The following is a 45,881-nucleotide window of genomic DNA, read 5'->3' as shown; positions in this document are numbered from 1 at the left end:
GGGGCAAAACAAAAAAATCATTTATTATGGGCAACTACAGTAAATTGACACTTGACTGATTAGTAACAGTTTTTATTTGTTTATAAGCTTCGGTGAATTACTAGAAGGATTGCAATACTTAATCCTCTAGAAAATCCTTATAAACAGTCCAGCCCTCAGTCCAATCGTAGGTTCCAAAAGCCCCTTTGTAGTTTGTAATTTCAAACCAATCGTCGAGAGGATATAGATTATTTCCTGTTGGAACATCTGGAGCCAATTTTATTTCTCCATCTATACTTAATCCTAAATTGGTAATCTCATTATTTCCAGCGGTAAAATAGACAGACCATAATTGAGAGGCCTCCTCATTTTGGTTTCCATATAGTTGAAAAACATTGCTTTCAACATTATTAGCGATATTATAAAAGATATTGCTTTCTATTTTTAATAATTCTCTTTTCCATTGAGAATAAGAATCGGTAGAACCATTAAGGTATTCATTCCTAGCTCCTGAAGAAGTATTATAAAGAATAGAATTTGCGGTGATACCGGCTGCAAAATTCGAATAACTCATACAGCTATTAGATGATCTAGAATTGCCAATTAAAGTAGCATTTGCAATTGTTGGCTTTGTAATAGGAAGACCATAAATGGGGTCGATTCCACCATTGGTTTCCAGTAAATTATCACCCACTTGCTCTTTCTGTAAGCCTAGAATAAATTGCATTTTACCTTGATATCCTAAATCAAAATCAATGATATCATCATGAGAATTGATACAAATAGCATGTTTTATATTTACGGTTCCGCCAAATATTTCAATACCATCATCAGCACTATTGATAATTTCAACATGATGAATTAGGGTATTGTTGCCAACACCACCTAATGTTAATCCATTAATCTCATTTCCTTCGTTTAATATAGTTCCAGGGTAACGAATAGAGATATAAGAAAGTTCACCTGAATAGTCTTCTTTGTTTTGTCCACCAAATAAGGCACGAGGTTCGCTGGTTGGTATTCCTTCGATGAAGGCTTCACTACTTTCAGTATTAAGAGGAGCATCTCCCAATATAATCAAACCACCCCATAAACCATAAGAGTCTTTAGAGAGTGTTCCATCCAAAAGGTCTAATTCTGAAGTGAAAATAATAGGGTCTTCTGAATTTCCGTTTGCAATGATGGTTCCACCGCGGGCAATGATTAAAGCGCTAGCTGTAGCTCCTTGTCCTTCTTTAAACTTGATAATTGCTCCTGGCTCGATGGTTAAAACTTGGCCATCATTTACAAAAACAAATCCCTGTAATGTAATATCATCTCCTTTTTTCCATGTTACAGTACCTGTACCACTGCCATTATCCGTAATTACTGTGGCATCTACAGGTAAATTATAATCGCTTTTTCTACAAGATTGTGAAAAAATAAGGAGACTTATAATAAGTATTATTGTGAAGTTCTTTTGCATCTTACAAGGGGTTTAAAAGTTTAACTCAATATTAAAATACAAATAATGGGAATCGGCTGCATTCTCAGCGTAGGCAATGAAATCTTGATAGTTCAGAGCCATTTTTACGTTCTTGATGGGCTGATATTCTATCCCTGATGTTATGCTGCTACCGTCTTTTGCTAAGTTCCATGGAATATCATCTCCTCCAAGGATGTTAGAGTAAAGGTAGTCGTAACGGGCGAAAAACTTAACTTTATTGACCAGTTTCACTGTAGAGTAAAATGAGAGGCCGTATCGGTCATGGTTTTCAACATGAGATGTGTTGGCTTGGTAGTTAAATTCGTTTCCTAAGGTGAAATACTTTGTTGTTAAACCAATAAAAGCATTTGCTGAATATTGGGTGATGTCTTCAGATTGATAGGCATCTACATATCCTCTAATTACTAAGGCATCTATAGGTTTGTAGGTTAGTCCAAAGGAGCCTTTGAAATATTCATCTTGCTGTATGTTGGAATAGCCTTCACCATTGGTGAATGAGATATCTGTGGATAATTGCTCGCTTATTTTATAGGAAGCAAAAATACCCAGGTCGGCACTGGAGCCAAATTTGTTTTTATCTTGGAAACTTTGTTGAATATATCGGTATCCCCAAAACTTTTCCTGAACTTTAAATTGGAAAGCATCTGCAATACCAAATTGAATCTTTAAACCTTTGTACTTGTATTGAACAAAAGCATTTTTAAAATAAGCAAAACGTTTCTTTGCAGCATAATCTTGAATATCGTTTTGGTTTCCAATATCCAATTTAATATTTCCAGAAAAATGCTCATCAATATCAGCCTTATAGCCAAAGTATGCTCTTTTTACTTCAAAAGCTTTGTCTTCAGTATCTCCTAGGCCATAATGTACATTAGTAAAAACCTTTCCGTATACTCTTCCAACTTCGTACCATGCCTTTTCTTTTGTCTCTTGGGCTAGCAATCCTAATGGCATGATTGCTAACAAAATAATAAGTTTTAGACTCTTCATTTAGTTTTGATTTTAAAAAATGCAAGTATAGTGATATTGTAATTATTATTAAATGAACAATTATTTAATGTGAAGAGATCATTAATTGGGGGAATTGATAGAGGATTTGATTTGTATACCTTTTCGTAAAGCTTATATAGATGTGATAATGAGTGGTATGTGCTTTTGTTTCGAAATGGTAGATTAAAGAGTATTTTCATTAATTAGTGCTTCGATCCAAGAAAAACACTCAAAAATCACATCGATTTCCAATTATTAAGTTTAGGTTAATTTTATATTAATTTATCTCTTTAGAAGGAGAATTCAACAATCTGAAGTCGGTTATCAATTTCCTTAAATTGCATTTTAAATAAATCAAGTGTTTCATCGCTTGTCAAAATTCCTCCATATATGTGATATATATTCTCTCTGGTTTTCTTGAAGCTAATCATTTTAGTTTGGACATATTCATGATTAAGTCCTTTTTTTATTTTGGTCATTATAGAGTTAAGCTTTTCATCTTCTATATCAAACCCTAAGTTTTCTTTACACTTATGAAAATCTCCAGTATAAGTATTTTCAACAAACGAACTGATGATATTGTGAATTTCGGTATGTTTAGGAGTCATATTTTTAAGTTCAGAAGAATAAAACTTATACGATTTTATATTTGAGTTGCCCTTATCTACAGTGATCTTTAGGGTTGTTAAGGAATCAATTTTAATATCTTGATTTATTAAAATAGCCATATTAAGTGCGAAATCGTACTTTAGAACCCCAAGTTTGAAAAGTGGACTGTTCGTAAAAATAAATTCTTTGGTTGAATTATCTTCTTCATCAGTGCTTGCAGAAAAGTTTTCCGTCACCTTACAAAGACAGGTCGTTGAATAATCAAGTAGATTGCTCGAGGAACATGATGAGAGAAAAACTAAAGCTAATATACCGAATATTAAGTTATTAATGCTTTTCATAGGTGTTATTAAAACGGTTGTGCAAATGTAGTTTATTTATATCGGATTATTCTTTAACCAACGATTATAAAGCCACATAGAAAGTGCAGAAACAAAGCCAATAGCCATTAATAATATCCAACCCATCGAATTCCAGAAAGGGTCTAAGTCTAATAGTCCTGATTCTAGTGGAGTGGCATTTTTACACATAATTTCATGGAAAATAAATGCTCCAGCAGGCCCGCCAATTAAAGCTCCAATGGCCAATGGAAGGTTGGCATATCCTAAGAATAATCCCTCTTGTCCTTTGGGTGCTAGGGCTCCAATATATTCATAAGTTCTGGCGGATGTAAACAATTCTCCAAAAGCAATTAATCCCACTGTAAGCGTGATGAATAAGGTTCCTAGTGGAATATATTCTCCAAAGGTAAGTGCTCTTACTCCTCCATTCATAAATATGGGTATCAAATTGATACTCATGGAAACTCCAATAATGATAATACCCACAATAATAGATTGGATGGGCTTCATCTTACCGAATTTCTTAGTGATGAGTAATTGGAAGAATACAATTACAAATGGATTGGCCATGGTGACTAAATCCACTGCTGGGTTCAGTTCTACCACTTTTTGTAGATAAAGTGGAAGTACATTATAAACTTGAGCATAGATAAAGAAGAATCCACTGGAAACTATCATAAATAAAGCAAACCTGGAATTCTTAAGAACCAATACCATGTCGGCTAAAATCCTGAGGATGGATTTTTTAGGTTTTTTTTCTGTTATATCAGATTCTGGCTCGGTATAGAAAAATAAAACGGCAAAAAAGGCTACGATAGAGAAGAATACAGAAACCGCAAAAATATAACTCAAGTCATATTCTGTTCTCACAATATAGCTGACACCCCTACCCAGTAGCGAACCAATATTAATAATCATATAGAAGATTCCGAAACCAAGAGTAATATTGGCTCCAGCGGTTTTCTGTACCGTTCCTGCTATACAAGGCTTGATAATAGAACCACCAATTCCAATAAAAGTAATGGCCAGAATAATGGGGAGGAGTACTCCAATTCCGGCAGTCATTTCACTACCTATGACAGGGTTTAGTGTTTGATTTCCGAACCAAACTGGGTATCCCATGGTAAAGTAACCCGCAGCTAAAAGTACAAAAGCGATGAGCATGGATTTTTTAAAGCCAATTTGATCGGCAATGGTCCCAGAAAGAATTGGCAAGAAAAATACTAAAGTCCACAAGATACCATTTAAATTACTGGGCCAATAATCTCCCAAACCTAATTGACCTAGATATAAGACCACGAAACTGGCCATGGCATAATAGGCACCTCTTTCAAATAACTCAGTTAAGTTAGCGGTCCAAAAGCTTCTTGGGAATTCAGCTTTTTTCTTTTCAGTAGAATTTTCCATTTCTATGTTTACTTGGTTTCAATAAGCTAGCATAGATACGAATTTTTTTAATGGCCTTAGCTGTTTTATTAATCAATGATTAGTTTTCTGCTTTCTATCCATTTTTTCTGTGGATGAATTAATTTAATCATATAGATTCCAAAGGCAAAATCACTAATGTCAATATAAGTTTCGATATTCTTGATATCCTCTTCATGCATGATACTTCCTAGAGAATTGTAAATAAGTAGCTTGTGATTTGGATTGGCAATATTTATCAAAAAAAAAGTGATAAAGGCTCAAATCAGGACCCTAAGCTTGACTTTTTAAATCCATATTCAGCTTAAGGGAGGCTTTTTTAATTTTTATTTTCTTTTTTTCTTGGAGTAATTCTTAATTAGAGTTTAAATCTACTTATTAATCAGGCAAAATGGTAACGTGCTCATATACAAGGCTCTGTTTTTATGATTTTCTAATACTTTCTAAAATATTTCACAAAGTAGACAACCCTAGCCAAAAAAAATTGTATTATTGATGTCTTGATTATACAGAGGGGACGGAACTGGTGTTTCACCCGGTCTTCAACACCGGTAGCAGACGGATAAAACCGGCTGTGGCAGGTTCGATTCCTGCCCTCTCGGCTAATTTTGTATTTCCCCATTATTGAAGTATTGTGTTCTTCTTTTCTTATTAATAAGCTATCAATATGACGAATTTCTCTTCCCAACAAATAAGAAATCTCCCAGGAGTAGATAAGGTTTTGCAATATGCTAGCATAAAGCCGTTGATTAAAAAATACAGTAAGAACTTGGTGACTGCTGTTATTCGAGAGGTGATTAGTAATTATCGGCGACAGATTTTAGCTGGAGAGGAATCTTTAAACATGGACAATATTGGAGAAGAATGTGTTTCTCGTATTCAGAAAATTGCAGAGCGAAGTTTGAAACCCATATTGAATGGTTCAGGAATTATTATCCATACCAATCTCGGAAGAGCTCCCTATGGAGAAGAACTTTTAGAGGAGGTCTTCGACGTGTTGAAAGGCTATAATAATCTAGAGTTTAATCTGGCGAAAGGAAGCCGAGGACAAAGAAACGATCATGCCAGCGAAATTTTAAAATACCTGACCGGTGCCGAAGATATAGTGATAGTAAATAATAACGCCGCTGCTGTTATGTTGATTCTTCGAGCCTTTGGTAGAGGAAAAGAAGCTATAGTATCACGAGGAGAATTGATAGAGATAGGCGGTTCTTTTCGCATTCCAGAAATTATGGCGGCATCAGATTGTGGAATGGTAGAAGTAGGAGCAACCAACAAAACCAAGGTGGCAGATTATGAAAAAGCCATCAATGAAAATACAGCTTTGCTTTTTAAAACTCATACATCTAATTATGTAATTAAAGGTTTTACTCAGGAGCTTTCTTTAGAGGAGCTCTCCGGATTGGGAAAGAAGTATGATATTCCAACAGTCTACGATATAGGCTCAGGCTTGTTAAGGAAAGTAGACGAGAAGGCTTTGATGAACGAGCCGGACGTGAAGCAAGCTTTAGCCTCAGGAGTCGATATGATTTGCTTTAGTGGGGACAAGCTGCTTGGTGGTCCTCAGGCTGGCATAATTGCCGGTAAAAAGGAGTTCATCCAAAAACTGAAAAAGGAGCCCATGATGCGCGCCTTAAGGGTTGGGAAAACCACACTCGCCATACTCGAAAAGGCTTGTTCTTACTATCTCAACGATCAGGATCTGTTCAAACATAATGTGCTCTTTAGAACCTTAAATACACCAAAGCTTGAAAGAAAAGAATCCTCAGAATATTTACAAAGTTTATTGGCTAAAAAGAGTATCTCTAGCAGCATAGAACCCAGCAAAGGTCAATATGGTGGGGGAACTTTACCCGATCTAGTTTTGGATTCCTATTCTGTGAAACTAAATTTAGGAAAAGGAAAAAGTACAGGAAAACAATTCTATCATGAATTGTTGAATCAAAAGCCTGCGCTATTGACCAATTTAAAGAGTGGAAGCATATATGTTGATTTACTCTGCCTGCAAGAGAAAGATTTAGATGATGTAGCCGAATTAATCAAAAAGGCATATAAAAAATTAGGTTTATGAAGCATTTAATAATGGGGACAGCGGGCCATGTGGATCATGGGAAAACTTCGCTGATTAAAGCTTTAACAAATATAGATTGTGATACCCACAAAGAAGAAAAGGAGAGGGGAATCACCATCAATCTGGGATTTTCTCATATCGATTTGCCATCGGGTCATTCTGTGGGTATTATCGATGTCCCCGGTCATAAAGATTTTATAAATACTATGGTAGGAGGCGCTTGTGGCATCGACTTCGTTTTACTGGTGATTGCTGCTGATTCTGGCGTGATGCCACAAACCAAAGAACATTTTAATATCATCAGAGCCTTAAAAGTGAAGAAAGCCATCATTGCGCTGAATAAGATTGATTTGGTGGATGAAGAAATTGCTGAATTGGCCAAGCTGGAGATTATGGAGTGGCTCGAGGGAACGGAGTTTGAAGAAGCCCCAATAGTAGGAGTGAGTAGTATAAGTGGACAAGGACTTGATGAGTTGAAGCAAGAAATAGAAAATATAATACCTCAAATAGAAACTCAAAAACAAGACCAATTCTTCCGCATGTTTATCGATAGAATATTTACGGTAAAAGGAATGGGTTCTGTGGTAACGGGTTCTGTTTTAAATGGAGAAATTGAAGTGGAAGAAGAGGTTTTTCTCTTGCCTGGAAATAAAGATAAATTACGATTAAGAGGAATCCAGCGTCATGGAAAAAAGGTGGAGAAAGTGGTGGCTGGAGATAGAGCCGCTTTTAACTTGACTGGATTAAAACCCGATGATTTTGAAAGAGGCATGCTTTTGAGTAATCAAGAATTGGAAAATACCTTGATGATAGATGCTTATATCACCTTATTTGAGAATTCTGTGGATTTGGGTATTTGGTCAACAGTAGTTTTTCATTCAGGTACTTTCGATACTCAAGCAAGGATGCATTTACTCGACAAAGATAAACTCAAACCTGGGGAGTCTGGGCTAGTTCAATTGGTTTTGGAGAAAGAAAGTGTATTGATTCATAAAGATAAATTCATCTTAAGAAACTCCTCTGGCGATAAGAGCATAGGAGGAGGAATTATCATCGATGCCAAACCTTTGCATCACCGTAAAAGAACCAAAAAGCTACTCCAATCACTGGAATTACTCGTCGATGGAATCCTCAATGAAGGAAAAACGGCAGAGCTGATTCTCATCGAGCTTAAGAAAGAAAACCTTCCTCTAAATCTACATTTATTGAAAGATAAATTAAAGATGACAGAAGAGGATTTGCTCCAAGAAGATAAAAATTTGAAAGGCATTTCTCTATATCCCAATCATATCTATATGGCGGAAATAGCGGAATGGGAAATCATTAAAAAAGTAAAAGCTTTAATACTAGAATTTCATGAGAAAAACCCCATGCTCACCAAGGGTTTAAACGAATTGGAACTTCTAGGAAAGTTAGGTTTAAATAAAAACAAAGTTTTCAAAGAATACCTTCCTCATTTATTATTAAAAATGGAGGAGGATAAACATATAAAATCCATTGCTATGACTTGGGCTTTGTCTTCGCATGAAGTCAAGTTGAGTAAAAAAGAAAAAGCAGATATAGAGTGGTTAGAGCAAACTATAAAAGATTATGGTCCTCAAAAACCCATCTATGTGGATATCAATCAGGCTGCCTATCAAAGAATGATAAGTAAAGACAAATTGGCTTCTTATATTGATTTCCTCATTCAAAATGGTAAACTGAGTTATTATAAAAATGAATATGCCCATGCTTCTTTGGTCATGAAATATCGCAAGGAATTACTTCAGGTTTTAGCCAATCATAAAGAGGGCTTATTCCTTCAACCACTAAAGCAGGAAACAGGTTTGTCAAAGAAAATGTTGCCTTTTTTGATAGAAATGTTTGAAGCAGAGAAAATACTCATTACTTCAGAACATAAAAAGGAAAACTATAGGACGCAAATTACGGAGTTTGGATTGAGAATACTTAGTATGTGATTTTGATTGGTTGCTCTAAGTAATATTGGGGAATAATAAAATATTTCTTATAACGTTATAAGAATGCTTAAGTATTCCCTAAATCATTTGAAATGAAAAAAAACATCAAAAACATTCCTATTCTGATTTCCTTTGTGTTAATTGTTTTTTCAAGTTGTAATCAGGCTAAAGAAAAACCATTAAGTATTGATATGATTTATGGAGATTGGGTTGGTGGCTTTAATTCTAAATTAGGGGTTTCAATTAGTCCAGATTCACTCTTTTGGACACTTAGAGATAAGTTTAGATTAACTCAAAGCTATCATTATAGAATATCCGAAGACTCCATTTTCTTATTTTCTGAAGATGGAATGATTGATAAACTTCTTTTGATGCCTAGGGAAGACATAATGGTTTGTTGTAATTATAAGACCTATATTGATTCTTTCCGAATTGATGAAGTAACTGCCTTGCGAAAAGTGATTAATAGTCAGAACTTAGAAGAAAGTAATTCTCAAATTAATAACTTAAAGAAAGATATTATCATTGTCCCAGAAAACCAGATAGGAATCTTCCTGATTGCATTTTCTCAAAAAGATGGAAATGAAGTGACTTTTGATAAATTGGGTAATAGAGTTTTTACTTTTAAGAATGGTTCGAATATTCTATTTTCTCAAGGCCAAGAAGATATTGAAAAAATGGCCTTTAATCAGTTTGAAGTCTATCAGCAAAGCCCAAATGGAGAATTAATTCTTTTTCCAATAATTGCTAAATGTGAACTGAAGAAAGGAAAGGAAGAGCAAGGTTTCATGGCTATTATGGAAGGTTTTAATCAAGAGCCCAGGAAACAACTTAATAAGCTAGTGGGTAAAGACGTTTCTGGAAATGTGTTATGGTTTAATATTGGTTCTGAAGCCGAAATACATAACAATCGTGATAGTATCATGTATAATGGAAAGTACCGTATACCGGATTATAAAGGTATTTGGAAGTGAAGCCTGAATGTTTTTATGGCTTCTAAATTTAAGATATCGCCGCATTCCTTTCATTCCTATTTGAGCTATAAAACTGGCGGCTTAAAAATTTTCATTTCTTACTTGTTTTTATAGAGATTTCGCTCCTCTGGAGCTCTTTTGCTAGTTTTTCGAACGAATAAATTGTGTTTCAATAATTGCTATTTTCAGAAATAAATATTTTTTCAAAGCTCCAGAGGAGCGCAATATTTATAGAAAATCTACAGCGTAGATTTTTATAGAGCCGCCAGAACCATCTTAGATTTGAAACGGGAAGTAGAGCGGCGATCTAGGTAAAAAAGAAAGTGTTTATCTCTCATTAGCTAGATTTAAACCCGACCTATATTCTCCCACAGCTCAAAAACTCATCAAAACGGAAATAAGCCCACAATTTGATCCTAATCCCTATTAGCTTACTTTTGCCATTACATAATCACCAAAAAATATTATAATGAAAACAATAGATGCTAAAGGAAAGCTATGTCCTCAGCCTTTAATCATGACCAAAAAGGCCTTATTAGATATGGAGGAGTCTGAAACACTACAAATTCTTGTAGATAATGAAAGTGCCAAGTTTAATGTGAGTCGATTTCTCTCCGATAATAAAATGGAAGTCCAAGTAAATGAGGATAATGGAGTTTACGAGATTTTGGTAGTAAAAAAAGGAGGAAGCTTTGAGCAAAGTACTCCAGAAGAATATTGTGAAATTCCCACTTCAAACAAAGGCGATTACATGGTTTGTGTGAAAAAAGAAACTTTTGGAGATGGTGATGAAAAGCTTGGAAAAATGCTATTAACCGGATTTTTTAATACTTTACCCAATGTTTCTAAACTACCTTCCGCTATTGTGTTTGCTAATATTGGAATTCATTTGGTTTTAAAAGATTCTATTGTATTAGAACCTTTGCTAGAACTTGAAAAGATGGGTGTGGAGATTCATATCTGTGGTACTTGCCTCGAATATTATAATAAAATGGATGAGGTGGGTGTTGGTCGAATTTCTAATATGCTGGATATTTTAGAGAAAATCACAGCTGCTGGCAATATCATTTATCCTTAAGACTTAAATTATGATTTACGATTTATTAGCTTCTGGCCAAGAAGGTGGCTGCTCAGCCAAGCTTCCTGCCAAAGAATTAGATAAAGCTTTAGCCGATTTGCCTCATATTACAGGCCCTGAATTAATGGTGGATATTAGTACTCACGATGATGCTGGTGTCTATAAGATAAACGAAGAAACGGCACTCATTCAAACTACTGATTTCTTTCCTCCAGTTTGTTCCGATCCTTATGAGTTTGGCCAAATAGCGGCAGCCAATGCTTTGAGTGACGTTTATGCCATGGGAGGCAAGGTGATTACTGCCATGAATATATTAGAGTTTCCTGCTGATAAACCTATGGAAGCATTGAAAGAAATCATTAGAGGAGGTCAGGATAAAGTAATTGAATCTGGCGGTTATTTAGTCGGAGGTCATACCATCACTGATAAGGTGCCCAAATATGGTTTGGCAGTGAGTGGATTGGTTCATCCAGATAAAGTGATTACCAATTCTAATGCAAAGCCAGGTGATGTTTTAATACTTACCAAGCCCATTGGTGCCGGTGTGATTTTGGCCGGCAAAAAAATAGGGGAGGTTAATCAAGAAGATTATCAAGCTTGTTTGGATAATATGAAGCTTCTGAATAAAAATGGTGCCGAAATCATGCAAAAGTATGATGTAAAATGTGCTACTGATGTTACTGGGTTTGGCTTAATAGGTCATGCCTATAAACTAGCCTTAGCTAGCAATGTATGTTTGCATTTGGCAACTCAAAAGCTGCCACTTCTCAAAGGGGCTTACGAATTAGCAGAACTGGGTTGCTTGCCTGGTGCTTGCTTTAGAAATCAAGAATTTGTTGAAGAGTTTTGTCATTTTAGCGATGAGGTAGTTTACGAGCACAAAATGCTCATTCACGATGCTCAAACCTCAGGCGGATTATTGATGTGTGTCCCAAAAGATGCTGTAAATGATATGCTTCAAGATTTGAGAAGTTCAGTTTATCCCCATTCTGCTGTTGTGGGAGAAGTAAAAGCTAAGGGTGATTTCTTAGTGGAAGTGTCTTAAGTACTTTGAGTTCATAAAGTGCCTAAAGTCCGTAAAGTTAATTCGTTAAAAGAATCAGCTCTGGGTTTATTCGTGAAAATAGAAACTACCGTTGTTTTATTCTAATTCGTGCATTAGTGGCTAACAAGTGGTCGGATATCGAACTTTTTTACTATCATAATGACTTTGCGCCTTCGCGGCTTTGCGTGATAGTTTTAATCATAGAACATTCTTGTCCTTCAAATGGCAATCTCCTATCAGCATAATCGCTTTTTGCAACGCAGTAAATTCAAAACTAATGGACTTCTCTATTTTCTCACTCGAATAACTATAGGAACTCATAAACGAACGCGCTGTAGATTTCGTGAGTTCAGGTGTTTTTCGGGTGATTAATCCTTTTATATAGGCTCCTCTCCATGCCAAATTCATCATCCAAGCTTTTGCTTCAATACTAGGAAATGGTTTGTTGAGGCTTTTGGCCATCATATTAAAAAATTCTAGGTAAGTGAGATCTTCTCCGTTTAAAACAAATCGTTCTCCATTGATATCAGATTCCATGAGCTCAATCATGGCTCTGGTCACATCTCTCACATAAACGTAGCCATTCATTCCGTGGCTATAATACTTCATACCTTTGGCCATCATGTTAAAGAATGAAGGGCTTCCTTTACTCCAATCGCCAGGGCCTAAAATAACAGAGGGGTTTACGATGACAGCATTTAGTCCCTCAGCAATTCCTCTCCAAACTTCCATTTCCGACTGGTATTTGCTAATAGAATAAGGCGAATCCTTATCGCTATCTTTCCAAGGTGTTTTTTCGCTGGCACTTTCTCCAGCTTCGGCTCTCCCTAATGCCGCAATAGAACTCACATGAACCAACTTCTGAATCCTGTTATGTAAGCAGGCATTGACCAGATTTTTCGTTCCTTCAATATTAGCAGTCATCATTTTTTGCTTGTCTTTCTTCTTAAAAGAAACCATGGCGGCGCAATGATAAACTTGTGTAATTCCTTTTAATGCCTCCTCAAGGGAAAAGTAGTCTAATAATTCAGCTTCTCTCCATTCTATTTTAGCAAGGAGGCTTATGGGGTCGGAGGAATAAAATGAGAATATCTTTTCTATTTGATTTAAAGAGGAGTGGCTTCTTTTTATAGCACAGACTTTGTCTTCTTTTTGTAAAAGATCAAAAAGTAAATGTGCGCCCACTAAACCTGTTCCTCCTGTTACTAGTATCATTTTTATATTCTCAATTATTTTTCGACTTGTGTTTTGAAATATTAATTATCTCCTAGATATGTTCGATATTATTGCTTAAAGCATGAAGTGAACTGCTTCCGCCTTCCAACTATAGAGCTTGTAATCTTGTCTTTCTATTTTATATCCATCTGAGCTTGTAAATAATCCTCCGGAATTCCGATATCTATAAAGTAAGCTTCAGAAATAAAGCCCTGAACTTTAAATTGCTCCAAGCCAGATTCCATAATATCGGTTTCAAAGGAGAATTTCTTTTGGTCTTTGGCTAATTCAAAGATGCTTGTATTCAAAGCATAAACTCCACCATTAATCAATCCTTCCTCCATTTGTTTTTTCTCTTGGAAAGCTATGATTTGATTTCCTTTTAAAGTCACTGTTCCGTATCTGTCGAAGTTTGTCATAGCTTTTAGTGAAAGACAAAGGTCAGATTGAGTATCTTGATAATGGGTTTCCAAAGCTCTCAAATCTACTTTGAAAAAGGTATCGCCATTGAGTAAGAAGAAATCTTTATTTTGTAAATGGGCCATAGCATTCTTAATGCCTCCTCCGGTTCCAAGCGGTTCATGCTCTATCGCATAAATGATTTTCATACCCATAAACTCTTGACCAAAATAGTCCTGAATCATTTCCCATTTATAACCTACCGCTAAAATGATTCGCTCAATTCCATATTGATGAACATCCTCTAGTAAATATTTCAAAAAGGGGATGCCATTGATAGGAGCCATTGGTTTTGGAATATCATTAACTACACCTTTTAATCTGGTGCCCAATCCTCCTGCTAAAATGATGGCTTCTTTGATCATACTATGAATCTATGGTCCAGGTTTGTAATCCTTGAGTGACGAACTCGTAACGCTTTACATTGCCCCCGATATCATCTAAGGCTCTAATTACCTGATGACGTGTGTTCTTTGGGCAATAGAAGAACATAAAGCCTCCACCTCCTGCGCCACTCACTTTACCGCCATTGGCTCCGGCTTTTATTACGCTATCGTATAAATGGTCAATTTCAGAATTGGTGATATTATCTGCCATTTTCTTTTTATGCTGCCAGCCAAAGTCTAGAATTTCTCCAATTTTTTCTAATTCACCTTTTAGTAAGGCTTCTTTCATGCTGGTGGCTTGTTGTTTAATCTTGTGCATGGCGTCGATAGAAGTCTGTTTCTTTTCATTCACATTGCTTCGTTGTGCTTCAATAATTTGAGCAGAAACACGACTGGTTCCAGTATAATAAAGGACTAAATTATGTGCCAATTCATTTAAAATAGTTGGATTTATGCGTAATGGATTTACTATTACTTTGTCATCACCATAAAATTCCATAAAGTTAACTCCTCCAAAAGTAGCCGCATATTGGTCTTGTTTTCCGCCTGCCATGTCTAAGTCTATTCGCTCAATTTCATAAGCTAGATGTGCTAAATCATATTCTCCAAGAGGTAATTTTAACCATTCTACAAAAGCACCTAGAATAGCGGTAACCAAAGTGGAGGAGGTTCCTAGTCCAGAACCAGGAGGTGCATCGACATAGGTAGTTAATGTAAAAGATAGGGCTTTCTTTGTAAAGTCTTTCACCACTCGGTTATAGATTCCTTTGAGCAAATCCAGTTCGCCATTAATCTCTAATTCTTCTATACTTTCTAGCTCAATATATTCGCCTTTATCTTCAGAATTTAAAACGATTTTCCCATCATTTCTTTCCTCAATAGTAGCATGTGCATACATATTGATGGTGGCATTTAAAATGGCTCCTCCATAAATATCGGAATAGGGAGATACATCAGAGCCTCCGCCTGCTAATCCTAATCGTAATGGTGCTTTACTTCTTATAATCATCTTGTCTTATTATGCTGTATGTTTTTGTTAGTTCTTATGATATTCTAATAGAACTTGAGGCAAATTTAAAATAGTTTATAGGAATATCGTCAATTAAATTGACATGTTTTTTAATCTTGCTTAGATGCATGCTGGCTAAGAAATAAGTCGATGACAATTCTCTACTCAATGCGTAGACAATTTTTTCTTTTTTATTGAATTTCCTGATACAAATCTAATATAGTTTTAGTCATGGTTGACCATTCGTATTTTTTCTTTTCTTCGAGCAGGTTAGTATTGAAGTCTTCTGCTCTATCCTTGGCAAAGAATTCAAATAGTTTTTCTGCTATGGCTTCTGGATTAGGTTCTACCACGTAGCCCACTTTCTCGTCAGGAATGATTTCTGCTAAGCCTCCCACATTAGTCACCAGCATAGGTTTTTCAAAATGATATCCAATTTGAGTGACGCCACTCTGCGTAGCTGTTTTATAAGGCTGTGCAATGATATCTGCAGCTCCAAAGTATAATCCTACCTCTGGATCTGGAATGAATTTATTGGCCAGAATGATTTGGTCTTCCAAGTTCAGGTCTTTTATCAGTTTGGTGTATTTCTCTTGATCCGAATAAAACTCTCCAGCAACAATGAGCTTTATATTTTCTTTGGCGAAATCTTTCTTAGAAAAAGATTCTATCAATAAATCCAAGCCTTTATAATCTCTGATGAGTCCGAAAAATAATATATACTTCTGTTTTGGGTCGAGGTTTAGTTTCTTTATGGCCTCCTCTTTCTTTACTTTCTTACCAAAATTATCATAAAGAGGATGAGGACAAAAAGCACGAGGTTTAGTTGTGTTAAACTGATTTAACTCACTCAATACACTCTTCGACATTCCAACAAAAGCATCCACTCCTCCTACAAAATATTTTGAGAAAATACGATCCACAATATTTTTCTCATGAGGAATAATATTATCGAGGATGGAAATCACTTTGGTATGTTTGTTCTTTTTCACGATTCTACCTATAGTGCCAAAACAAGGAGCCATAAAAGGAAGCCAATATTTCATGATCAAAATATCAGGCTTCATCTCTTTTATCTTCTTTCCAACATTCAGCCAGTTAAATGGATTGATGGAGTTGACTGAGACTTCAATATCTAAGTCTTTTGGACCTTCCCAATCAGCATATTGTGTTTTTCCAGGAAAAAGGATGGAAGGATATTGTAATTTGAAGGTATGAATTCTAACTTGGATATCTTCTTCTTGAAATGCCTTGGCCAATCGTTCATTATAAACAGCCAATCCACCACGAAAGGGAAAAGCAGTTCCGAGTATCACTATATTCATATTCTTTTTGTCTTGCTTAATATGGGCGGTAAAAGTAGTGAAAAAGCAAATATAATTCCGAGCTTGAGAGATATAAAGAAATCTAGTTTTTAAGGCACAAAAGAAAGAGGAGTCTGAATAAATCAAACTCCTCCATATATTTAGCGTATTCGTGTGGAATACAAAAAATCATTTATTTGATAACTACTCTTTCTTTAAACTGAGTAATGCCATTATTGGCACTAATCACATAAATACCATCTGTTAAATTAGAGATATTTAAGTTGTTGTTTTCAGAAGTTAAGGTAGTGGTATAAACTATATGTCCAGCGATATCATAAACTTGAACTTCAAAATTACCTGCTTTTGGAAGATTCACTTGGAAGTTTCCATCACCTGGGTTTGGAGAAATTCTCATTTTGTTTAATGCTAAAGAACCAATACCAGTACAATTGTGAACTGTGATATAAGATTCCTCAATCACTTCAACTTCATTATCGCCATTTATAGCAGATAGGGTCACTGAATAAGTTCCAGCAGTATGATAAGTGACCGATGGGTTTGCTTCATCAGAAGTAGCAGGGTCTCCACCTTCAAACGTCCACTGTAATTCTTCTGAACAAGTTGTGGAGCTTGAGAACTGAATCATTTCAGTATCGCAAATATCCACTTCGTCGGCTTCAAAACTAGCAGTTAAATCCATAACAGTAATATACCCTTCCATTATAGTTTCATCTTCTTCTACGTCGTTAGAAACTGTAAGGGTTACATCATAACTTCCAGGAGTTTCATAAGTTACAACTGGGTTTTCTTCATCAGAAGTAGCAGGATCTCCGCCTTCGAATACCCAAGCATAAGTAGTAATGTCTCCAAATGAATTATTTGTAAACGTTACTGTACTTCCAGCACAAGGATCAGTCATGTCTGCTTCAAAATCTGCAGTCATTGTACTTCCACCATCACAATCGTTAGCTTCACAGCCAGCAGCTTCTAATGGATCGATAAAGTCACTGGGACTTGAAACAGGCCAAATGTCTTGTGCAATGATAGTGTGATCTGGAGCAATGATAATGTGTGTTGGGTAAGCTCCAATTTGGTAGGAAGAGCAGATGGCATTTCCACCACCATCTATTCCACTAATTGAAGGATAAAGTACACCTAGGTTTTCATCATAGGCAATGACTTGTGCGTCTGTGTCTCCGTTATCAACGGATAATATTGTTACATCATAATCTCCACAACCAAAATGTTCATAGGTTGCATTGAGAAGGGGTACTGATGCTGGGCAATACGCTCAAGTAGTAAAGAAAAAATCAATCACAACATATTTACCTTCATCTAATAAATCGAAGAGATTCCATGTGTGACCTTCTGTGTCGGTGGCTGTAAAGTCCACCGCTTCAGTCAATGGTGTTTGTGCAAACGATGTGTTCATCGTTAACGCAGCCAGCATGACAAAAGCAAAACGTAAAAGTTTTTTCATAAGGCTTAAATTAAAATTAGAACTTTGTAAATTATTTCTCAAAGATAACAGGAATATCGTAAATATCAAGGAAAGATTGGCCCCAAAACTGTTAAAAAAGAGCTGTAATCTATCTTGATTCAATTAGTTCTGTGAAGATTGAAGCTTGATTATCGTGATATCAATATTCTATTTGGCTATTTTCTCGGGATAAAATTCATATCATGTATCGGGTTTTAAATATAGATTTTGATAGATATTTATTATTTCCGTGCATTATTACTCATTTCATGCGTTTTTTACTTAGAAAATCAAAAATATTTTAACTCGTTTTAAATTACAAAAGTATTCAGTCAATCAGTATGTTACAGTGATTCTTATTTGGATTATATATAAATTCTATTAAAATGCTCATTATTGTGAAAATTATAACAAAGTTGTTTGGAGGATACAATTCTTGAAACTAATTTTGCCCAATTGTTAGTAGGATAACAAGCGCTTAAATAGAATCAAATACGAAATAAATATAATTACAATGGCAAAAGTTAAAACGTTAGCAGATTTACGAGCAATGAAGAGTGAACTGCAATCGAAAATCCAACTCAGGGAGAACGCAGAAAATCCTGAATCAGTAGTCCAGATTAGAGTAGGTATGGCCACTAGCGGCATCGCCAGTGGAGCCAAAGAAGTATATCATTACTTCACCGAAGAAATGGCCAAAAGAAATATAAATGGTATTACTACTCAGGTAGGCGATATGGGATATTGCTATGCTGAACCAACTGTAGAAGTTTTGGTTCCTGGTAAAGATCCTATTGTTTTTGGTTATGTTGATGTGAAAAAGGCTGACCAAATCATTGAGAAGTATATCAAGCAAGGTGAGTTGTTGGACGGTATCATTCCTCCAAACTATCAAAACATTAATGAATAGTCAATAGGTTTATTAATCAGAAAAACAAAGCTAATGTCAGAATATAAAATGCATATGATGGTTTGCGGCGGAACAGGTTGCCGTGCTTCTCAAAGCGATACCATAGTTGAAAAAATGAAGAAAGAACTGGAATATAGAAATCTGGACGAAGAAGTTCAGGTGGTCATTACCGGTTGTTTTGGCTTTTGTGAAAAAGGGCCTATTGTAAAAATGTTACCAGACAACACTTTCTATACAGAGGTGAAGCCTGAGAACGTTACTGAGATTATTGATGAGCATATCATCAAAGGTCGTAAAGTTGAAAGCTTATTATATGTTGATCCTAATAAAGGAGTAACAGAACCAGATAGTAAGCATATGGATTTCTATAAGAAACAAATCCGTATCGCATTAAGAAATTGTGGTTTCATTAATCCAGAAGTGGTAGATGAGTATATCGCAGCCGATGGTTACGAAGCTTTAGGAAAGGTATTATCAGAGTATACTCCAGAGCAAACTATCGATATCATTAAAAAATCAGGTCTTCGCGGTAGAGGAGGAGGGGGATTCCCAACTGGTCTAAAATGGCAGTTTGCTGCCCAAAACGAAGCCGATAAGAAATATGTAGTTTGTAATGCCGATGAAGGTGACCCAGGTGCTTTTATGGATCGTTCTATTTTAGAAGGTGACCCACACTCTGTATTAGAAGCTATGGCTATCTGTGGTTATACCATGGGTTCAGATGAAGGTATTATCTATATTAGGGCTGAGTATCCTCTAGCTATTGAGAGATTACACGTGGCTATTAAGCAAGCTCGTGAATATGGTTTATTAGGAAAAGACATTCTTGGAACTGGATTTGATTTCGATATCACACTAAGATACGGAGCTGGTGCTTTCGTTTGTGGTGAAGAAACTGCACTTATCCATTCTATGGAAGGTCATAGAGGTGAACCAACTGTTAAGCCTCCATTCCCAGCAGAATCTGGCTATAATGGAAAGCCAACAAACGTAAATAACGTTGAGACTTTCGCTAACATTCCAGCGATTATCCTTAAGGGAGCTGAATGGTTCTCTTCTATTGGAACTGAAAAATCTAAAGGAACTAAAGTATTTGCTTTAGCTGGTAAGATTAATAATGTTGGTCTTATTGAGGTACCAATGGGAACTACACTAAGAGAAGTTATTTTCGAAATTGGTGGTGGAATTAAAGATGGCAAGAAATTTAAAGCCGTTCAAACCGGTGGTCCTTCTGGTGGATGTTTAACGGAAAAGCATTTAGATACTCCAATTGACTTTGATAACTTGATAGCAGCTGGCTCTATGATGGGGTCTGGTGGTATGATTGTTATGGATGAAGACGATTGTATGGTAGCAATGGCTAAATTCTACTTAGAATTTACTGTTGAAGAATCTTGTGGTAAATGTGCTCCATGTAGAATTGGTAACAAAAGATTACACGAAACACTACATAAAATTACTGAAGGAAAAGGGACCATGCATGATCTAGATTTACTTAAAAATATGAGTAATGTCATCAAGGATACTTCTCTTTGTGGATTAGGTCAAACTTCTCCAAATCCAGTTTTATCAATGCTTGATAATTTTTATGATGAGTTTTTAGCTCACGTATCAGATCATAAGTGTGAAGCTGGACAGTGTAAGTCATTATTGAAATACAATATTATTGATGAGGAATGTGTAGGCTGTACAGCTTGTGCTAGAGTTTGTCCTGTAGGTTGTATTTCTGGTGAAAAGAAAGAGGTTCATCTCATCGACCAAAGCATTTGTATCAAATGTGGAGCATGTATGGACAAGTGTAAGTTTAACGCCATTGAATTAATATAAGGAGGCTCGAAAATGGACATGATCAAATTAACAATAGATAATAAAGTGATAGAAGTAGAAAAAGGTACTACTATTTATCACGCAGCTAAAAAATTAAATATCGAAATCCCAATTTTGTGTTACATGAATTTGGAGCATTTAGATATCGAAAATAAACCTGGTGGTTGTAGAATTTGTGTTGTAGAAGTAGAAGGCCGTAGAAATTTGGCTCCTTCTTGCTCTACAAAAGCAGATGACGGAATGGTTGTTCGTACCAATACAATGAGAGTGATTAACGCTCGTCGTACTGTTATGGAATTCATTTTAAGTGATCACCCAAAAGAGTGTTTAACTTGTTCTAAATCGGGTCATTGTGACTTGCAAGATATGGCGCAAAAATTAGGAGTTCGTGAAATTCCTAATGAAACTACTTGCGAAATGTCGTCATACCGTTTAGACACTTCTCCAAGTATTATTCGTAACCTTGATAAATGTATCATGTGTCGTCGTTGCGAAACCATGTGTAACGAAGTCCAAACTGTTGGTGCGCTTTCTGCTATCAACCGTGGTTTTGAAGCAGCTGTTGGTACAGCTTTCGAAATGAACTTAGAAGCCAGTACTTGTACTTACTGTGGGCAGTGTGTAGCTGTATGTCCTACTGCTGCATTAACAGAAGTAGACCACACTCCTCAAGTGATTAGAGCAATTGCCGACCCAACAAAAACTGTTGTGGTACAAACTGCTCCTGCTGTTAGAGCTGCACTTGGTGAAGAGTTTGGAATGGAAGCTGGAACTTTAGTTACTGGTCAAATGGTAACTGCTTTAAGAGGTCTTGGTTTCGATCACATATTTGATACTGACTTTGCTGCCGACCTTACCATTATGGAAGAAGGTACTGAGCTATTAGGTCGTTTAAATGCACATTTAGCAGGTGATAAGAATGTGAAACTTCCTATATTAACTTCTTGCTGTCCAGGTTGGGTTAATTTCTTCGAAACTCAATTCCCAGATATGAAGGACATTCCTTCAACAGCACGTTCTCCACAGCAAATGTTTGGCCCTATTGCTAAAACTTATTTTGCAGGAAAATTAGGAATTAAGCGCGAAGATATGGTTGTGGTTTCTATCATGCCTTGTTTAGCTAAGAAATATGAAGCTCAACGTGACGAGTTTAAAGTAAACGGAAATCCTGATGTTGATTTCTCTATTTCTACTCGCGAATTAGCTCATCTCATTAAGCAAGCTAATATGGACTTAAATACCCTTGAGAAAAGTGATTTCGACCAGCCAATGGGCGAATCTACTGGAGCGGGTGTTATCTTTGGTGCTACAGGTGGTGTAATTGAAGCTGCTGCTCGTACTGCTTATGAAGTTCATACTGGTAAAACTTTAGAAAAAGTTGACCTTAAACAATTAAGAGGTATGGAAGGTATCAGAGCTGGTAGTGTTGACTTCGATGGTTTAGAAGTTAAGATTGGTATTGCTCATGGTCTTGGAAATGCTCGTAAATTATTAAATGATATTCGTGATGGTAAATCACATTTCCACGCTATTGAAATCATGGCTTGTCCTGGTGGATGTATTGGTGGTGGTGGTCAACCTCTACACCATGGCGATTCTGAGATTCTTCAGAAACGTGCTGCTGCTTTATATCGTGAAGATGCTGGTAAACCAATCAGAAAATCTCATGAGAACCCAGCTATCAAAGAATTATATGAAACATTCTTAGGTGAGCCTTGTGGTGAGTTGTCACACGAATTATTACATACTCATTATTTCGATCGCAAACGCAAAAGAGATATTGAAGAATAGTAATTAAAGTCTAGAGGAATCTAACGAATTAAGAATCATTTAAATTTGAAAAAATGTCAGAAACTAAAATAAAATTAAAAGAAAAAGACATCGCAAAAATCGTTGAGATTTGTGACTTTTTCGGCAACGAGCCAGGTGAGTTAATCAATGTTTTACACAAATGTCAAGGCGAGTTTGGTTACCTACCTGCAGAAGTGCAAGAAGTAGTAAGCGAGAACTTAAATGTAGCTTTAGCTAAGGTTTATGGAGTAGTTACATTCTATTCTTTCTTCACCATGAAGCCTAAGGGAAAACATCCAATTAGCATTTGTACAGGAACAGCTTGTTATGTTCGTGGTGCAGAAAATGTAATGGTGGAATTCGAAAAAGAATTAGGAATCAAACAAGGTGAAACTACTGCTGATGGTAAATTCTCTTTGAGCAGCTTACGTTGTGTGGGTGCTTGTGGATTGGCTCCAGTGGTTTTGGTAGGTGAAAAAACTTACGGTCGTGTTGCTCCTGATGGCGTTAAAGAAATTCTTGCTGAGTACGATGCTTAGAATAGAAGTACTTAAAGTTGACTAAAGTGCCTAAAGCCTGCCTGGCTTGCGCAGTCAGACAGGTACTTAGAGTTGACTTCTAATATAAATCCCAGGTCATGTTTTATGGCTTGGGATTTTTTATTTGGTCAAGAATATTTCGATCTAGAGTTTGTTTCAAAGTACCCTGAGCCTGTCGAAGGGTACGGGATAAAATTAGTATTTAAAGTGAGCTAAAGTGCCTAAAGTACTTAAAGTTTGCTTCTAGTATAAATCCCAGGTCCTATTTTAGGGCTTAGTATTTTTTTTGAACAAAAGTAACACAAGCAGTATTATTAATATGGCAGCAAATCCTTTTTGATAGAATAGATCATTTTCTAATTTGGATATTATGATTTGTTGGTTGTTAAGAATTTCCCCTATTTTTTCATTTTGCACATGAAATCTTAATGATATAATTTCTTCATTATTAGTCAAGTTTTGTGACAAACGATTTATTTTCCTGAGGAGGAATCTTTCGTCAACTATAATTTCGTAAGGAGGAGGTGGGGATTGATATCTTTGTGTTCCTGTTAATTGAAGTGAATGACCACAACAGTCTGCAAATAAGCTGTCATTTTTATATTTTGATGCATAAATAAGCCAAAAATCAAATCTTTCAGGGTGTATGGTTGAAGAATATTTGTTTCCCATGCTAAGGGTTGCGATTTCGTCAACACTACCTTTTATGTTTTCTGTTACCTCAACCTTATAATATCCTTTGGGATAATTAACTTCAATTATTCTCCCTGTAAAAATATAGTCTGCTCTTTCATATTCAGAATATTGTAGGTTTGTTTTGCAATCATAAGAATAAGCGATTGAAATTGTACTAAGAATAAAAATGAGAATTAATATTGACTTTTTCATTATTAAAATGTTGTGATTATCAATCAATATATCAAGCCATAATTACTCTCAAAAGAATAAGTAATCAATGTTTTAGTTTGGACATGAACCAAATTGTAAATAGATGATTTTTCTAAAATTTGAAATTTTGATTCAGTTGTTTTTCTTCCTGCTTCAAGCTTCTAACTTCCAACTAATTTCCCTCTTTAAACCCCTTTTAAATTAGCCTAGAATCTGTGTTATCTGAACAATATAATCCACTAAAGCCTTAACTTTGTCCCCGAAAAATTTAATATATAATGCGAACAATACAAAACCTATTAGAACCCCTTCAGGCTAAGCTGCATACTGGATGTACCGATGTGGCAATTCCTGAATATGCATTTGGCTCCGATTTAATGAGTGATGTGCTGACCTTGGAAGACCAAGTACCTCTACTCATTACTGGGCTTGCCAATACTCAAAGTATTCGAACGGCTGAAATGGCTGATATCGAAATTGTACTTATTGCTAGGGGAAAAGAAGTCACCAAAGAAATGATTGATTTAGCCAACGAGAATGATATTGTTTTATTATCCTCCCCATTTTCTCTTTATAAAGTATGTGGAATTTTATATCAAAATGGATTAAAAGCTCTTTATTAGTACATGGAAACTTTAAAACTGAAATATTCGATTAAAGATGGTGATTTTTCTAATGCAGGAAATGCCAGCAGCAATATCAAAAAAAATTTGAAGATGTTGGGTATCGATGCTGCTGTGATTAAGAAAATGGTAGTCTCCGTTTATGAAGCAGAAGTGAATATGATTGCTCATGCCAATGGGGGTAAGATTGAAGTTTTTATCGACGAAGAAAAAATAAAAGCTATACTTGCAGATGTGGGTCCTGGAATTCCTGATATCGATCAGGCCATGAAAAAAGGATATACAACCGCCTCAGAGGAGGTAAGACAAATGGGATTTGGAGCTGGTATGGGATTGCCCAATATCAAAAAAAATTCCGATGATTTACAAATAGAATCTATAGTAGGAGTAGGAACCACTTTAACTATTACATCATATTTTAAAAGCTAGGACTTATCATGATAAAAAACGAGGTATTCAATCACATGATACAAATTGACGAAGTCCAGTGTATTGGTTGTTCGCATTGTGTGAGAGTATGCCCTACAGAGGCGCTTCGTGTTTGGAATGGAAAAGCAACACTCGAAGATCCAAAGTGTGTAGATTGTGGCGATTGTGAACGAGTTTGTCCAGTAAAAGCCATTGTTGTAAAAGAGGATTTAACAGAATTTCATCTGGATGAAACGGTTCATGTGGCCTTATTACCTGCAGTATTCTGGGGGCAATTTTCTCCAGACATCTCTAGAAGACGAATTACCAAGGCCATCTTAAAAATGGGTTTTGATGATGTTTTTGAGGTAGAAGAGTCTGTAGAATACCTTTCCGAAGAGTTGGAGAATTATTTATCAGACAAGAAAGGTCAGAAAACTATTTCTTCCTTTTGTCCAGCAATTGTTCGACTCATTCAAACTCGTTTCCCCGAATTGGTTTCTTCTATAGCTCATCTTAAATCGCCAGTAGATATTTCTGCTTTGCATATTTCTCGTTCCATTAAGAAGGAAAAAGGAGAGGATGCCAAGTTCCAAATATTCTATGTGACACCTTGTGCCGCTAAAGCAGCAGCCATCAAAAACGCGCATAACGAAGAAGAAATTCCTATCACTGGTAGCATCAATATGGATGTGTTTTTTAATAAAGTTACACAGCTTTTGCAAGGAAACGAGGAAGAGGAGGCTGAAGATATTGAAGATCATTTAAGTGGGAAAAGTGTTGGGTGGAGTTTACGAGGAGGAGAAAGTAATCATCTTTCTGGTCGTTGTTTAAGCATCGATGGGATGAACCACAGTATAGAATTCTTAGAAAATATCGATAAAGATGATTTTAAAGATATTGACTTTCTCGAACTCAAAGCTTGTGATCAGGGTTGTGCTGGAGGAATACTCAATCCTCAAAATAGATTTTTATGTGTAGAAAGCTTGAAGAAACGCGCTGAAGGAAATCAACAAAAGCAGACTCCTCTTCCTAAACTATTATTGGAGAAAAAAGACTTGCAGTTAGAGGAGATAGAAGAAATGTCGGTTTTGGCTTTGGATAGTAACCCCAGTCAAGCACTGAAAATGATGAATAAAACACGCAGGATGATGTGCTATTTGCCAGGTTTCGATTGTGGAGCTTGCGGAGCACCCACTTGTAAGTCTTTGGCCGAGGATGTGGCCAAAGGAAATGCCATTTTATCCCATTGTGTGTTTATGCAGCGCGAAATGGAAAAGCATCACCGCCTAAGCCCAGAGCATGCTTTTAATATTATTGAAAGCATCTGGGGAAAAGATAGATTAGATAAAGATTGTAATAAAAAAGGAGCCATAAATGACTATTCGTGATATAGTAGAAAAATTAGAACTGAAGGTTTATTCCGGTGAAAAAGGATTAGATAAACTAGTTGAATCAGTTTATTGTAGCGATTTATTAAGCGATGTGATGGGGAATGGAGATGAAAATCAATTATGGATTACACTCCAAACTCATAAAAATGCCATGGCAGTAGCTGCTTTAAAAGATATGAGTGGAATTTTATTGGTGAATAATCACCAACCCAATGCCGATACTTTGGAAGCCAGCAACGAAGAAGACCTTCCTGTTCTAGGTAGTGATAAACCTGCTTTTGAACTCTGTGGCCTCATTTATCAATTGATGCAAAAGTCATGATCAAGTTTAGGGCCGATTTGCACCTTCATACGGTTCTTTCGCCCTGTGGAGATTTGGACATGAGTCCGTCTCAATTAGTGGAGCATGCGCATTTGCGCGGTATTCAAATCATGGGTATTACTGATCATAATTCTACCAAACATGCCAGATTGGTGCGTGACTTGGCTGCTAAAGTCAATATCTTTACCCTTTGTGGAGCCGAGCTAACTTCTAAAGAGGAAGCCCATCTTTTATGTTTTATGCCCAATGATGAGAAACTCCAACTACTGCAAGATTTTATTGATGAAAACATCCTCAAAATCCCAAATAATCCAAAATACTTTGGAGAGCAATTGGTGGTGAATGAAAAGGAAGAAATCATTTCGGAGGAGGAATATTTATTAATCAATGCCATTGATAAAGACGTAGACGAGATAGGGGAGTTTGTGATGCATAATGGTGGATTCTTTATACCTGCTCATGTGGATAGACCCGCTTTTAGTTTGACAAGTCAATTGGGTTTTATTCCTCCAGATATAAAGTGTACAGCCATTGAAATTAGCAAACGAAGCAGTGAAGAAGAATTGCTCTCTCAGTTTCCGTATTTAAAAGGAAGGAGCTTCATTCAATCCTCCGATGCCCATTATGTGGAAGACATAGCCAGTGCTTTTACTAATTTTTATTTAAAAGAAGCTAACTTCGAAGAAATGAAAAAAGCCTTTTCGAAATTAGATGGGCGTTATTGCGAAATCCCAAAATAGAAAATTACGAATGAAAGACTTATCTCTACATATACTCGATATCGCTCATAATTCCATCAGAGCAAAAGCAAAAAATATCACCATAAAAATCTCTGAGGATGTTATTAAAGATCGTTTGAGTATTTCTATTATAGATGACGGAAGTGGGATGAGTAAGGAACAAGTGGAATCGATTACCGATCCATTTTTTACTACACGGACCACAAGAAAAGTGGGTTTGGGCATTCCCTTAATCAAGCAAAGAGCCGACGAGTGTAATGGAAGTTTTAGTATTGAGTCGGAATTAGGGAAAGGAACTGAGCTTGATATGAATTTTCAACATTCTCACCTAGATTTGCCAGAATTAGGAGATATTGCAGGTGTCATTTCTGGTCTATGTTGTTCCTGTCCTGATATTCGCTTTATTTTCGATTATAATAATGCTAATGTAGTATTCCACTTCGATACAGAAGAAGTCTTAGAAGTGCTCGATGGGCTTCCTATAAATACTCCGGAAGTGGAAATGTTTATTAAGGAGATGATTGAGGGGAATTTGTTGAGTGAATAAAGAGCCTTGAGTACTTAAAGTTTAGAAAGTGCCCAATCAAATTTAATCCGCACTATTTACATGAGTTGTTTCTCTTGTTACTAATAGAATCTTCAAGGACTTTATTATATCGAATATGTTCTTTCGTATTCCATTTAGGAGAAAATATAAAAGCTGTATCGTTATAAGATTTAGCTGATTGATAGTCTCCTCTATTGAAGTAATAATGGCTAAGTTGGAAATATGCATAATAACAATAGGGATCCAGCCTAACCATTTCATAATACCAATTAAGTGCTTCTTGATAATCCCCTTCGTTTTTATACGAATTGGCAATTTGATTCACGTATATAAGCCAAACAATTTTCCAAGTATTGTCCTCTTTCTTTGTTGTACAGTAATAATAATTACGGATAGTATCATTGGAGTTTTTCAATATGGTTGTTGCTTCTGTCTCGAAAAGTTTGAAATTTTTGTGAGGATGGTCTAAGTCTATTTCTCTTGTTGTTCCAATGATAAATACGTCAGCAGTATCAAGAAGCTCAGCTCTGTTACTATAAACTGTCTTATAAATATCTAAACTAGTATAAAATTTACTTTCATAGGACAATAAATTATATTCTTTACTAAGATCTGTTCCTTTTTTAAATGAGTGAAACTTCTGCACAACAGTGATAGCATCATCTGTTTTTTGACAAGAATAAATACTGAAGATCAACAGAAAGATGATGACTAAGCTTTTCATAGATCCATGTGATATATTGTGTTATTTCTTAAAGAGTATACATACAGCCTGCGCACTAACCCCCTCTTCACGTCCTTCAAAACCCAATTTTTCAGTAGTTGTAGCTTTAACAGAGACCTGATTTATCTCAATTCCGAGAACTTTAGCGAGTTCGGCTCTCATTTGCGGGATATAGGGTTTTACTTTTGGTTTTTGTAAAGCAAGGGTAGAATCTATATTTGAAATCTCGTATCCTTGTTTTCTCACCAGCTCGTTTACTTTTTTCAATAGAATTCTGCTGTCAATTCCCTTGAACTCCTCAGAAGTATCCGGAAAATGCTGTCCGATGTCTCCTAAAGCCAATGCACCCAATAATGCATCACAGATGGCATGAATCAATACATCAGCATCAGAATGACCTACGCAGCCTTTATTGTGAGGGATTTCTATTCCACCTAAGATGAGCTTATATCCTTCTGATAATTGATGTACATCGAATCCTGTTCCTATTCTCATGCTATTGTTTTTTGCAAAGGTAAAATTAATTTTTTCAGACATAAAAAAAGTGACCATCTAAAAGACAGCCACTATATGTTTTTGAACTTTAAGTACTCTAAGTACTTCTTTTACTCAATATCATAAGTAAGAGTAAATCTCAAAGTATTCTTTAGAGGGTTATTAGGGTTAGTTGCGATGAGATAAGAGAAATCTAATCCAAATACATTATAACGTAAACCAGCACCTAATGTGAAATACTGACGATTACCTTTGCTTGGAGACTCATAGAAATAACCACCACGTAATGCAAACTGCTTGTCGTACCAATACTCAGCACCAACAGCAATATTTATTTCTTGTAATTCTTCTTTGAATGGAGCATCGTAGAATGATTGAATCATACCTTGTAATGGAGATACGTTATTATCCTTGTAAGGAGGAACTAAATCACCTACTTCAGAACCTTCAGGTATGTTGTCACCTTCTTTATAATATACAGGAGGAGTTGGAACCAAAAGCTTATTGAAATCTAAACTTAAGGAGAAGAAGTTATAATCGTCTAAATCCATAGAGAAGGTTGTTCCAATTTTTAAATTTGTTGGGATGAAATCCTTTTCAGTAGAACTGGTATAAGAAATCTTATTACCAATATTATAAATACCACCACCAAGGCCCCAAGTTCCACGACGACCCTGAGAAAAACGTAAAGGTTTAGTGTAAAAAACAGTAACATCAGCAGCAACTGAAGTACCTGCACGAGATTCAACGCCACCAACATCTTGTCCTAAAGTAAGGTTAGAGTAGATGAATTTACCTGTTACAGCAGCTGAAAAGTTCTTGCTTAATTGTCTGGCATAGGCTACGTCAACTGCAAACTCATTTGGTTTGTAAGTACCTTGAGATACACCTTCGTCATTGGTAAAGGTGATACTACCTAAAGAAAAATATCTTAAAGAGGCCGAAACCACTGATTTATCATTAATTCTACCATAACCTGAAACATATCCTAGTCCAATATCATCTACCAATCCTTTTAGCCATGGCACATAGGATACATTAAAACCAACTGAATTTTCAACAAATGCTAATTTTGAAGCATTCCAATAAATACTATTTCCATCGGGTGTAGTAGCTGCACCAACATCACCCATACCACCTGAACGGGCGTCTGGGCCAATCATTAAGAACGGAACAGCTGTGGTAATGGTTCCCCATTCTCTTTCAGCCCCGGTCTCTTGTGCAAAAGTCGTCTGATTCAATCCTAGAATCACTGTAGCTAACAGTAAGATGCTTAATACTTTTTTCATTATAGTGTTTAATTTTATACTCTAAATTTTATTAATTATGCTAAAAGCGTGCAAAGGTAACGAATTTATTAGATGTTTATTTTACTACTACCAATTTTTGTTTTTGATGTACTTTTTCACCTTTGCTATTGGTTGCCTCAAGGATATAGGTATATAATCCCGTTTTAAGACTTGAAACAGCCTGATCACCAGTAGTAATGGCAATAGGTTCAATGCTGTTACCGAGTACGGTCACCTCTTGTTGATAGGTCCAAATTCGTTTTCCACTAATATCATATAAGAAAATTTTAACTAATAATTCAGTTTCATCAGGTTGATTATGATTAAAAACAAACTCTGTATAATCAATGAATGGGTTTGGATAGTTGCTAACATCTGAAATTGCAATAGACCGTGAAGCAATAACAATAAATGAAATGGATTTGCTAGAAGCATTATCATACATGTCCCATGCTTTCACAGTGAGTTCGTGTGTTCCATAATCCAAATCGTTTAAATTATATTCTATTCTACCCTCCTTATAGGAGTTGTCAATAGCTTGATAATAATCATTTAAATATAGATTTTCTTGATTGTCGATACTGGCTTTTATCTCTTTTCCAAAGCCTAATTCTATATTGTTGATCCCATTTTCATCATATAAGTCAACCATCATCAAAGGTTCAGTGGTGGTTGGATCTCCACTTTTAAATTGATAGGTATCTAAATGAACATTAATCTCCGGTCCTTGTAAATCATTTTCAATAGTATGGTCAACTCCACCAACAATGAAGTCTATAAAACCGCCATTTGCATCATAATAATGCTCTTCGTCCAATTCATCTGTAGCATAATAACTAATTTTACCATTGCCAAAAGAGGAGGGTATATTAGTAGGAACCACGAATGAGAATTCGAATTCACCATCTTTTGCACGTGCCTGTCCTTTGTAAATCAAATGATCGATAACCTTAAAAGTGGCTTTATAGCTTTCCGAATCATTTGCTAATGTAGAATAGCTAGAAGCTTTCCCGTATACTTTAACATCCACAAGGCCATTGAAATCAGTGGCTGTTTGGTGGCTAGAATTAGTTACCTTTCCATTTACATGAACAGTTTGGCGAGCTTTTAAGGTGTCTAGTGAACCTTCGTTCACATCTTGTCCGTTGATGTGGGTTGTTTCTACATTATACTCAGGGTAAGCCATTTTTAATGCAGGGTCACCCAGTAATACGAAATTTAGATTTCTTTCTTTATTCCCACTCTCATTTTTAGCATATTTGATGATTTCACCCATTCTATAATGAGAACCATCCTCTTTTCTGGAGAATGCGATTTCATGAAATTTTTCGTTTAATCTGAAATTATAGGAAGCATAAGCCAAACGAGTGGTGGTAAATAGTGCTACTCCGCCCCCAAATCGATTTAAAACCACGTGCTCTCCAGCTGATACATGACTTGGATCGTCAAAAGGACCAAATTCACAGCTGGCTACTATCCAAACGCCTAATTTATCATAATTTTTCCAGCTGATAATGTCTGGAATTTGAAGGATTCTTTCATCTGTTAATGCGATATGACCTCCATGGCCAGTGTAGTTAAAGAATAGTACTCCTTCTTCTACATTTCTATTAATGGCATCAGTTACATCTGGGTACCTATATCCATTTGTTGTTCTTTGGCGAACATAACTGTCGAGAAATAGTTTGTCAACATTAAATTCTGGATGAGCAATTAGAAAGGTATCTGCAAGCCTATTACTATCATTGAAGTGCAAATTACTGTCTTTGTCATCGGCAATAAAGCAAACCTTATTTCTCCAATCACCCATCTGAGGTTTCATGTTTGTTGCATAATGAATGGTTTTGTCTACCATTACTGTGGCATCCTCTAGGTTGTTTACAGGAAACCTTCCAATTGAAATTTGTATTTCTCCTAAAGCAGAATCACCGTCTGGTTCTCCCATGATACCAAAATAATCATCGGTATTAAAGGTATTAGTTAATGAAATACTTCCATGTGACTGGTATACTGGAACGATATTTGTGTTTTCGGGCAACACATTTCTATAATCGTAGGAGGCATCACCAAAAAGCAATAGATATTGAGGTTTGTCCTCAGGATTGCTATTGTTGTTATAATGATACCTTAAAAAGTTTCTGATGGCTGTTGGATCTTGTTTTCCAGAAGAAAACTCATTATAAATTTGTTCTGTTGTTAATACAATAGTATTTAGGTCGTCTTTTTCCATGTGGAAATCTGCCAGTCTCTGTGCTTGTTCCAGAAACTCATCAACTGTTACGATAACCATGTCAAATGGAGAGATTCCCTTTAGATTTTGGTTGCTAACTTCACCAATAAATTGAGGTGTCAATAAACCTTCAAAATCGAATGCTGTATAATATTTGTTCCCAACAAGATCGTGCTTAAATATCAGACTGTCATCAGTCATATGAGTATATGTAAATTCTTTTGGAGCATAGGCATCACTAATATCCCAAACTTTGGTATTGGAATTGGCATTAGCAATTTTAAACTCATAAACTTTGCTTATGCTTTGAAAACCAAAATAACTAAAGGCAATCTGGTGGTTGTGCATCACTAGGTTTCTGTAGGCTGAAACTTCAATATAATCTAGCCAAGCATCGGCGTTAGCATTTGGTTTAGAATAAGTAATATTAAATGCGACCTTATTTTCATCAGTTTGATAAGTGAATTTTTTATCATCGATAGCGGCCATGGTATGGCTTCCTATAGGTTCTGGAAGGTTGAATTCTACCGTTTCAGCACCTAGAGGGTCGATAAATAATTTGGCACTAGCTGAAGAACGGTTTGCAGCATAAATTTTTGCTTTCACCGACTTTTCATTATTGAAGTTAGGAAAGTCAAAGACAAGATTTAAAGTTTCGTTTTTATCAAAAGATTCACCGTACCATACTCTACCAGATTTCACAAAATTGAATAAATTTTCATCATGAACTTGATAATCTAGAAAGTCAGTAACTGTTTTAATAGGTTCTGCAGAGCTGCTTATTTCAGTTTGAATTCTTAATCCTTCACTGCTACTGACTGTGATATAATAATAGTTGAGATCGGCATATGGGTGATGGGTATAAGCAAACATTAGGATGCTTTTATCATATTCCCAAGTATCCGCAGTTTTAGCATAAAATCCGACATAATCACCTTCGTCAAAACTTCCGTCTTTACCATCCTCTACCCAAATGGCATTTTCTGTTAATGAATTGGAAACTTCTATTTCGTTGGGCTCAGGTAAAACTCCCTCTAGGCTACTGTAGATTTGAATATAATCAGGGTTTATTGAAGTGACATCAAATCCCATATCTATGAAGTCTTGATAACTTAGCTTGTAAACTCCATCCTTTTCAATGCCTACTTTATACCATTGGCCTTCTGCTAAGACTGATTGAGCAGAAGAGTTGATATACCAGCCTGTAAACAAAACCAGTATGAATATTTTTATTGATGAGAACGTATAAATTTGTTTCATTTTCTATTATTTTATAACGACTAACCTATTTGATTTTGTTGCTTCTTGTCCATTTTCAGATCGAACCAAGACTTTGTAAACATAAATCCCTTTGGAGATTTTGTTTCCCATTTCATCGGTTACATCCCATTTTATTTCATTATTTCTATAACTATCAGTAAAGAAATTTTCTTCCAAACGAGTGACAAGTTTACCATCTATACTATAAATGTCAATTAGTACATTCATGTCTCCGTTAGCTTGATTGTGCTCAAAGGAGAAGGTAGTGTAGTCATAAACAGGATTCGGATAATTAAAAAGCTGTTCTAAGGCCATACTGCCAGAAGAAGCTACCACGAAGTCGATACTAGCTTTGGAAGAATTATTATAAATATCCCATACTTTTAGTTCAATGGTATGATTGCCCTCTGGAATATTAAAAAATGGAAATGAAATGGCTCCGCTTTTGTAACTATTGGCATCTGCTAAATAATAATCGTTGAGGATTTTCACATTAGTGCCATCATTGTTTAATGTTGCAGTAATATCATGCCCAATTCCGTTTCCGGTGGTGTTTATACCATTGTCGTCATTTACAAATGCTAATAATATCGGATTTTCGTTAGTGATTCCGCCATTCACAAAATTAATATTATTAATGAATAGTTGGATTTCTGGTCCATCATCATCCTCAGTTGAGTTTTCTTCAAAACCACCTATAATGATTTCTTTGTCGAAGCCACTGGCATCTGTTTCGTTATTTTCAGCATAAAGACTAATTTTTCCTTCACCATATTTATAGGCGATGTCTTTAGGAACAATAAATGTGAATTCAAACTTGCCATTAACCACATCAGCTTTTCCTTTGTACAATATGTTTTTTTGCAGTTCGAATTCGAAAACAGAACTTCCAGGGTCGTTTGCTAATGAGCTAACAGGGGTAGGCTTGTCATAAATAGTTGGATAAATATCACCATTATAATTTGATAAGAGATTGTCATTGGCATCAAGTACTTCGCCTTTGATTGTAATATTTGATAAAGCTTTAATAGTATCTGTTTCAGAACCTGTGTTGTTATTAATGATGGAGTTTACTTGTAAATAGTTTTCGGGGATGGAGATTTTTAAAGCAGGATCGCCTAGTAAAACAAATTTGCTTACGTTAACTCCACTGCCACTAGCCAATTTTGTTGATTTTAGGATGTCACCCATTCTTAAATATTCACCATGTTGTTTTTGGAGTGCTGCTTTATAAAAATTCGTACTGACAATAAAATTTGAACCAGCAAAAGTAGCCCGCGAGGTAGTAAACAATGAGATTCCTCCCCCTTTATTATTAAGGAATATTCTTTCACCAGCGCTAACCCTAGCAGGGTCGTCATAACGTGAGAACTCACAAGTCGCAGTTAAAAAGACTGGTAGTCTATTTTGGTTAGTCCACGATTCTATATCTGGCATGTCTAGGAATCTCTCTTGACCCCATCCCACTTCTCCTCCATGGCCTGTATAGCTTATAATTAAGGCACCTTTATCCACTCGTTCATTAATGGCTTCATTTACCTTGGAATATCTTTGTCCAGCTGGTGTAGATTCTTGTATATATGCATCAGCATAAATTTTGTCAAGATTAGCAGTAGGGTATATCGTATCAACCAACTTACTTAATCTATCAGCATCTCGAATGTGTAAATTTCCATCTTCGTCGTCAGCAATAAAACAAATTGTATTTCTCCAATCTGACATGACTTCATCACTATAGCTTCTATAGTGTTTTACTTTATCAACCATGTCTTGGGCTTCGGCAATGCTAACTACTGGAAACCTACCTATTCCAAGATCAATTTCACCATTAATAATATCACCACCTTCCCATTCATCCATAAAACCAAAAAAGTCATCTGTTGCAATAGAATAAATTGGATTGAAACTTTCGTAGGACTCCCAGGTTGGAACCATATTGTTATTGTTTTCTTCTCTTAGAAGATAGTCCATACTGGCATCGCCAAAAAGTAATAAATATTTCAGTTGATGATCAATCAAAGAATTTTCATAGGCGCTTCTTACAAAATCTCTTATGCCACTAATGTCTTGTCTTCCACTACTAAATTCATGATAAATGGGTTCGAGTGTGGTTACATAAACATCTAATCCGCTATTCTCCCTATGGAAATCGGCCAACTCATTGGCTTGTTCAATAAATAGAGGATGTGTGATGATGATATAATCGTGATTAATCTCTGCATGTAGATTTTGATTCGGAATTTCTTTGTTGAATGTAGCTTGAAGAGCAGTGCCTGGTTCGTAAGCAATAAACTCCACTAAACCATCAGTTGGAACCTTATAACTTAAGGTTGTAGAGGTGGAAGTAAAGTTGATATTTTTAGGAGATACAGGATTTGAAATGTCCCATATTTCCATATGATTAGCTTTTTCAGTTTGCATTTTAAACTCTGTAATTTGACCTTCTTTTATACAATATTTATTGCGGAATAAAAGCTGATTCCCATTATAGATTAGTTTTCTTTCCACATTTATTTCAATATAGTCTAGCCAACCTACACTTCCTGACAAGGGTTGATTATAATTAACATCAATGGATATAGCGGATGGAGTAGTAGAGGGTGAAAAACTCCACTCGATATCACCTCCAACCGCATAGCTAGGATAACTGCCAGAAGGAATGGCAGAGATGCTTGTAGATTTAGTTTCTCCTAAAGTTTTTACCGTGAAACGACTGGGAGTAGTAGAGCGAGCAGCAAATACAGAATTAATATAAACTGAAGAGCCGGAAACAATATTGTCAAACTGGAAATTATAGGTGTAGTCTTTCACAAATTCGTATTTGTCACCAAACCATCTTCTACCAGAGTTGATTAGATTATAGGTTTCATCTTCTATAAAATCATAATCGGTATAGGTAGAGACACTTGCATTAGCACTAGATGAGTTGGACTGGGTTGTTACTCTAATTCCATTTCCTTCGCTTAATACCAAGTAATAAAATGATTCTCGAGCGTAAATATTCAATCTATGGTGAAATGATTCATTTGATGCATCATAGGTCCAGTTATCTGGACCTTCTCCATAAAATAATAAATAATCACCGGCATCAAAACTCCCATCGCCTCCATCAATCATTTTTATAGCAACTTCTGGAATATCTGGGTGTTTATAAGTGGCATTAGACTCGTCTAACATGGCACCAAAACCATATACCTTAATATTGGAGGAGGTGAAACCAGAAAAATCAATTCCAGAACTGGTGGTTTGTTCATAAGAGATTTTGTATATTCCATTTTGGCTTAATTTAAACTGAAACCATTTCCCGTCCTTCATTGCTGATTCAGTAGCGAATGTATTATCAACTGATTTGGTGGTTGGGTTTTCAATGGTTTCTTTCTCATATTTCAAATCGAAAGATGATAATCTATTCACCACATTTGGAAGTGAATTCTTAGAAAGACATGGAAAAGATATTCGAGCAACTTTATTAGTCCCTTTGTCAATAATTCTAAATTTTACTAGATAGTCTTTTGTTAATTCTGTAGTTAGATTCTGGAACGTAGAGGATTCTACAGTTTGAGAATTTTCAATAATATTTGTTAGGAATACTTGATTAACTGTTTCATTTGATTCCAAAGAAATGTCAATGCTGTAATATGGAATTAGGCCAGTATTGCTCATATCCTTAGCACCATTGAAAAATAATGTAGGGTGGAAGATGGCATTCTCAATTGAAGCTTGTTCCCATTCAATCTCAATGTGTTTTGTTATAGATTGCGCCAACAAAATTTGAGAGAAAATAAGTGATAAAAAAATGATAAAGCTATTTTTCATTATCATAAAATTAATTTTTTGTTTTTTAAGTTAAAATGGAACTCAATATACTGTTCCTTATTTTTGAAAACGCCTTTTATAGTTTTTTATTATACATACTCAAAAAAAGAGATTTATGATATAGACAACTCTAATCCTTTTTTTGTTGTCAGTTAGTAATAAATTAACAAAATAATTTTACTTGAGTATTGTTTTGTTTTTGCTTAAATTTGTTTTGCAAAAATTTAGCAATTATTAACTAAACTTGGTTCTTTTAAAAAAAAAACTAAAATGTTTCAAAGTGCAAATGAAACAAAAAAATGGCAACTTAGTATAATGATTAGTAAAGGATTTATAAGGCTATTTATAGAAATATCTAAAAACCTTTATCAATCAAAAAATAATTTGTAATATTGTTTTCTTTAACGACAGAACCTGTTCTAATTTGATAGACCACATGAACAACAGACTAACGAAAATCTTATTCACCTTGCTAATGGTTGCCCTTACTGGGGTTTCACAGGCGCAAGACCCTCATTTTTCGCAGTTTTATGCAAACCCATTATACCTCAATCCGGCGCTTGCTGGATCTGCATTGACACCTCGATTAACCATGAATTATAGAAATCAATGGCCTTCTCTTGATGCTAACTTTGTTACCTATGGAGCTTCCTATGATCAATATATGCCATCCATCAATAGTGGAATTGGTATTTCTTTCATGACAGATAGAGCTGGACAAGGGGTTTTGGTAAGCGGAGGAGTGAGCGCCTTATATAGTTATAGGCTGAAAATAAACCGAGAAATGTTTGTGAATTTTGGTGTTAAAGCTAGCTTTTTTCAAGGCCGCTTAGACTGGAATTCTCTTACTTTTGGAGACCAGTATGATCCCATAAGAGGTTTGGTTTTTGAAACTGAAGAAACACAGCCATCTTCAACAAGTAAAAGTATCGTCGATTTTAGTGCGGGTGCGGTTTATACTTTTAAAGATATTTTCTTTGGAGGTGTAGCTGTTGATCACATAACTCAACCAGCAAATGGTTTCTACGATGATAAATTGAGTAAGCTTCATATGAAAGTTACTGTTCATGCAGGTGCTGTTATCGATTTACGTAATAAAAGGTACCGTGGAGCAAGTTATGATCGTATCACAGTTTCTCCAAATATTATCTATCAACAGCAGCAAAATTTCCAGCAAATTAATTTTGGAGTATACTTAAATAAGAATCCTTTCGTTCTTGGTATGTGGTATCGTCATGATGTGACTAATGCAGATGCCATTATTGCTTTATTGGGATTCCAATATAAAAATCTTAAATTTGGATATAGTTACGATATAACCATATCTAAATTGCAAAATGCTACAGGTGGAGCTCATGAGATTTCTCTGGGTTATACCTTTGATACTGGGTCGCAGTATCGTTCCAGAAGAACAAGACTGGATGCGATACCTTCGCCTAGCTTTTAATGATGAAATAACAAAAATGAATTTATATAATGTATAGTCTTAGAAAAACAATAGGCTTAGTTTCAGCGGCGATGATCATCATCGCCTTTAGTTCTTGTGGAGGATCTGAAGGTTCTCAGACTACTGGCTGGAATTATAATGATGCTGAAAATGGCGGTTTTGAGGTTAGCGATTTTGTTGAGCAAGAACCTGGCCCAGGATTAGTGTTAATTGAAGGTGGTACTTTTGTAATGGGAACAACACAAGACCAGGTAGTTTTTAATACTAATAACTATCCTCGTCGATTAACTATTCGCTCCTTTTACATGGATCAGGTAGAGGTTTCCAATGTCGATTATTTGGAGTATCTATATTGGTTGAAGAGAGTGTATGGTGTTAACTATCCTGAAGTTAGACGTAAAGCTTTGCCCGATACTTTAGTCTGGAGATCTAGACTTGGTTATAATGAGCCGTTAGTGGATAATTATTTGCGTCACCCCGCTTATAAAAACTATCCTGTAGTTGGAGTAAATTGGTTACAAGCTAATGATTATGCAAAATGGCGTACGGATAGAGTAAATGAACTTAGGTTGATCAGTAATAAGGTTCTAGATATGGATATTGATCAACAGGATGAAAATAATTTTAATACTGAAGCATATTTGTCTGGACAATACGAAGGTTTAGTAAATGAGCCACCAGAAAATTTAAACCCTAATGGAGATGGTACTAGAATAGTAAAAATGGAAGACGGTGTTTTGTACCCAGATTATAGACTTCCTACAGAAGCTGAATGGGAATATGCGGCTTTAGGATTAATTGAGAACACTTTGTATGAAAGAATCAGCCAAAGAAAAACTTATCCTTGGAATGGTAATTATACACGTACTTCTGATAAGAAATATTATGGTGGATTTGTAGCCAATTTCAAAAGAGGTCGTGGTGATTATATGGGAGTTGCAGGTGCTTTAAATGATGGTGCAGATATCCCTACAGAAGTTGGAACCTATTTCCCTAATGATTATGGTCTTTATAATATGGGTGGTAATGTAAGTGAATGGGTGCTTGATGTATATCGTCCTCAAAGTTTAGATGATATTGATGATTTAGCTGGTTATCGTGGTAATGTATTCCAAACTAAGGTGACTGACCAAGATGGTTTTATTGCTCAAAAAGATAGCCTAGGTCGAATAAAATACAGAGATATCACTATTGAAGAGGCTGAAGGAAGAAAAAATTATAGAAAATCTGATAATATAAATTATTTAGATGGAGACTTTACCTCTTCTGTGAGAAGTGACGAAACTTGGTTGAATATGCCAGATTCATTGCAAACAAAAACGGCAACAGGTTTAATGTATGATTATGGAAATTCAACCATGATTAATGATGACGTTCGTGTATATAAAGGTGGTAGTTGGAAAGATCCTGCTTACTATTTAAGTCCTTCATCTCGTAGGTTCTTAGAGCAAACAGAAGCGACTAACTTTATTGGATTTAGATGCGCGATGAACCGAGTAGGTAGCCCTATGTCAGGTCGCAAATAAAAGATAATATTTATTATAAAGGTCATTTTGAGAAAGTTTCGACTGGTTTCAAAATGACTTTTTTTATTTCATGATGATGATAGAAACATTATATGAACAATTTATAGAATCCTCCGGTGTTTCTACCGATACCAGAAGTTTACAACGAGGAGAGTTGTTTTTCTGCTTAAGTGGTGAGAGTTTCAATGGCAATAAATTTGCTCTTCAAGCGCTTGAAAAAGGTGCTCGAATAGTGGTTTTAGATGATGAGAAGTATTTTACTAACCAAAGTAGAATGATATTGGTAGAAGATAGTCTTAAAACAATGCAAGAATTGGCTTCTTTTCATCGTGATAAACTAGATATTCCGGTTATTGGAATCACCGGAACCAATGGGAAAACCACCACAAAGGAGTTACTGGCTGCTGTTTTATCCTCACATTTCAATATTTCTTATACTAAAGGCAATTTGAATAATCATATAGGTGTTCCTTTAAGCTTGTTGAAGGTAAATGCCAAGCATGATATGGCCATCATAGAAATGGGGGCCAATCATTTGGGTGAGATTGCTGAGTTGTGCGATATTTGCAAGCCAAACTTAGGCGTCATCACTAATATTGGTCATGCACATTTAGAAGGTTTCGGTTCTTATCAGAATATTAAAACCACAAAATTGGCTTTGTACCGTGCTGTAGAAAAAGTAAAGGGCTGTGTTTTTGTTAATGCAGATGATGAGGTTTTGATGGATTCTTCAACCGCTTTAAGAAGAAATACATATGGTATAGGTTCCAGTTCTCAAACTCAAGTCGAATTAAGTGCTTCAAACGTCTCTTTAGTATTTGAGTGGAACGAGTTTAAAATTGAAACACATTTATTTGGTAATTATAATTTATATAATGCAGCAGCTGCCATAGCAATTGGTGAATATTTCAAAATTCCTCAAGAAAAAATTGTCCATGCATTGGAATCCTATATGCCATCGAATAATAGATCTCAAATAGAGAAGGGGGAAAATAATGAATTGATTATGGATGCTTATAATGCCAATCCAGATAGTATGAAAGGTGCCTTACAGTTTTTTAAAAATGTGGACTTCCCAAATAAGATGGTGGTTCTTGGCGATATGCTTGAACTTGGTGAATTTGAAGAAGTGGAACATTTAAAGGTTTTAAATGATTTAATAGAGTATTCATTTGATATAGCATTGCTTGTGGGTGATGCTTTTCTCCAATTCGAAGCAGATTATCCTGAATTTAATTTTTTCAAAACTAGTGAGGAAGCAAAACAATATCTGATGATCCAGGGGGTGAAAAGTTATAAAATCCTATTAAAAGGTTCCAGAGGTATTAAATTAGAGGTTTTAAAAGAAGTTTTATTATAATGGAGAGGTATAATGCCATTGGAGTCATGTCAGGAACCTCTTTGGATGGTTTGGACATTGTCTTTGCTGAATTTTTCTTTGATGGAAATAACTGGTTTTATCAGTTCGGTGATTATATCGAAATACCCTATTCAAAAAAATGGCAAAATAAACTATCCAATTTAGCCCAAGCCTCTGCATTTGAATTTGCAAGAACTCATGTGGACTTTGGTCACTATATGGGGAAGAAAGTAGATGCTTTTATTAAAAGTCATCGGCTTGAGGTAGATGTCATTGGTGTTCATGGGCATACTGTTTTTCATCAACCAGAGTTAGGTTTTACTAGCCAGATTGGTGATGGCTCAGCTATAGCTAGTCGAACTGGTCTATTGGTAGCTAATGATTTTAGAAGCATGGATGTAGCTAGAGGAGGGCAGGGAGCACCTTTGGTTCCCATTGGTGATGCTTTATTGTTCTCTAAATACTTAGCTCGATTAAATCTTGGAGGGTTTTCAAATATTTCTTTTGGTGGTGTTGATGATATTAATGCATTCGATATTTGTCCAGTGAATATTGTGATGAATGAGATTACCCGTAAACAGGGCTTAGAATACGATGAAGATGGTAAAATAGCAAGAAATGGTCAGTTGGTTCGTGAACTCCTCCATAAACTCAATCAGCTCGATTACTATCAGCATAACGGGCCAAAGTCATTAGGCAGAGAATGGGTGGACGAGTGCTTCTGGCCTTGCTTGTCAACTAATATTTCTGATGAAGACTTATTGAGAACACTAGTGGAGCATACCGCAGACCAAATAGCTTATTCTTTGGCCTCCTCAAAAATAAATTCAGGAAAAGTTTTAATTACTGGAGGTGGGGCCTATAATTCTTTCTTAATAGAAAGAATTAGGGCGAAAATATCTTTAGAGATTGTGATTCCAGACCCTATACTCGTCGAAATGAAAGAAGCTTTGATATTTGCTTTCTTGGGTGTTTTAAGAATTCGAGAACAACCCAATATCTTAAATAAAGTAACTGGGGCAAAACGAGACAGTATTAGTGGGGCGCTCTATAAAGGTGTTTAGCCTATTTTGTTGATTTTTCTTACTAATTTTTCTCCATTTTCAGTTTCCATCACTAAGAAATATAAGCCATTAGGGAGCTGGCTGAAATCAATTTTGGTATTCATTTTGATTTCTTCTATCATAATGGTTTGTCCTTGTTGATTTATGATTTTTAATTGCTGAGCATGATCAGTATTTGTAATCTTAACATTTAAAACATGAGTAACTGGATTTGGATAAATGCTTAATAATTCTTTTTCTTCAATATCCTCAACTCCTGTCGACTCATAAGCACCAGTAAAATATAAGCTAGCTCCAAGCGATCCTTTAGCTACTTCTTTAAAGTATTCCATATCCATATGCTCAATATTGTCATTTGGAGTATGGGCATAGGGAGTTTCATTGTATTCATAAAGTCCTGTAATTACATATCCTTCCTCCATAAAAGGAACATAATCGGTTGCATAGGCATAGCTGATTTCAGTATTTAAACTTGAATATAATTCCATCAAATTAGAGAGCGTGTCAGTAATAGCTGCAGAAGCCGCATTATTACTATTAGGAGCGCTCTCGTCTCTCTCACATACAATAATGTCATTGGTCATTCCATTTACGCCACCAACGGCATCAATATTAAACACTAATTTTATGTTGTGTGATTCAGGAACAACCACATGGTTTACATAATGATTACTCCCGACAAGTCCTACTTCTTCAGCACTAAAATGAATGAAGCGAACAGAATATTGGGTATCAATATCTTTTAGCATCCTCGCTATTTCCATTACAATAGCAGTTCCTGTTCCATTATCATTGGCCCCAGGGCCATTTCTGGTATCATAATGCCCATCAATAATCACATATTTATTGGGATAATGAGTTCCGGTTTTAGTGATGATTAAATTATAACATTCATTCCCAGAATAGCTAAAGGTATCAATGCTAATGTCTTCATATCCCCATTCCTCATAACTAGATTTTATCCAATTGAAAGAATTAACTAAAGCTTCTGTGCCTGGCTCTTTTGAGCCAAAATCAACATGTTGTTGCAGGTTGGCCTCCAAAATGTCTAAATCCATGGTTTCGACTATGGTTTCGTAATAGGAATTTGATTCTTGGGCTTTGCTTTGGAATATTAGTAGCAGGCTGAATAAACCTAAGGAAAATATGCTTTTATTAATGCAATTTGAAATATTCATGATAACGTACCTTAATTTTAGTTTTAATATTTCGGCAAATATATTGTTTTCTTGTTTAGGTATGGAGTTTGATCTAGAGGAACCGATAAAAAACAAAACCCCGAAGCTCAATAGGACTTCGGGGCTTTTATATAATCAGAAGATGGTTTATTCTTCTGTTGAATAGTCCATAGCAGCCATACGTTTATAAGAGTTTAAACGTCTTTTTGCCATATCCTCAGAAGCTGCAAATAATGCATCAGCATCTTTAGGGAAGGCTTTCTTCAGTGAAGTATAACGTACTTCGTTCATCAAGAACCCTTGGAACTTACTCCAATCTGGTTCTTTAGAATCTAATACGAAAGGATTTTTTCCTTGGTCTTCTAATCTTGGATCGAAACGATACATGCTCCAGTAACCAGCTTCTACAGCTGCTTTCTCTACGCTTTGTGTATCTGTTAATCCGCCTTTTACTCCGTGAGCTATACAAGGAGAATATGTGATGATTAGAGATGGACCAGGATAAGATTCTGCTTCTTTTAAAGCTTTGAAGAATTGATTTTGGTTAGCACCCATTGAAACTTGAGCAACATAAACGTAACCATAAGTCATAGCCATCATACCTAAATCTTTCTTACGAATCTTCTTACCAGAAGCAGCAAATTTAGCTACAGCAGCAGTAGGAGTTGCTTTTGAAGATTGTCCACCAGTGTTTGAGTAAACTTCGGTATCCATTACCAAAACATTCACATCTTCACCAGAAGCCAATACATGGTCTAATCCGCCATATCCAATATCATAAGCCCAACCGTCACCACCGAAGATCCAGTTAGATTTCTTAGAGAAATACTGGCTGATAGCCATTAATTCTTTAGCTTGATCATCATCTGCACCAGCAAGAACTTTCTTTAATTCGTCAGAAGCAATTTTAGACTTTTCACCGTCATTTTTAGTTTCTAACCATTGTGTGAAAGCAGCTTTTCTAACATCACTAACATCACCCTCTAAAGCTTCATTGATTTTCTTTTCAACTCTATCGCGTAATTTATTGATACCTAAAGACATTCCGAAGCCATACTCTGCATTGTCTTCGAATAAAGAGTTAGCCCATGCTGGACCTTCTCCATCAGAATTTTTACAATAAGGAGTAGCAGGAGCAGAACCACCATAGATACTAGAACAACCAGTAGCATTAGCAATAGTCATGCGATCACCATATAATTGAGTGATAGTTTTGATATATGGAGTTTCACCACAACCAGCGCAAGCTCCAGAAAACTCGAATAATGGTTGAGCGAACTGAGAATTCTTAACATTTTTAGTTTTGTCGAAACGATCGGTCTTGTATGTAACGTTCTTAACCATATAATCCCAGTTTTCAGCCTGAACCATTTGGGTTTCTAATGGCTTCATTACTAGTGATTTTTCTTTGGAAGGACAAACAGCAACACAGTTATTACAACCTGTGCAGTCTAAAGCAGAAACTTGAATTCTAAATTGTAATCCGGCTATTTCTTTTCCCTTAGCAGCTAATAAATCAACGCCTTCGCCAACATTTCCAGCTTCAGTATCGTCTAATAAGAATGGACGGATAGCAGCGTGAGGACAAACGTAAGCACATTGGTTACATTGTATACAGTTTTCAGAAACCCATTCAGGAATTTCAATGGCGATACCACGCTTTTCATAAGCAGCAGTTCCAGCAGGGAAAG

Annotated in this window: 38 protein-coding genes and 1 tRNA gene (1 of these 39 only partly in view); 20 read left to right on the top strand and 19 right to left on the bottom strand. The window is 35.8% G+C overall.

All coding sequences use genetic code 11. From position 1 onward, the window contains the following. Window positions 1-118: 118 nt before the first annotated feature. From HNS38_RS02465 to HNS38_RS02445, 5 genes are all read right to left on the bottom strand, one after another. Window positions 119-1,444 carry a hypothetical protein gene (locus HNS38_RS02465; RefSeq protein WP_172284862.1) on the bottom strand — a complete coding sequence of 442 codons (1,326 nt, stop codon included), beginning with the start codon at window positions 1,442-1,444 and terminating at the stop codon, window positions 119-121. A 12-nt stretch (window positions 1,445-1,456) separates the two neighbouring features. Beyond that, window positions 1,457-2,455 carry a porin gene (locus tag HNS38_RS02460; RefSeq protein WP_172284863.1) on the bottom strand — a complete coding sequence of 333 codons (999 nt, stop codon included), beginning with the start codon at window positions 2,453-2,455 and terminating at the stop codon, window positions 1,457-1,459. A gap of 290 nt (window positions 2,456-2,745) precedes the next feature. Beyond that, a complete protein-coding gene (locus HNS38_RS02455) occupies window positions 2,746-3,405 on the bottom strand; it encodes a hypothetical protein (RefSeq protein ID WP_172345929.1) in 660 nt (219 codons plus the stop codon). 36 nt (window positions 3,406-3,441) lie between these two features. Next, a complete protein-coding gene (locus HNS38_RS02450; protein WP_172284869.1) occupies window positions 3,442-4,812 on the bottom strand; it encodes an MFS transporter in 1,371 nt (456 codons plus the stop codon). A 68-nt stretch (window positions 4,813-4,880) separates the two neighbouring features. Continuing rightward, entirely contained in the window at window positions 4,881-5,072 is a 192-nt protein-coding gene (locus HNS38_RS02445; RefSeq protein ID WP_172284868.1) for a T9SS type A sorting domain-containing protein, read from the bottom strand. 267 nt (window positions 5,073-5,339) lie between these two features. On the opposite strand from HNS38_RS02445, the gene HNS38_RS02440 reads away from it, so the two are divergent. From HNS38_RS02440 to selD, 6 genes are all read left to right on the top strand, one after another. Continuing rightward, window positions 5,340-5,430 (top strand) — tRNA-Sec (locus HNS38_RS02440). A gap of 67 nt (window positions 5,431-5,497) precedes the next feature. Continuing rightward, window positions 5,498-6,901, top strand: a complete 1,404-nt coding sequence (gene selA, locus HNS38_RS02435) for an L-seryl-tRNA(Sec) selenium transferase (protein WP_172281312.1) — start codon at window positions 5,498-5,500, stop codon at window positions 6,899-6,901. Then, a complete protein-coding gene (selB, locus tag HNS38_RS02430) occupies window positions 6,898-8,859 on the top strand; it encodes a selenocysteine-specific translation elongation factor (protein WP_172281310.1) in 1,962 nt (653 codons plus the stop codon). The genes selA and selB overlap by 4 nt, the downstream gene beginning before the upstream one ends. Window positions 8,860-8,951: 92 nt before the next feature. Beyond that, on the top strand, window positions 8,952-9,833 hold the full coding sequence (locus HNS38_RS02425; RefSeq protein WP_172281308.1) for a hypothetical protein: 882 nt from the start codon (window positions 8,952-8,954) through the stop codon (window positions 9,831-9,833). A 469-nt stretch (window positions 9,834-10,302) separates the two neighbouring features. Continuing rightward, window positions 10,303-10,911 carry a sulfurtransferase-like selenium metabolism protein YedF gene (yedF, locus tag HNS38_RS02420; protein WP_172345928.1) on the top strand — a complete coding sequence of 203 codons (609 nt, stop codon included), beginning with the start codon at window positions 10,303-10,305 and terminating at the stop codon, window positions 10,909-10,911. 10 nt (window positions 10,912-10,921) lie between these two features. Next, window positions 10,922-11,956, top strand: a complete 1,035-nt coding sequence (gene selD / locus HNS38_RS02415; protein WP_172345927.1) for a selenide, water dikinase SelD — start codon at window positions 10,922-10,924, stop codon at window positions 11,954-11,956. Window positions 11,957-12,154: 198 nt separating this feature from the next. On the opposite strand, the gene HNS38_RS02410 is transcribed toward selD, so the two are convergent. The 6 genes from HNS38_RS02410 to HNS38_RS02385 form a co-directional block, all read right to left on the bottom strand. After that, window positions 12,155-13,171 (bottom strand): NAD-dependent epimerase/dehydratase family protein, encoded by a 1,017-nt coding sequence (locus HNS38_RS02410; protein WP_172345926.1) that lies wholly within the window; start codon window positions 13,169-13,171, stop codon window positions 12,155-12,157. Window positions 13,172-13,305: 134 nt separating this feature from the next. Continuing rightward, window positions 13,306-13,995 carry a nucleotidyltransferase family protein gene (locus HNS38_RS02405; protein WP_172345925.1) on the bottom strand — a complete coding sequence of 230 codons (690 nt, stop codon included), beginning with the start codon at window positions 13,993-13,995 and terminating at the stop codon, window positions 13,306-13,308. Between the two features lies 1 nt (window position 13,996). Further along, window positions 13,997-15,025 (bottom strand): dehydrogenase, encoded by a 1,029-nt coding sequence (locus tag HNS38_RS02400; protein WP_172345924.1) that lies wholly within the window; start codon window positions 15,023-15,025, stop codon window positions 13,997-13,999. Window positions 15,026-15,216: 191 nt separating this feature from the next. After that, complete coding sequence (locus tag HNS38_RS02395) at window positions 15,217-16,350, bottom strand: glycosyltransferase (RefSeq protein WP_172345923.1); 1,134 nt, start codon at window positions 16,348-16,350, stop codon at window positions 15,217-15,219. A gap of 172 nt (window positions 16,351-16,522) precedes the next feature. Then, a complete protein-coding gene (locus tag HNS38_RS02390; RefSeq protein ID WP_172345922.1) occupies window positions 16,523-17,275 on the bottom strand; it encodes a PKD domain-containing protein in 753 nt (250 codons plus the stop codon). A gap of 348 nt (window positions 17,276-17,623) precedes the next feature. Continuing rightward, window positions 17,624-17,812 (bottom strand): hypothetical protein, encoded by a 189-nt coding sequence (locus HNS38_RS02385; protein ID WP_172281296.1) that lies wholly within the window; start codon window positions 17,810-17,812, stop codon window positions 17,624-17,626. 514 nt (window positions 17,813-18,326) lie between these two features. On the opposite strand from HNS38_RS02385, the gene HNS38_RS02380 reads away from it, so the two are divergent. The 4 genes from HNS38_RS02380 to HNS38_RS02365 are packed head-to-tail and all read left to right on the top strand — an operon-like array spanning window position 18,327 to window position 22,879. After that, the gene (locus HNS38_RS02380) at window positions 18,327-18,722 is read left to right on the top strand and encodes a ferredoxin (RefSeq protein WP_172281295.1); all 396 of its coding nucleotides are present in this window, start codon (window positions 18,327-18,329) and stop codon (window positions 18,720-18,722) included. 33 nt (window positions 18,723-18,755) lie between these two features. Then, a complete protein-coding gene (locus tag HNS38_RS02375) occupies window positions 18,756-20,549 on the top strand; it encodes an NADH-quinone oxidoreductase subunit NuoF (RefSeq protein ID WP_172281294.1) in 1,794 nt (597 codons plus the stop codon). Window positions 20,550-20,561: 12 nt separating this feature from the next. After that, a complete protein-coding gene (locus HNS38_RS02370) occupies window positions 20,562-22,340 on the top strand; it encodes an NADH-dependent [FeFe] hydrogenase, group A6 (protein WP_172281293.1) in 1,779 nt (592 codons plus the stop codon). A gap of 53 nt (window positions 22,341-22,393) precedes the next feature. Next, the gene (locus HNS38_RS02365; RefSeq protein ID WP_172281291.1) at window positions 22,394-22,879 is read left to right on the top strand and encodes an NAD(P)H-dependent oxidoreductase subunit E; all 486 of its coding nucleotides are present in this window, start codon (window positions 22,394-22,396) and stop codon (window positions 22,877-22,879) included. Between the two features lie 267 nt (window positions 22,880-23,146). Here the strand turns inward: HNS38_RS02365 and HNS38_RS02360 are convergent, their stop codons facing one another. Then, complete coding sequence (locus tag HNS38_RS02360) at window positions 23,147-23,767, bottom strand: hypothetical protein (protein ID WP_172281289.1); 621 nt, start codon at window positions 23,765-23,767, stop codon at window positions 23,147-23,149. A 278-nt stretch (window positions 23,768-24,045) separates the two neighbouring features. On the opposite strand from HNS38_RS02360, the gene HNS38_RS02355 reads away from it, so the two are divergent. From HNS38_RS02355 to HNS38_RS02330, 6 genes are read left to right on the top strand one after another with little or no spacing between them, the layout of a single operon-like run. Further along, complete coding sequence (locus HNS38_RS02355) at window positions 24,046-24,390, top strand: hypothetical protein (protein WP_172281287.1); 345 nt, start codon at window positions 24,046-24,048, stop codon at window positions 24,388-24,390. Between the two features lie 3 nt (window positions 24,391-24,393). Then, window positions 24,394-24,819 carry an ATP-binding protein gene (locus tag HNS38_RS02350; protein ID WP_172281285.1) on the top strand — a complete coding sequence of 142 codons (426 nt, stop codon included), beginning with the start codon at window positions 24,394-24,396 and terminating at the stop codon, window positions 24,817-24,819. Between the two features lie 8 nt (window positions 24,820-24,827). Beyond that, window positions 24,828-26,189 carry a [Fe-Fe] hydrogenase large subunit C-terminal domain-containing protein gene (locus tag HNS38_RS02345; RefSeq protein ID WP_172281283.1) on the top strand — a complete coding sequence of 454 codons (1,362 nt, stop codon included), beginning with the start codon at window positions 24,828-24,830 and terminating at the stop codon, window positions 26,187-26,189. Next, window positions 26,176-26,514, top strand: coding sequence for a DRTGG domain-containing protein (locus HNS38_RS02340; RefSeq protein ID WP_172345921.1), 339 nt, complete (start codon window positions 26,176-26,178; stop codon window positions 26,512-26,514). The genes HNS38_RS02345 and HNS38_RS02340 overlap by 14 nt, the downstream gene beginning before the upstream one ends. Continuing rightward, window positions 26,511-27,254 (top strand): PHP domain-containing protein, encoded by a 744-nt coding sequence (locus tag HNS38_RS02335; protein ID WP_172281279.1) that lies wholly within the window; start codon window positions 26,511-26,513, stop codon window positions 27,252-27,254. The genes HNS38_RS02340 and HNS38_RS02335 overlap by 4 nt, the downstream gene beginning before the upstream one ends. 10 nt (window positions 27,255-27,264) lie before the next feature. After that, complete coding sequence (locus HNS38_RS02330; RefSeq protein ID WP_172281277.1) at window positions 27,265-27,801, top strand: ATP-binding protein; 537 nt, start codon at window positions 27,265-27,267, stop codon at window positions 27,799-27,801. Window positions 27,802-27,853: 52 nt separating this feature from the next. On the opposite strand, the gene HNS38_RS02325 is transcribed toward HNS38_RS02330, so the two are convergent. The 5 genes from HNS38_RS02325 to porU (HNS38_RS02305) form a co-directional block, all read right to left on the bottom strand. Next, window positions 27,854-28,525: a tetratricopeptide repeat protein gene (locus HNS38_RS02325; RefSeq protein ID WP_172281275.1), complete on the bottom strand. Its 672-nt coding sequence runs from the start codon at window positions 28,523-28,525 to the stop codon at window positions 27,854-27,856. A gap of 21 nt (window positions 28,526-28,546) precedes the next feature. Beyond that, window positions 28,547-29,020, bottom strand: coding sequence for a 2-C-methyl-D-erythritol 2,4-cyclodiphosphate synthase (gene ispF / locus HNS38_RS02320; RefSeq protein WP_172281273.1), 474 nt, complete (start codon window positions 29,018-29,020; stop codon window positions 28,547-28,549). A 110-nt stretch (window positions 29,021-29,130) separates the two neighbouring features. Next, window positions 29,131-30,309, bottom strand: coding sequence for a type IX secretion system outer membrane channel protein PorV (porV, locus tag HNS38_RS02315; RefSeq protein ID WP_172281271.1), 1,179 nt, complete (start codon window positions 30,307-30,309; stop codon window positions 29,131-29,133). A 76-nt stretch (window positions 30,310-30,385) separates the two neighbouring features. Further along, window positions 30,386-33,799, bottom strand: a complete 3,414-nt coding sequence (gene porU / locus HNS38_RS02310) for a type IX secretion system sortase PorU (RefSeq protein ID WP_172345920.1) — start codon at window positions 33,797-33,799, stop codon at window positions 30,386-30,388. Window positions 33,800-33,805: 6 nt separating this feature from the next. Continuing rightward, window positions 33,806-37,621, bottom strand: coding sequence for a type IX secretion system sortase PorU (porU, locus tag HNS38_RS02305; protein WP_172345919.1), 3,816 nt, complete (start codon window positions 37,619-37,621; stop codon window positions 33,806-33,808). A gap of 430 nt (window positions 37,622-38,051) precedes the next feature. Between porU (HNS38_RS02305) and HNS38_RS02300 the strand changes: the two genes are divergently transcribed. The 4 genes from HNS38_RS02300 to HNS38_RS02285 all read left to right on the top strand — a co-directional run bounded on the left by HNS38_RS02300 (window position 38,052) and on the right by HNS38_RS02285 (window position 43,012). After that, the gene (locus HNS38_RS02300; RefSeq protein WP_172281265.1) at window positions 38,052-39,062 is read left to right on the top strand and encodes a type IX secretion system membrane protein PorP/SprF; all 1,011 of its coding nucleotides are present in this window, start codon (window positions 38,052-38,054) and stop codon (window positions 39,060-39,062) included. A gap of 29 nt (window positions 39,063-39,091) precedes the next feature. After that, window positions 39,092-40,588, top strand: a complete 1,497-nt coding sequence (gene gldJ / locus HNS38_RS02295; protein WP_172281263.1) for a gliding motility lipoprotein GldJ — start codon at window positions 39,092-39,094, stop codon at window positions 40,586-40,588. Window positions 40,589-40,664: 76 nt separating this feature from the next. Further along, window positions 40,665-41,948, top strand: a complete 1,284-nt coding sequence (murF, locus tag HNS38_RS02290) for a UDP-N-acetylmuramoyl-tripeptide--D-alanyl-D-alanine ligase (protein ID WP_172345918.1) — start codon at window positions 40,665-40,667, stop codon at window positions 41,946-41,948. Then, window positions 41,948-43,012 (top strand): anhydro-N-acetylmuramic acid kinase, encoded by a 1,065-nt coding sequence (locus HNS38_RS02285; RefSeq protein ID WP_172345917.1) that lies wholly within the window; start codon window positions 41,948-41,950, stop codon window positions 43,010-43,012. Before murF ends, HNS38_RS02285 begins: the two co-directional genes overlap by 1 nt. On the opposite strand, the gene HNS38_RS02280 is transcribed toward HNS38_RS02285, so the two are convergent. Both HNS38_RS02280 and nifJ read right to left on the bottom strand, forming a co-directional pair. Then, window positions 43,009-44,190 (bottom strand): M20/M25/M40 family metallo-hydrolase, encoded by a 1,182-nt coding sequence (locus tag HNS38_RS02280; protein WP_172345916.1) that lies wholly within the window; start codon window positions 44,188-44,190, stop codon window positions 43,009-43,011. The two genes, HNS38_RS02285 and HNS38_RS02280, sit on opposite strands and share 4 nt — an antisense overlap. 147 nt (window positions 44,191-44,337) lie before the next feature. Then, window positions 44,338-45,881, bottom strand: the final stretch of a protein-coding gene (gene nifJ / locus HNS38_RS02275; RefSeq protein ID WP_172345915.1) for a pyruvate:ferredoxin (flavodoxin) oxidoreductase. Its footprint extends 2,002 nt past the window's final position; 1,544 of the gene's 3,546 nt are visible here — the last part of the coding sequence; its start codon lies off the right edge, out of view — the gene reads right to left on this strand; it ends in the stop codon at window positions 44,338-44,340.

Origin of the sequence: Lentimicrobium sp. L6, assembly GCF_013166655.1 — a bacterium.
In the GTDB taxonomy this organism is placed as follows: domain Bacteria; phylum Bacteroidota; class Bacteroidia; order Bacteroidales; family UBA12170; genus UBA12170.
This window is presented reverse-complemented; position numbering and strand designations above follow the sequence as displayed.

Coding starts and splice junctions, on each gene's coding strand:
- HNS38_RS02385 (WP_172281296.1), bottom strand. CDS start 17,812: ATGAAAAAACTTTTACGTTTTGCTTTTGTCATGCTGGCTGCGTTAACG.
- HNS38_RS02300 (WP_172281265.1), top strand. CDS start 38,052: ATGAACAACAGACTAACGAAAATCTTATTCACCTTGCTAATGGTTGCC.
- HNS38_RS02345 (WP_172281283.1), top strand. CDS start 24,828: ATGATAAAAAACGAGGTATTCAATCACATGATACAAATTGACGAAGTC.
- HNS38_RS02450 (WP_172284869.1), bottom strand. CDS start 4,812: ATGGAAAATTCTACTGAAAAGAAAAAAGCTGAATTCCCAAGAAGCTTT.
- HNS38_RS02380 (WP_172281295.1), top strand. CDS start 18,327: ATGGCAAAAGTTAAAACGTTAGCAGATTTACGAGCAATGAAGAGTGAA.
- porV (WP_172281271.1), bottom strand. CDS start 30,309: ATGAAAAAAGTATTAAGCATCTTACTGTTAGCTACAGTGATTCTAGGA.
- HNS38_RS02395 (WP_172345923.1), bottom strand. CDS start 16,350: ATGAATATAGTGATACTCGGAACTGCTTTTCCCTTTCGTGGTGGATTG.
- HNS38_RS02405 (WP_172345925.1), bottom strand. CDS start 13,995: ATGATCAAAGAAGCCATCATTTTAGCAGGAGGATTGGGCACCAGATTA.
- selB (WP_172281310.1), top strand. CDS start 6,898: ATGAAGCATTTAATAATGGGGACAGCGGGCCATGTGGATCATGGGAAA.
- selA (WP_172281312.1), top strand. CDS start 5,498: ATGACGAATTTCTCTTCCCAACAAATAAGAAATCTCCCAGGAGTAGAT.
- porU (WP_172345919.1), bottom strand. CDS start 37,621: ATGATAATGAAAAATAGCTTTATCATTTTTTTATCACTTATTTTCTCT.
- gldJ (WP_172281263.1), top strand. CDS start 39,092: ATGTATAGTCTTAGAAAAACAATAGGCTTAGTTTCAGCGGCGATGATC.
- HNS38_RS02460 (WP_172284863.1), bottom strand. CDS start 2,455: ATGAAGAGTCTAAAACTTATTATTTTGTTAGCAATCATGCCATTAGGA.
- HNS38_RS02410 (WP_172345926.1), bottom strand. CDS start 13,171: ATGATACTAGTAACAGGAGGAACAGGTTTAGTGGGCGCACATTTACTT.
- HNS38_RS02390 (WP_172345922.1), bottom strand. CDS start 17,275: ATGACTGCAGATTTTGAAGCAGACATGACTGATCCTTGTGCTGGAAGT.
- HNS38_RS02360 (WP_172281289.1), bottom strand. CDS start 23,767: ATGAAAAAGTCAATATTAATTCTCATTTTTATTCTTAGTACAATTTCA.
- HNS38_RS02355 (WP_172281287.1), top strand. CDS start 24,046: ATGCGAACAATACAAAACCTATTAGAACCCCTTCAGGCTAAGCTGCAT.
- HNS38_RS02465 (WP_172284862.1), bottom strand. CDS start 1,444: ATGCAAAAGAACTTCACAATAATACTTATTATAAGTCTCCTTATTTTT.
- HNS38_RS02330 (WP_172281277.1), top strand. CDS start 27,265: ATGAAAGACTTATCTCTACATATACTCGATATCGCTCATAATTCCATC.
- murF (WP_172345918.1), top strand. CDS start 40,665: ATGATAGAAACATTATATGAACAATTTATAGAATCCTCCGGTGTTTCT.
- HNS38_RS02375 (WP_172281294.1), top strand. CDS start 18,756: ATGTCAGAATATAAAATGCATATGATGGTTTGCGGCGGAACAGGTTGC.
- ispF (WP_172281273.1), bottom strand. CDS start 29,020: ATGAGAATAGGAACAGGATTCGATGTACATCAATTATCAGAAGGATAT.
- HNS38_RS02425 (WP_172281308.1), top strand. CDS start 8,952: ATGAAAAAAAACATCAAAAACATTCCTATTCTGATTTCCTTTGTGTTA.
- HNS38_RS02335 (WP_172281279.1), top strand. CDS start 26,511: ATGATCAAGTTTAGGGCCGATTTGCACCTTCATACGGTTCTTTCGCCC.
- HNS38_RS02285 (WP_172345917.1), top strand. CDS start 41,948: ATGGAGAGGTATAATGCCATTGGAGTCATGTCAGGAACCTCTTTGGAT.
- HNS38_RS02370 (WP_172281293.1), top strand. CDS start 20,562: ATGGACATGATCAAATTAACAATAGATAATAAAGTGATAGAAGTAGAA.
- selD (WP_172345927.1), top strand. CDS start 10,922: ATGATTTACGATTTATTAGCTTCTGGCCAAGAAGGTGGCTGCTCAGCC.
- HNS38_RS02350 (WP_172281285.1), top strand. CDS start 24,394: ATGGAAACTTTAAAACTGAAATATTCGATTAAAGATGGTGATTTTTCT.
- HNS38_RS02340 (WP_172345921.1), top strand. CDS start 26,176: ATGACTATTCGTGATATAGTAGAAAAATTAGAACTGAAGGTTTATTCC.
- HNS38_RS02455 (WP_172345929.1), bottom strand. CDS start 3,405: ATGAAAAGCATTAATAACTTAATATTCGGTATATTAGCTTTAGTTTTT.
- HNS38_RS02325 (WP_172281275.1), bottom strand. CDS start 28,525: ATGAAAAGCTTAGTCATCATCTTTCTGTTGATCTTCAGTATTTATTCT.
- HNS38_RS02400 (WP_172345924.1), bottom strand. CDS start 15,025: ATGATTATAAGAAGTAAAGCACCATTACGATTAGGATTAGCAGGCGGA.
- HNS38_RS02365 (WP_172281291.1), top strand. CDS start 22,394: ATGTCAGAAACTAAAATAAAATTAAAAGAAAAAGACATCGCAAAAATC.
- HNS38_RS02280 (WP_172345916.1), bottom strand. CDS start 44,190: ATGAATATTTCAAATTGCATTAATAAAAGCATATTTTCCTTAGGTTTA.
- porU (WP_172345920.1), bottom strand. CDS start 33,799: ATGAAACAAATTTATACGTTCTCATCAATAAAAATATTCATACTGGTT.
- yedF (WP_172345928.1), top strand. CDS start 10,303: ATGAAAACAATAGATGCTAAAGGAAAGCTATGTCCTCAGCCTTTAATC.